Annotated in this window: 55 protein-coding genes (2 of these 55 running past the window's edge); 35 read left to right on the forward strand and 20 right to left on the reverse strand. The window is 70.7% G+C overall.

Going from position 1 to position 57,116, the window contains the following annotated elements:
- The 5 genes from AMO33_RS04150 to mftR form a co-directional block, all read right to left on the reverse strand.
- A protein-coding gene (locus tag AMO33_RS04150; RefSeq protein ID WP_011209746.1) for a SpoIIE family protein phosphatase crosses the window boundary here: on the reverse strand, positions 1–189 show its start. 450 nt of this gene lie to the left of the window's left edge; the window shows 189 of its 639 coding nt (coding positions 1–189); it begins with the start codon at positions 187–189; the stop codon falls past the left edge of the window.
- Entirely contained in the window at positions 182–607 is a 426-nt protein-coding gene (locus AMO33_RS04155) for an ATP-binding protein (RefSeq protein WP_041560198.1), read from the reverse strand. The genes AMO33_RS04150 and AMO33_RS04155 overlap by 8 nt, the downstream gene beginning before the upstream one ends.
- Positions 585–974 carry an STAS domain-containing protein gene (locus AMO33_RS04160; protein ID WP_011209744.1) on the reverse strand — a complete coding sequence of 130 codons (390 nt, stop codon included), beginning with the start codon at positions 972–974 and terminating at the stop codon, positions 585–587. Before AMO33_RS04160 ends, AMO33_RS04155 begins: the two co-directional genes overlap by 23 nt.
- A gap of 10 nt (positions 975–984) precedes the next feature.
- Positions 985–1,890 (reverse strand): STAS domain-containing protein, encoded by a 906-nt coding sequence (locus AMO33_RS04165; RefSeq protein ID WP_041560197.1) that lies wholly within the window; start codon positions 1,888–1,890, stop codon positions 985–987.
- A gap of 124 nt (positions 1,891–2,014) precedes the next feature.
- Positions 2,015–2,605: a mycofactocin system transcriptional regulator gene (mftR, locus tag AMO33_RS04170; protein WP_011209742.1), complete on the reverse strand. Its 591-nt coding sequence runs from the start codon at positions 2,603–2,605 to the stop codon at positions 2,015–2,017.
- Between the two features lie 64 nt (positions 2,606–2,669).
- On the opposite strand from mftR, the gene mftE reads away from it, so the two are divergent.
- A complete protein-coding gene (gene mftE / locus AMO33_RS04175) occupies positions 2,670–3,371 on the forward strand; it encodes a mycofactocin biosynthesis peptidyl-dipeptidase MftE (RefSeq protein ID WP_060590653.1) in 702 nt (233 codons plus the stop codon).
- On the forward strand, positions 3,368–4,570 hold the full coding sequence (gene mftD, locus AMO33_RS04180) for a pre-mycofactocin synthase MftD (protein ID WP_060590656.1): 1,203 nt from the start codon (positions 3,368–3,370) through the stop codon (positions 4,568–4,570). The genes mftE and mftD overlap by 4 nt, the downstream gene beginning before the upstream one ends.
- A gap of 24 nt (positions 4,571–4,594) precedes the next feature.
- On the opposite strand, the gene AMO33_RS04185 is transcribed toward mftD, so the two are convergent.
- Positions 4,595–5,065 carry a MarR family winged helix-turn-helix transcriptional regulator gene (locus AMO33_RS04185; protein WP_011209739.1) on the reverse strand — a complete coding sequence of 157 codons (471 nt, stop codon included), beginning with the start codon at positions 5,063–5,065 and terminating at the stop codon, positions 4,595–4,597.
- A 250-nt stretch (positions 5,066–5,315) separates the two neighbouring features.
- Between AMO33_RS04185 and AMO33_RS04190 the strand changes: the two genes are divergently transcribed.
- Positions 5,316–6,992, forward strand: a complete 1,677-nt coding sequence (locus AMO33_RS04190; RefSeq protein WP_011209738.1) for a fumarate hydratase — start codon at positions 5,316–5,318, stop codon at positions 6,990–6,992.
- A 434-nt stretch (positions 6,993–7,426) separates the two neighbouring features.
- Here AMO33_RS04190 and AMO33_RS04195 read toward each other — a convergent pair whose 3' ends face one another.
- Complete coding sequence (locus AMO33_RS04195) at positions 7,427–7,702, reverse strand: hypothetical protein (protein WP_127516106.1); 276 nt, start codon at positions 7,700–7,702, stop codon at positions 7,427–7,429.
- Entirely contained in the window at positions 7,695–8,033 is a 339-nt protein-coding gene (locus AMO33_RS04200) for a DNA-directed RNA polymerase subunit beta (protein WP_228789186.1), read from the reverse strand. The genes AMO33_RS04195 and AMO33_RS04200 overlap by 8 nt, the downstream gene beginning before the upstream one ends.
- A gap of 348 nt (positions 8,034–8,381) precedes the next feature.
- On the opposite strand from AMO33_RS04200, the gene AMO33_RS04205 reads away from it, so the two are divergent.
- A complete protein-coding gene (locus AMO33_RS04205) occupies positions 8,382–9,353 on the forward strand; it encodes a hypothetical protein (protein ID WP_041560194.1) in 972 nt (323 codons plus the stop codon).
- Between the two features lie 16 nt (positions 9,354–9,369).
- Entirely contained in the window at positions 9,370–10,254 is an 885-nt protein-coding gene (locus AMO33_RS04210) for a PfkB family carbohydrate kinase (RefSeq protein ID WP_060590661.1), read from the forward strand.
- On the opposite strand, the gene AMO33_RS04215 is transcribed toward AMO33_RS04210, so the two are convergent.
- On the reverse strand, positions 10,235–10,909 hold the full coding sequence (locus tag AMO33_RS04215) for a nucleoside/nucleotide kinase family protein (RefSeq protein ID WP_041560193.1): 675 nt from the start codon (positions 10,907–10,909) through the stop codon (positions 10,235–10,237). The two genes, AMO33_RS04210 and AMO33_RS04215, sit on opposite strands and share 20 nt — an antisense overlap.
- A gap of 620 nt (positions 10,910–11,529) precedes the next feature.
- Between AMO33_RS04215 and AMO33_RS04220 the strand changes: the two genes are divergently transcribed.
- Complete coding sequence (locus tag AMO33_RS04220) at positions 11,530–12,048, forward strand: M15 family metallopeptidase (protein ID WP_041561080.1); 519 nt, start codon at positions 11,530–11,532, stop codon at positions 12,046–12,048.
- Here AMO33_RS04220 and AMO33_RS04225 read toward each other — a convergent pair.
- From AMO33_RS04225 to AMO33_RS04245, 5 genes are all read right to left on the reverse strand, one after another.
- Positions 12,045–13,346: an MFS transporter gene (locus AMO33_RS04225; protein WP_060590662.1), complete on the reverse strand. Its 1,302-nt coding sequence runs from the start codon at positions 13,344–13,346 to the stop codon at positions 12,045–12,047. The genes AMO33_RS04220 and AMO33_RS04225 overlap by 4 nt on opposite strands.
- A 28-nt stretch (positions 13,347–13,374) precedes the next feature.
- Positions 13,375–17,583 (reverse strand): TIGR02680 family protein, encoded by a 4,209-nt coding sequence (locus AMO33_RS04230; protein ID WP_060590664.1) that lies wholly within the window; start codon positions 17,581–17,583, stop codon positions 13,375–13,377.
- Between the two features lies 1 nt (position 17,584).
- Positions 17,585–18,934 carry a TIGR02678 family protein gene (locus tag AMO33_RS04235; RefSeq protein ID WP_060593281.1) on the reverse strand — a complete coding sequence of 450 codons (1,350 nt, stop codon included), beginning with the start codon at positions 18,932–18,934 and terminating at the stop codon, positions 17,585–17,587.
- On the reverse strand, positions 18,934–20,406 hold the full coding sequence (locus AMO33_RS04240; RefSeq protein WP_060593280.1) for a TIGR02677 family protein: 1,473 nt from the start codon (positions 20,404–20,406) through the stop codon (positions 18,934–18,936). The genes AMO33_RS04235 and AMO33_RS04240 overlap by 1 nt, the downstream gene beginning before the upstream one ends.
- Positions 20,407–20,593: 187 nt before the next feature.
- Complete coding sequence (locus AMO33_RS04245; RefSeq protein ID WP_060590666.1) at positions 20,594–21,736, reverse strand: hypothetical protein; 1,143 nt, start codon at positions 21,734–21,736, stop codon at positions 20,594–20,596.
- 326 nt (positions 21,737–22,062) lie between these two features.
- Between AMO33_RS04245 and AMO33_RS04250 the strand changes: the two genes are divergently transcribed.
- A complete protein-coding gene (locus AMO33_RS04250) occupies positions 22,063–22,431 on the forward strand; it encodes a hypothetical protein (RefSeq protein WP_228788391.1) in 369 nt (122 codons plus the stop codon).
- 254 nt (positions 22,432–22,685) lie between these two features.
- Here the strand turns inward: AMO33_RS04250 and AMO33_RS04255 are convergent, their stop codons facing one another.
- Positions 22,686–23,570, reverse strand: coding sequence for a PAC2 family protein (locus AMO33_RS04255; protein WP_011209726.1), 885 nt, complete (start codon positions 23,568–23,570; stop codon positions 22,686–22,688).
- Positions 23,571–23,701: 131 nt separating this feature from the next.
- Here AMO33_RS04255 and metH point away from each other — a divergent pair, with 131 nt between their 5' ends.
- The 11 genes from metH (at position 23,702) to AMO33_RS04305 (ending at position 37,673) form a co-directional block, all read left to right on the forward strand.
- Positions 23,702–27,298, forward strand: a complete 3,597-nt coding sequence (metH, locus tag AMO33_RS04260) for a methionine synthase (RefSeq protein WP_011209725.1) — start codon at positions 23,702–23,704, stop codon at positions 27,296–27,298.
- A gap of 252 nt (positions 27,299–27,550) precedes the next feature.
- Positions 27,551–29,068, forward strand: a complete 1,518-nt coding sequence (locus AMO33_RS04265) for a serine/threonine-protein kinase (protein ID WP_261307337.1) — start codon at positions 27,551–27,553, stop codon at positions 29,066–29,068.
- A 240-nt stretch (positions 29,069–29,308) separates the two neighbouring features.
- Positions 29,309–30,421, forward strand: coding sequence for a baeRF11 domain-containing protein (locus AMO33_RS04270; RefSeq protein WP_060590667.1), 1,113 nt, complete (start codon positions 29,309–29,311; stop codon positions 30,419–30,421).
- Between the two features lie 234 nt (positions 30,422–30,655).
- On the forward strand, positions 30,656–31,327 hold the full coding sequence (locus tag AMO33_RS04275; RefSeq protein ID WP_011209722.1) for an HAD family hydrolase: 672 nt from the start codon (positions 30,656–30,658) through the stop codon (positions 31,325–31,327).
- Positions 31,328–31,456: 129 nt separating this feature from the next.
- A complete protein-coding gene (locus AMO33_RS04280; protein WP_060590669.1) occupies positions 31,457–32,317 on the forward strand; it encodes a HalD/BesD family halogenase in 861 nt (286 codons plus the stop codon).
- 33 nt (positions 32,318–32,350) lie between these two features.
- Positions 32,351–33,172, forward strand: a complete 822-nt coding sequence (locus AMO33_RS04285; protein ID WP_060590671.1) for a class I SAM-dependent methyltransferase — start codon at positions 32,351–32,353, stop codon at positions 33,170–33,172.
- A 34-nt stretch (positions 33,173–33,206) separates the two neighbouring features.
- Entirely contained in the window at positions 33,207–35,027 is a 1,821-nt protein-coding gene (locus AMO33_RS04290; RefSeq protein ID WP_060590672.1) for a choline/carnitine O-acyltransferase, read from the forward strand.
- An 80-nt stretch (positions 35,028–35,107) separates the two neighbouring features.
- Positions 35,108–35,371 carry a phosphoribosyl-ATP diphosphatase gene (locus AMO33_RS04295; protein ID WP_011209718.1) on the forward strand — a complete coding sequence of 88 codons (264 nt, stop codon included), beginning with the start codon at positions 35,108–35,110 and terminating at the stop codon, positions 35,369–35,371.
- 44 nt (positions 35,372–35,415) lie between these two features.
- Positions 35,416–36,267, forward strand: a complete 852-nt coding sequence (hisG, locus tag AMO33_RS04300) for an ATP phosphoribosyltransferase (RefSeq protein WP_011209717.1) — start codon at positions 35,416–35,418, stop codon at positions 36,265–36,267.
- Positions 36,268–36,393: 126 nt separating this feature from the next.
- A complete protein-coding gene (locus AMO33_RS32485; RefSeq protein WP_255266247.1) occupies positions 36,394–36,528 on the forward strand; it encodes a hypothetical protein in 135 nt (44 codons plus the stop codon).
- A complete protein-coding gene (locus AMO33_RS04305) occupies positions 36,528–37,673 on the forward strand; it encodes a YeiH family protein (protein WP_107103082.1) in 1,146 nt (381 codons plus the stop codon). Before AMO33_RS32485 ends, AMO33_RS04305 begins: the two co-directional genes overlap by 1 nt.
- 39 nt (positions 37,674–37,712) lie before the next feature.
- Here the strand turns inward: AMO33_RS04305 and AMO33_RS04310 are convergent, their stop codons facing one another.
- Positions 37,713–38,621 carry a RecB family exonuclease gene (locus AMO33_RS04310; RefSeq protein WP_076573417.1) on the reverse strand — a complete coding sequence of 303 codons (909 nt, stop codon included), beginning with the start codon at positions 38,619–38,621 and terminating at the stop codon, positions 37,713–37,715.
- 123 nt (positions 38,622–38,744) lie between these two features.
- On the opposite strand from AMO33_RS04310, the gene AMO33_RS04315 reads away from it, so the two are divergent.
- Complete coding sequence (locus AMO33_RS04315; RefSeq protein ID WP_060590674.1) at positions 38,745–39,578, forward strand: tRNA (adenine-N1)-methyltransferase; 834 nt, start codon at positions 38,745–38,747, stop codon at positions 39,576–39,578.
- Positions 39,579–39,683: 105 nt separating this feature from the next.
- Here AMO33_RS04315 and AMO33_RS04320 read toward each other — a convergent pair whose 3' ends face one another.
- Complete coding sequence (locus tag AMO33_RS04320) at positions 39,684–40,205, reverse strand: hypothetical protein (protein WP_060590676.1); 522 nt, start codon at positions 40,203–40,205, stop codon at positions 39,684–39,686.
- 178 nt (positions 40,206–40,383) lie between these two features.
- Here AMO33_RS04320 and arc point away from each other — a divergent pair, with 178 nt between their 5' ends.
- The 4 genes from arc to AMO33_RS04340 all read left to right on the forward strand — a co-directional run bounded on the left by arc (position 40,384) and on the right by AMO33_RS04340 (position 43,804).
- On the forward strand, positions 40,384–42,144 hold the full coding sequence (gene arc, locus AMO33_RS04325; RefSeq protein WP_011209712.1) for a proteasome ATPase: 1,761 nt from the start codon (positions 40,384–40,386) through the stop codon (positions 42,142–42,144).
- Positions 42,145–42,245: 101 nt separating this feature from the next.
- Positions 42,246–42,614: an arsenate reductase family protein gene (locus AMO33_RS04330; protein ID WP_011209711.1), complete on the forward strand. Its 369-nt coding sequence runs from the start codon at positions 42,246–42,248 to the stop codon at positions 42,612–42,614.
- A 52-nt stretch (positions 42,615–42,666) separates the two neighbouring features.
- A complete protein-coding gene (locus tag AMO33_RS04335) occupies positions 42,667–43,347 on the forward strand; it encodes a TIGR00266 family protein (protein WP_041560189.1) in 681 nt (226 codons plus the stop codon).
- 61 nt (positions 43,348–43,408) lie between these two features.
- The gene (locus AMO33_RS04340; RefSeq protein WP_060590677.1) at positions 43,409–43,804 is read left to right on the forward strand and encodes a nitroreductase family deazaflavin-dependent oxidoreductase; all 396 of its coding nucleotides are present in this window, start codon (positions 43,409–43,411) and stop codon (positions 43,802–43,804) included.
- Positions 43,805–43,834: 30 nt separating this feature from the next.
- Here AMO33_RS04340 and AMO33_RS04345 read toward each other — a convergent pair whose 3' ends face one another.
- Together AMO33_RS04345 and AMO33_RS04350 are read right to left on the reverse strand one after the other, a co-directional pair.
- Positions 43,835–44,599 carry an AraC family transcriptional regulator gene (locus AMO33_RS04345; protein WP_060590679.1) on the reverse strand — a complete coding sequence of 255 codons (765 nt, stop codon included), beginning with the start codon at positions 44,597–44,599 and terminating at the stop codon, positions 43,835–43,837.
- A 135-nt stretch (positions 44,600–44,734) separates the two neighbouring features.
- Positions 44,735–45,916 (reverse strand): DUF418 domain-containing protein, encoded by a 1,182-nt coding sequence (locus AMO33_RS04350; protein WP_011209707.1) that lies wholly within the window; start codon positions 45,914–45,916, stop codon positions 44,735–44,737.
- 150 nt (positions 45,917–46,066) lie between these two features.
- On the opposite strand from AMO33_RS04350, the gene dop reads away from it, so the two are divergent.
- The 7 genes from dop to AMO33_RS04385 all read left to right on the forward strand — a co-directional run bounded on the left by dop (position 46,067) and on the right by AMO33_RS04385 (position 52,275).
- On the forward strand, positions 46,067–47,566 hold the full coding sequence (gene dop / locus AMO33_RS04355; RefSeq protein WP_011209706.1) for a depupylase/deamidase Dop: 1,500 nt from the start codon (positions 46,067–46,069) through the stop codon (positions 47,564–47,566).
- A 140-nt stretch (positions 47,567–47,706) separates the two neighbouring features.
- Positions 47,707–47,901, forward strand: coding sequence for a ubiquitin-like protein Pup (locus AMO33_RS04360; RefSeq protein ID WP_011209705.1), 195 nt, complete (start codon positions 47,707–47,709; stop codon positions 47,899–47,901).
- 14 nt (positions 47,902–47,915) lie between these two features.
- A complete protein-coding gene (gene prcB, locus AMO33_RS04365; RefSeq protein WP_050768060.1) occupies positions 47,916–48,764 on the forward strand; it encodes a proteasome subunit beta in 849 nt (282 codons plus the stop codon).
- Positions 48,761–49,537, forward strand: coding sequence for a proteasome subunit alpha (prcA, locus tag AMO33_RS04370; RefSeq protein ID WP_060590681.1), 777 nt, complete (start codon positions 48,761–48,763; stop codon positions 49,535–49,537). Before prcB ends, prcA begins: the two co-directional genes overlap by 4 nt.
- A 179-nt stretch (positions 49,538–49,716) precedes the next feature.
- Positions 49,717–51,075 (forward strand): Pup--protein ligase, encoded by a 1,359-nt coding sequence (pafA, locus tag AMO33_RS04375; protein WP_086842913.1) that lies wholly within the window; start codon positions 49,717–49,719, stop codon positions 51,073–51,075.
- 35 nt (positions 51,076–51,110) lie between these two features.
- Positions 51,111–51,494 (forward strand): nuclear transport factor 2 family protein, encoded by a 384-nt coding sequence (locus AMO33_RS04380; RefSeq protein ID WP_060590683.1) that lies wholly within the window; start codon positions 51,111–51,113, stop codon positions 51,492–51,494.
- Positions 51,495–51,753: 259 nt separating this feature from the next.
- Positions 51,754–52,275 (forward strand): Abi family protein, encoded by a 522-nt coding sequence (locus AMO33_RS04385; RefSeq protein ID WP_060590685.1) that lies wholly within the window; start codon positions 51,754–51,756, stop codon positions 52,273–52,275.
- Between the two features lie 54 nt (positions 52,276–52,329).
- Here the strand turns inward: AMO33_RS04385 and AMO33_RS04390 are convergent, their stop codons facing one another.
- Positions 52,330–52,626 (reverse strand): MTH1187 family thiamine-binding protein, encoded by a 297-nt coding sequence (locus AMO33_RS04390; protein ID WP_011209700.1) that lies wholly within the window; start codon positions 52,624–52,626, stop codon positions 52,330–52,332.
- A 114-nt stretch (positions 52,627–52,740) separates the two neighbouring features.
- Between AMO33_RS04390 and AMO33_RS04395 the strand changes: the two genes are divergently transcribed.
- From AMO33_RS04395 to tatC, 5 genes are all read left to right on the forward strand, one after another.
- A complete protein-coding gene (locus AMO33_RS04395; protein WP_011209699.1) occupies positions 52,741–53,736 on the forward strand; it encodes a helix-turn-helix transcriptional regulator in 996 nt (331 codons plus the stop codon).
- A gap of 15 nt (positions 53,737–53,751) precedes the next feature.
- A complete protein-coding gene (locus tag AMO33_RS04400; protein WP_060590687.1) occupies positions 53,752–54,738 on the forward strand; it encodes a helix-turn-helix transcriptional regulator in 987 nt (328 codons plus the stop codon).
- Entirely contained in the window at positions 54,735–55,781 is a 1,047-nt protein-coding gene (locus AMO33_RS04405) for a 2-dehydropantoate 2-reductase (protein WP_060590689.1), read from the forward strand. Before AMO33_RS04400 ends, AMO33_RS04405 begins: the two co-directional genes overlap by 4 nt.
- A 105-nt stretch (positions 55,782–55,886) precedes the next feature.
- Complete coding sequence (tatA, locus tag AMO33_RS04410; RefSeq protein WP_011209696.1) at positions 55,887–56,150, forward strand: Sec-independent protein translocase subunit TatA; 264 nt, start codon at positions 55,887–55,889, stop codon at positions 56,148–56,150.
- Positions 56,151–56,261: 111 nt separating this feature from the next.
- A protein-coding gene (tatC, locus tag AMO33_RS04415) for a twin-arginine translocase subunit TatC (protein WP_060590691.1) crosses the window boundary here: on the forward strand, positions 56,262–57,116 show its 5' portion. 93 nt of this gene lie beyond the right edge of the window; the window shows 855 of its 948 coding nt (coding positions 1–855); the start codon lies at positions 56,262–56,264; the stop codon falls past the right edge of the window.

Below are 57,116 nucleotides of genomic sequence, written 5' to 3' on the forward strand. Positions count from 1 at the left end.
CACCCGCACCGCGCGGTCGGTGGCGTCGGCCGCCGCGGCGCCGTGCCCGAGTCCGTCGATGACCGCCATCAACGCGGTGCCACCGCCCGCGTCGAGCACCACACCGCGGTCGCCCGAGAGTTGCTGTCCCGGCAGTGCCCGACCGGCCACCGCCCATTCGACCCGGCCGATGAGCCCGTCCTCATGCACCGTTGGGTACCCACTTCCACATCTCCACCAACGTGCCGCGACCGGGCGCGGAATCGATGGTGAGCCGGTCCATCAGGCGGCGCGCACCGGGCAGGCCCAGGCCGAGGCCGCGTCCGGTGGAGTAACCGTCCTCGAGCGCGCGGGCGATGTCGCGGATGCCAGGGCCCTGGTCCTCGGCCTGCACGATCAGCGCCCGCCTGCCCTCGCGGTCGTCCACGAGCAGGCGGATCTCGCCGGTTCCTGCGTAACTGGTGATGTTGCGGGCGATTTCGGAGATGGCCGTCGAGATCATGGTGCGGTCGGTGAGGGAGAAGCCGAGTTCGGCCGCCAGCTCCCGTCCGGCCTGCCGAGCGGTCACGATGTCCTCCGACATCTTGACCACGATCACGACGTTCTCAGCGGCCACTGTCACGACCATCTCGCTGGCGACGTCTGGCGGACTTGCGCTCCAGCCACGCCAGCCCCTCCTCGAGGTCGAGGGCGGTGTGCATGTCCTCGAAGGTGAGTCCGAGTTGCACCATGGCGAAGGCGACTTCGGGTTGCAGCCCGACGATGACGGTCTCCGCGCCGCGCAACTGCGTCATGTGCGCGATGGTGCGCAGCGACCGCGCGGCGAAGGAGTCCATCACATCGATCGCGGTGACGTCGACGATGATGCCGTGCGCCCGGTATTTGCTGACCTGTTTCATCAGGTCGTCCTGTAGGCGCTCGGTGTCCGCGTCGGTCAATGCGGATTGGACCGACGCGATCAGATAGGTGCCTTGCTTGAGGATGGGTACGGGCATCGGTGACCGCTCAGCGCCCGTCGCGTTCGATGGACCGGTCGGTCACCCGGGTGACTTCGTAGCCGAGCAGCCGCTCGGCCTCCTCGATGCCGCCCTGCAGGTCGCCGACGGCGTTCATCTTCGACAGGTCCAGCCCGATCGTCACCAGCGTCAGCGCGATCTCCGAGGACAGGCCGGTGATGATCACGCTCGCGCCCATCAGGCCGGACGCGTCGACGGTCTGGACCAGGTGGTTGGCCACTGTCGAGTCGATCGTCGGCACGCCGGTGATGTCGATGACGACGACCTTGGCGCGGTTGGCGCGGATGGCGCGCAGCAGCTGTTCGGTGAGCTGGCGGGCGCGCTGGCTGTCGAGCACGCCGATGATCGGCAGGATCAGCAGCTGCTCGCGCACCTGCAGCACCGGCGTGGACAGCTCGCGGATGGCCTCCTGCTGCTGGCGGATGACGCGCTCGCGCTCCTGCACGAAGGAGATCGCCACGGTGCTCGCGATGCGGTTCGCGGCGGGTTCGTAGGCGTCGAGGACGTGGTTGAGCAGTTCGAAGTTGGACTGGTACTTCTCGAACAGCGAGCGCGCGAGCACGTCGCGCAGCAGCAGCACGATGCCGATGACCTCGTCGGTCTCCACGCCCCGGGGGATGATGCGTTCGGACAGGTCGCGGGCGTAGGCCTGGAGTGCCTCGACGCTGCCGGTCTCGAGCACCTCGACGTAGTTGTCGTAGATGGAGGTGGCCTCGGAGAAGATCTCCTCCGGGGTCATGGCGGTGAGCAGCTGGGCGTCGGTGATGCGACGCGCCCACTCCTCGCGCAGGGCGGTGCGGTTCTGCCGCAGGTGCTCCACGAGCTGGGGCAGCAGGTTGTCGACCGGGCCCGCGGGAAGAGACTCCGCCGAAAGGCTCATGGACACCTCGGACATGGAAATTCCAGCCCCTTTCGACGGGTGAGACGGTCACACTGGTGCACTCGGACGTGGCCGAGCCCGAGCCTAGTCATACCCCATGGTGCTCGCGGCCCAAACCTGGGGTTTGCTCGCCCGGAGTTCACCTGTCCGTCGCGAAGCCGCGCTCGAGCGCCGACAGGGCCTGATCCAGGTAAACGGTGAGGTCGGCATCGGCGTTGCGCAGCCAGGCGTCGAAGGCGGCGCGGGCCGCGGCGAGGGTGGTGCGGCCCACCGCCAGCGGCACCAGGGCGTCCTCCGGCTCGCCGAGCCGTCGCGCGGCGAAGGCGCTCACCGCGCGCTCCCAGGCGTCGTAGTGCGGGCCCGCGGTGGCCGCGAGCGCGGGCACGGTGGCGACCAGGTGCATCCGGGTGCGCAGTTCGGCGACGTCCTCGGCGCGATAGGTGTTGGCGTTCACCACGACTCGGCGCACCGCCGTCATCATCGGCAGCTCGTCGGGCACCGTGGCGAAGGCCGTGCGCAGCGCGTCGACCTCGGCGTCGAACTGGTGCCAGAGCACCTCGGCCTTGCTGGGGAAGTAGCGGAAGAAGGTGCGGCCGCTGATGCCCGCGGCGGCGGCGATGTGTTCCACCGTCGTGTTGTCGAAGCCCTGTTCGGTGAACAAGCGCATGGCGATGAGCTCGAGGTCGCGCTTGGTGGTGCCGCGTGGGCGGCCCGCCCGGGTGGTCGTCACCCACCGATTATGGCAGCCACCGTCGCTATTGATTTTGTCACTGACTGACGTTACTGTCGGCGCCATGATGGCGGACATCACATCTCCGGAGGCGGGCGCATACGCGGCCGCCGGAGTGATCCTGGCCATCCCCTTCGGCGCCACCGAGCAACACGGCCCGCACCTGCCGCTGTCCACCGACACCGACATCGCTGTGGCGCTGTGCGCGGAATTGGCCGCCCGTCGCGGCGACGTGCTCGTCGCACCGCCGGTCCCGTACGGCTCGAGCGGCGAGCACGCCGGTTTTCCCGGCACCCTCTCGATCGGGCAGCGCGCGCTCGAACTGCTGGTGGTGGAGCTGTGCCGCTCGGCGACCGACACCTTCGCCCGGATCCTGCTGGTGAGCGGGCACGGCGGCAACCTCGAGCCGCTGCACCGGGCCCAGGCCCTGCTGCGCTCGGAGTCACGTGACGTGCGGGTGTATCTGCCGCGGTGGCGCGGCGACGCGCACGCCGGACGCGCCGAGACCGCCCTGCAATTGGCGCTGGCCCCGCACCGGGTGCGGATGGACCGCGCCGAACCGGGCGACATCCGCCCGCTGCCGGAGATCCTGCCCCTGCTGCGCGCGGGCGGGGTGCGCGCGGTGAGCGGCAACGGCGTGCTCGGCGACCCCACCGGCGCCGACGCCGAGCACGGCCGCGCATTGCTGGCCGCGCTCGGCGACGACTTGTTCGACAAGACCCGGCACTGGTGGCCGGAGACGACCCAGGAGAGGACTTCCCCATGAACGCGTGGTTCGAGACCGTCGCCGAGGCGCAACGGCGTGCGAAGAAGCGGCTGCCGAAGTCGGTGTACGGCGCGCTGATCGCCGGTTCCGAGCGCGGTCAGACCATCGCCGACAACGAGCGCGCCTTCACCGAACTCGGCTTCGCCCCGCACGTCGCCGGTCCGATCGGGGAGCGCGACCAGACGACCACCGTACTGGGGCAGCAGATCTCGATGCCGGTGCTGATCTCACCGACCGGGGTGCAGGCCGTGCACCCCGACGGTGAGGTGGCTGTCGCCCGCGCGGCCGCGGCGCGCGGGATCGCGATGGGGCTGAGCTCGTTCGCCAGCAAGCCGATCGAGGAGGTGGTGGCGGCCAATCCGGCCACCTTCTTCCAGCTCTACTGGTGCGGCAGCAAGGACGAGATCAGCGAGCGGATGGCGCGCGCGGCCGCCGCGGGCGCGGTCGGGCTGATCCTCACCCTGGACTGGTCGTTCTCGCACGGCCGCGACTGGGGCAGCCCGGAGATCCCGGAGAAGCTCGACCTCAAGACCATGCTGAAGTTCGCGCCGCAGACCCTGGTGCGGCCGCGCTGGCTGGCCACCTACGCCAAGTCGGGGCGCATCCCCGACCTCACCGCCCCGAACATGTCCGTCGGCGGCGGGCCCGCGCCGGGCTTCTTCGGCGCCTACGGCCAGTGGATGGGCACGCCCGCCCCCGACTGGGACGACGTGGCCTGGATCTGCGAGCAGTGGAACGGCCCGGTGATGCTCAAGGGCGTGATCCGGGTGGACGACGCGCGCCGCGCGGTGGACGCGGGCGTCGCCGCGATCTCGGTGTCCAACCACGGCGGCAACAACCTCGACGGCACCCCGGCCGCGGTGCGGGCGCTGCCCGTCATCGCCGACACCGTCGGGCACGAGATCGAGGTGCTGCTCGACGGCGGCATCCGCCGCGGCAGCGACGTGGTCAAGGCGGTCGCGCTGGGTGCGCGCGCGGTGATGATCGGCCGCGCCTACCTGTGGGGCCTGGCCGCCAACGGGCAGGCCGGCGTGGAGAACGTGCTCGACATCCTGCGCGGCGGCATCGACTCGGCGCTGCTGGGCCTGCGCAAGACCAAGGTCACCGACCTCGACCGCGGCGACATCGTCGTGCCCGAGGGCTTCGAGCGGGCGCTGGGCGTGCCCGCCTCGACCGTCGCCACGGCGGCCACCGCCTGATCCCCGGCCGACCGGCGCCTGCCGTCAGTTCCGCGGCGGCAGCTTCCGGTGGTGGGCGAGCAGCGTGTCGTAGATGTCGGCCAGCGCGGTGAGCTGATCGCGGTCGAGGACGTCGATCATGTGCCGCCGCACGCTGCGCACGTGCGCGGGCGCCGCGGCGGCCAGCACCTGTTCGCCCAGCGGGGTGAGCCGGGCCGCGGTGCGCCGGGCGTCGTCGGGGATCGGCTCGCGCTCGACCAGCCCGCGCTTGTTCATCCGGGTGATCTGGTGGGAGAGCCTGCTCTGCGACCACTCCAGCTTCGCGGCCAGCTCCGCGAAGGTCAGCCGGTTGTCCTCGGGCTCGGCCAGATACGCCAGTACCGAGTACTCGACGTAGGTGAGGTTCGACTCGCGGAAGGAATCGCGCCCGACCGCGGCCGCGATGGTGTCGCGGGTGCGCACGAAGCCCAGCCAGGCGCGCATCTCGACCTCGTCGAGCCACCGGGGTTCGCTCACGGCACAGCCTCCACACTCCGACGCGTCGTCAGGACTGCCCTGCGGGCGGCTCGCGTCAGTCGACAGGTAGCACCCGACGGTGGCCACCGCAACCGTCGATCCACAAAGGGTTGCCTAACTCCGAAGGCGGTCAACCGTCCTGGTTAGGCTTCGCTCTGCTTGTGACCAGCCGGGCTCGGGTCAAGGGCCGCCTCGACCCGCGCCGGACGGGTCCGCGCGAGCCGACGTCCCACCCGAAGGAGTGCGATCCGTGACCGCCCCGGAGTTCCGCTATTCAGATCTGCTGCCGATCGGCGCCGACGACACGCCGTACCGGCTGCTGACCACCGAGGGCGTCAGCACCTTCGAGCACAACGGTCGCACCTTCCTGCAGGTCGACCCCGAGGTGCTGCGGATGCTCACCGCCGAGGCGATGCACGACATCAGCCACTACCTGCGGCCCGCGCACCTGGCGCAGCTGCGCAAGATCATCGACGACCCGGAGTCCTCCGGCAACGACCGCTTCGTCGCGCTGGACCTGCTCAAGAACGTCAACATCTCCGCGGGCGGCATCCTGCCGATGTGCCAGGACACCGGCACCGCGATCGTGATGGGCAAGAAGTCCGAGGGCGTGCTCACCGGGGTCGACGACGCCGAGTGGATCAGCCGCGGCGTCTTCGACGCCTACACCAAGCTGAACCTGCGCTACTCCCAGCTGGCCCCGTTGACCATGTGGGAGGAGAAGAACACCGGCACCAACCTGCCCGCGCAGGTCGAGTTGTACTCCACCCAGGGCGATCCCGCGCACCCGTCCTACAAGTTCCTGTTCATGGCCAAGGGCGGCGGCTCGGCCAACAAGTCGTTCCTGTACCAGGAGACCAAGGCCATCCTGAACCCCGAGCGGATGCTGGAGTTCCTGGACGAGAAGATCCGCTCGCTGGGCACCGCGGCCTGCCCGCCCTACCACCTGGCCGTGGTGATCGGCGGCACCAGCGCCGAATTCGCGCTCAAGACCGCCAAATACGCCTCCGCGCACTACCTGGACAATCTGCCCACCGAGGGCTCGATGACCGCGCACGCCTTCCGCGACCTGGCGCTGGAGGAGGAGGTCTTCAAGCTGACCCAGTCCTTCGGCATCGGCGCGCAGTTCGGCGGCAAGTACTTCTGCCACGACGTGCGCGTGGTGCGCTTGCCCCGGCACGGCGCCAGCTGCCCGGTCGCCATCGCGGTGTCCTGCTCGGCCGACCGCCAGGCGCTGGCCAAGATCACCCCCGAGGGCGTGTTCCTCGAGCAGCTCGAGCGCGAGCCCGCCCAGTACCTGCCCGAGCAGACCGACGAGATCCTCGGCGGCGACGTGGTGAAGATCGACCTGAACCGGCCGATGTCGGAGATCCGCGCCGAACTGTCGAAATACCCGGTGAAGACCCGCCTCTCGCTCACCGGCCCGCTGGTGGTGGCCCGCGACATCGCGCACGCCAAGATCAAGGAACGCCTCGACGCCGGCGAGCCGATGCCGCAGTACATGCGCGACATGGCCGTCTACTACGCGGGCCCGGCCAAGACGCCCGAGGGCTACGCCTCCGGCTCGTTCGGCCCCACCACCGCCGGACGCATGGACTCCTACGTCGACCAGTTCCAGGCGGCGGGCGGCTCCTACGTCATGCTCGCCAAGGGCAACCGCTCGGCGCAGGTCACCAAGGCGTGCAAGGAGCACGGTGGTTTCTACCTCGGCTCGATCGGCGGCCCGGCCGCGCGGCTGGCGCTGGACTGCATCAAGAACGTCGAGGTGCTCGAATACCCCGAGCTCGGCATGGAGGCGGTCTGGAAGATCGAGGTCGAGGACTTCCCGGCCTTCATCGTCGTCGACGACAAGGGCAACGATTTCTTCGCCGAGACCCAGAAGCCGATCGCGCTGCGCGTGCGCACCCGGTCCAAGGAACGGGTCTAGGGGAAGTCCCGGCCGACGGCGGGTGTCGATCCGCGCGGATACCGAACCGGTTGCGACACACCGGGCGTCGTGCGGACAGGTGGATGTCCGCCGATTCGCCGCAGCGGCAACGGGGTTCGGCGGTGCACCCTGGAATGCGGAACGTCACGGGAAGATCTCGAACCCCCGCCGTTCCGATCGAAGGGAACCAGTTCGGCCGCGCGGCCGAACCGTTCGAGCCGGACGGGGTCGACGGCTGGAACACCCGAGCGGCGTGGCGTCGGGCTTGTTCGCTCCCTGCACACGCGGGGAGAGCCCACCCGGGGATATGTGTCGTCCCCGACCAACGCCCCGCGCTCATCGCCGAGCCCGACGGCCGGGACCGCTCACCCCGGCTGTCGGGCTCGACGGGGGAGTGCTTCGATCTCCGGTCGCGAACCGCGGTGGTGAGCGGATCAACGCTGCTTCCGGACCGCCCGCAGTCGCTGCCGGGTGCGGTGTATGGCGTCGGCCAGGTTCGTATCGCGTTCGCATTCGTAGTCGAGTCGTACGCGCTCCCACAGGGCACGGTCCATGAGATCGAAGCACTCGCCCAGCGGTAGGTCGGGCAGAGCGGTGACGCGGCCGTGCTCATCGACCAGGGCGCGCACCCGGACAGTGCCCTTGCTGACCGACCACCGTGCACCGGACGCGCCCGACCATGTCGAGTGCTCGACGCTCGGCTCAGCCACTTCGCACCGATCCGGGATCGACACACGCGCGGACAGCGGCGACGACGGCGAGCCCCGAGGGGCGGAACGGGTGAGTCGGTTCGTCCACCCACAGCCGGAAGCCAGCACTTCTCACCGTGGGTGAGGGCAGCGCGACCTCCGCACCCGCAGCGGCGACCAGGACATTGAGGCGGAAGAGCTCACAGAACAACGGAACATCGTCGGGAAGATCGGGCTGGACGAGGAAGGTCCAGCGCTTGGATCGAGGATGCGAGATGACCGGACCGCCGCCGAGTGTGCGGCGTCGCAGATGCAAGCGCACCTGTCCGCCGAGCGCGGCGGGCATGGTCACCGCACCGACCGGACCGGCGCGAAACACGATCCGCTCGGTGTCGGGACGAACAGTCGCCGGTAGTGCGCATACGCGTCGGTAGAACTGGCACCGGCTGATCGGGGTATCGGACACTGGGGTGAGCACGGTTCCTCCGTGGCCATGGGCGGCGGACGAGATGCAGGGTCAACCGCCGAACTTGTGGGGCGGATTTGCCACAGGAAAAGTGTTCCTGGCCAACGCGTCCACTCTCGTCGCCATGTCGGTCCGATCTCGTCCGGTCCAGTCCGATCCCGTCCACGCGCAGAAGGCCGGCATCAGGATCGGGCCCGCCGGATCAACGGTTGGGAAGGGGACGGGGTGGGAACTGTGCTGAAGATGCTGCTGGATGAGCGGCATCTGGCCAGCCACAAAGACTTCTGCGATGCCTACCGTAGGCACGCGGCCGAGCTCGGGCCGGCCGGGTGGGGTGAGCCGCCGTCGCGGGCGCAGTTCTACAACTGGTTGGCGGGCGAGGTGAAGGGCCTCCCGCAGAACCATCACCGCCGAGTACTCGCCCTGATGTTTCCCGGCTGGTCGATCCCGGCACTGTTCTCTGCCGCCGACGCCCTGAGCCCCGAGCCGAAGCCGGGTGCCGGGGCCCAGGCTGGGCCCGAGGAGTTTCTGGGTGCCGAGATGGCCGCTCGCGGCGTGACCTTGGTGGTGCCCACCTTCGAATTGTCGACGCGATCGGTGGATGTGCTCGGCAGGGCAGGAATTCCTCGCCAGCACATTTTCAGCAAGCACGCGAGCGTGTTCAGCACCGCACATCGCATAGATGTCCCGACAGCGATGGCGGAGAACGATGTGCGCGGCATGCTGTATGTGATGTCGATGATTCAGCAACACGACGGGATCTCCGTGTCGATCCACAGCGACCGCGAGGTGGTCGTGGCATGCGACCGGCCCTACATCAGCTTCGGTCTCAGCTCCAACGATTGCACCCACCTGTATCTCGAAAGCAGCGACGAACCCTTGTTCGCCATCTGTGACTCCCCACCGGCCGCCGGCGCGTATCTCGAACATCTCGAGCTCGTAGACGGCAACCACTACTCGTCCGACGACCATCGGAACATCGGGATCATCGCCAGGGTGCGTCCTGCGCCGGACCTCCATCCGGGTAGGTACTGGTTCTTCTGCGCTGGACTTGGCGCCCGTGGCACGACGGGTGCGAGCTGGTATCTGGCCAAGCATTGGCAAACTTTGCAGGAACGAGCCACCGACCGAGAGTTCGTCGCGGTGATCGGGGTGCGGACGTTCTCGGATCAGACCGCCACGCTCGAGCACTTGCTGACCCGCTGACCAGAAGGAGCGCCGGGTGACCGCAGCCTTGTTCGTGGGCCTGTCCACTGTCGACATCGCCTATGCCGTCGATCGCTATCCTGAGGAGGACACCAAAACACAGGCGCGGGAACAATTTCTCGGGGCAGGGGGACCCGCGGCCAACGCGGCCGTCGCCTGCGCGGTCGTCTCGGGTGAGCCGACGGTGTTGGTCACTGCCCTCGGTCGCCACCCGCTCACCGAGGTCGCTCGTCACGACCTGGCCGCCCACCGGGTCACCGTGGTCGACGTGACGCCGGAGCGCGCCGAGCAACCGCCCGTCTCCTCCATCGTGGTCGCTCTCGAAGGACAATCGCGCACCATCGTCGGTCTCGACGCGGCCCGGACCCGCGCGCCGTTCACCACCGAGCTCGTCGAGCATGTCGATCGGGCTTCGATCGTGCTCGTTGATGGCCACCATCCCGAGCTGGCCATCGGAATGGCCCGGCGCGCCAAAGAGTTGGGTGTGCCCGTCGTTCTCGACGGGGGTCGCTGGAAGCCGATTCACGAGGACCTGCTGCCTCTGGTGGACGTGGCCATCTGTTCCGAAGCCTTTCGTCCGCCTGGGTTCGAGGGCGATGCCACGGCCCTGGTGGATTACCTTCGGGCCCGCGGGCCGACATGTGCCGCGCTCACCCGCGGACCGAAGGCGATCGTGTACACCGCAGGCGGTCGGCGAGGCTCCGTGCAGGTCACGCCGGTGGGCGGAGACGCCGACACGCTCGGAGCCGGCGACATCCTGCACGGCGCGTTCTGCGCGTATTTCCGCCGAACGGGTGACTTCGTGGCTGCGCTGACCCGCGCGGCCGCGGTGTCGACCCTGTCCTGCCGGACGTTCGGTACCAGGAACTGGGCGCGCGAACTCAGCGAGCTGAATGGATGAGGTAGCGACCGTCGATCTCCTGGAGAACGACGTCCGCTCGGTCCCGTGTGCGCGCAATCGTCCTGGCGTTGGGCAGATCGCTGTCGGTGATCTTCGCCCGTGCCTGGTCGGGCGCTTTGCCGCCGCGCAGGTGACGCTCGGTCAGCCGCTCGAGGACGACCGACTCGTCGGCATCGAGGTACCACACCTCGTCCAACTCTCCTCGGGCCAGCGACCATCCGGGCTGCTCGAGGAGCAGGTAGTTGCCCTCCACGACGGCGAGACGCTGCTCGACGAAGACGATGGCATCGGGCACCGGATCGTGCAGTTGTCTATCGTAGATCGGCCAGGCCACGCGGCGGCCGAGCGGTGTCGCGCGTAACAGCTGCAGCCGTTCGACGAACCCGGCCACGTCGAACGTGTCGGGTTCACCCTTGCGGTGCCTCGCCCCGACGGCGTCGAGTACGGCGGACGACTTGTGAAATCCGTCCATCGGCGCGATCTCGGCCGGGATGGCCTGCTCAGTACTCACGGCGGCGGCCAAGATCACCGACAGGGTCGACTTCCCGGCTGCCGGGGGACCCGTGATCCCCAACAGATAGCGGCGCCCATCGGGGATGCGCGCGGCGACCTCCGCCGCGAGTTCGGCGACGGAGACCTCGGCACCAGCTCGCATCACGGAAGTCCTTTGCCCCAGAATCGAATCCGTGCACTCACGTTACCAGCGCGGGGAAGTACGGTTCGTGCCGGACCGAAAGCCTCGAAGCGCTGACCGGCGGGATACCACGCGAGCCGTGCAGCGTCTCGAGGGCAGCGGCCGGCCGTGATGGTCTCTCACTGTGTCGCGGGCCTCGCTGGTCACGTCGATGTGTGCGGCTCGAGGGTTGGTAGCCGGATCGATGCTGTTGTGATCCACAACACTGGATAACTATGTGGACAAGGGGTTTTCCAGTGGAAATTCCCAAAGCTGTGGATTACCGGGGGATCTCCTAGTGGGCGCGATAGGGTGCCTTACGGTTGTTGAAAAGCGTTGTGGCACAGGGGAATATAACGAGGTTGCGGTGGGGTGAACGGTGTGTGTCGCGACACGGACGAGCGGAACTGTCCGACACGCCAATTCGGGTCGGCGTGTCACTGTCGGAGTGTCGCGCGAGTGGCGGAGTTATCCACCGCGACCTGTGGATATGTGGATTGTCTCTGACTGTTCACTGCCCGCCCCCGGCGCGCCGCCCGACCCGGATGATCGACCGGCCCGGCTGCCGGGCGACCCGCTCCGCCCCGGCTACCATGATCGCCATGTCCCGGAGACCCCAGGTGATCACCAGGCGAACCCTCGCGGCCGTGCTGGCCGGTCCCGTCGTCCTCACCGGCGTGCTGGCCACGGCCACCGCGACCGCGGCGCCGGGGGAGCAGCGGGAGGCGCTCGGCTCGGCGGCGGGCACCGACGGGCTCGACCCCGCCCTGGCGGTGGCCTACACCCTCGCGGAGCAGGCCGCCCACGCCGAGGGGGTGCCGCTGTCGATCACCTCCGGCTATCGCACGCCCGCCGAACAGCAGGCGCTGTGGGAGGACGGGCTGGCCACCTACGGCAGCCCGGAGGAGGCCCGCCGGTGGGTGCTGCCGCCCGAGGAATCCACGCACGTCTCCGGCCAGGCCGTCGACGTGGGCCCGCAGGCGGGCGCGCAGTGGCTCGAGCGCAACGGCAACCGCTGGGGACTGTGCCGCACCTACGCCAACGAATGGTGGCATTTCGAGCTGGCGACGATCCCCGGCGGCAGCTGCCCGCCCCTGCGCCCGGACGCGAGCGAACGCTAGCCGCTCAGGCGGTCGGCCGGGCGCGGTAGCCGCCAGTACAGCACGTAGGTGCAGATCAGGCTCATCGCGCAGATCGCGATGGCGTAGACGGTCACCGGCAGGGAGCTCGATCCCGCCGACCACAGGGCGGTGGCGATGAGGGGGGCGAAACCGCCGCCGAGCATCACCGAGAACTGCACGATCAGCGATGTGCCGGAGTAGCGGACGGCCGGCGGGAACAGGGCGGCGATGATGATGCCGCCGACGCTGTGGCTCACCGGCAGCACCAAGCCCATGCCCAGCAGGGCGAGCAGCGCGGCCGCCCGGGAACCGGTGTTCAGGATCGGGAAGTAGAGGGCGCTCCAGACCAGGAGCACCGCGGTACCGGCCAGGAAGACGCGGTGGGTGCCGTACCGGTCACCGAGCGCACCCCACACCGGCATGGTGGCGCACCACAGCACCGATCCGGCGATCACCCCGGCCAGCAGGAAGTCGCGGTCGAAGCCGAGCTGGGCCGTGCCGTAGGTGAGGCTGAACGCCATGAACAGGTAGACCACCGCGCCGGTGGCGGTGGCCGCGCCCAGGATGAGCAACAGCCGGGCCGGACCCACGCGCAGCGCGTCGCGCAGCGGGAAGGCCGAGATCTCGCCGCGGTGCACCAGGTCGGTGTAGGCGTCGGATTCGGTGATCGCCAACCGCACCGCCAGCCCGACCGCGACGAGCAGCACGCTGAGCAGGAACGGGATCCGCCAGCCCCACGAGGTGAAGGCGTCCTCGGGCAGGAGCGCGCTGGTACCGAGGAACACCGCGTTGGCCAGGATCAGCCCGGCCGGCGTGCCCATCTGCGGGAAGCTGGCGTAGCGGTTGAGTCGACCGCGTGGGGCGTGCTCGACGGCCAGCACCGTCGCGCCCGCACCTTCGCCGCCGAGCCCGATGCCCTGCACCAGCCGCAGCACCACCAGCAGCACCGGCGCCCAGAAGCCGATGCTGTCGTAGTTGGGCAGCACACCGATCAGCGTGGACCCGATGCCCATCAGCAGCAGCGACACGACCAGGGTGTTGCGCCGGCCGAGCCGGTCACCGAAGTGCCCGAACACCAGGCCGCCGAGCGGCCGGGCGCCGAAGCCGACGGCGAAGGTGCTGAAGGAGGCGAGGGTGCCCGCGGTGGGGCTCAGCTCGGGGAAGAACTGGCCGCGGAAGATCAGCGCGGCGGCGGTGCCGTAGAGCATGAAGTCGTACCACTCGAGGGTGGTGCCGACGAGGGTCGCCGCCGCGACCTTGCGGTGCACGGCGGCGGGGCGAGGTGGAGCGATGGTCACTGCGGTCCGTTCGGTCGAGCTCGGTCGGTCAGGCCAGGGGCGCCGGGGCGCCCGGCATGTCGTCGAGGGTCAGGCCGCCTTCGATGCCGACCGGCACCCGACGGCGGTTGGGGGAGCCGAGCGCGGCGGTCAGATCCGATCCGCTGTGCTCGGCGAGCAGATCGCCACTGTCCCACACCAGCAGAGTGGCGCTGACGGTGTGCTCGGCCGCGGAGTGAGCCAGGTCATAGTGGGCGCAGCCGGGCACGTGCGGGTAGGTGATCCACAGGTCGTAGCCGGTCATGAACAGGTCGAGGTCGAATTGCACACTCAGGCCGAGCAATTCGCTGCGCCCGTTGTCGTCGACGCCGGCGAACGCCTCGTCCAGCGCCAGCAGCCGCGGGGCCTGCGGGTCGGCGGAGTCGAGCATGACGTGAGCGGCGGCGAACAGCGGCAGGTGCAGTGACACGGATTGCTCACCACCGGACAGCGCGCTGTGCCGGGCGACGGTGAGCTTGTCCTCGCTGCCGTCGGCACCGACCAGGGTGAACGAGAACACTCGCCACCGGCGGTAGTCGAGGGTGGCGGCCAGGATCTCCGGGTAGGACCGTTCGGGATGCTCGGCACGGGCGGCGCGGATCTCGGCGGCGAAATGCGCGCGGATGGCGGCGAGATCCTCCGGGCTCAGCGCGGCGGCGTCGCGGTCGAGCAGCTTGCACATCGCCCGCGCGCTGTCGGAGAGGTCGTCGGCCAGCACCCAGTGCACGCCGATGGTGTTGCCCGAGGACATCCGCCGCTGTTTCATCTCCGCGCCCATCTTGGCGATGAGTTCGCGCGCGTCGCCGGTGCGTTCGTGGATCTGCTGGGCCAGGCCGGTGAGCAGGGCGTCTTCGAGGATGCGGCGTTCGGCGTCGGTGAGCAGCAGCTCCTGATCGCGGCGGGCGGACGCGACGCGGGTGGCGAAATCGGCCAGCGGGCACAGTCCGTGCTCGTCCTGCACCTGCACGACGGTGAGCCCGTCGGCGGCGTCCCAGCGCAACCGGTAGTCGCGGCCCGAGGCGGCCAGCGCGGCGTCGAACTCCTGCAGCGCGGCGGTGACGGCGCTGCGGGTGGATTTGCGCGCGGCCTCCCCGGCCCGCACCGTCGCGGTGGCCGTCGACAGTGCCTCGAACAGTGCGGCCACCTCGTCGGGCAGGACCCGCGGCTCGGTCTCGGGATCCGATTGCGCGATGCGGTAGAGCAGCTGATCCGGTGTCGACCAGGCGGCGTCGCTGCTGGGCCAGCGCAGCTCGGGGGAGACGCCGAGCAGTGCCAGCAGATCCGGTTGCGCGTAGGGGGCGAGCGCGCGGACCTGCGCCAGCACCTCGGTGAGGGCGGTGCCGAGCGCCTCGTGCGCGGTGCGGTAGGCGGCCTCGGCGTCACCGACCGCCTCGATGGCCGCGTTGGCGGCCTTGCGGGCGGCCTTCTGCTCGGCGCGGCAGGCGTCGATGCGCTCGCGGGCCCGCGCGAGTTCGGCATCGATCTCGGCGGCGCCCGCGCCCAGCGCCTCGCGCAACGTCGCCAGTTTGCGCTGCTGCTCGTCGTAACCGGCGCGCGCGGCTTCGGCTTCCTCGGCGAAGGCCTCGGCCAGGCCGCGGGCCTCGTCGAGGCGGTCGGCGCCCTCGCGTTCGCGTTCGAGCGCGCGTTCGTGATCGGCGCGCAGCCGCGCCAGGGCGGTGCCGGTGCTCTCGAAATGGCGGACGGCGGCGGCCAGGGCGTCGAGATCGGCGGCGGTGCGGGGCGTGCGGTGCTCGGCGGCCGCGGCGCGCAGCTTCTTCTCCAGCGCGGTGACCTCGGTGACCGCCTGATCGAGTTCGCGTTCGGCCTGGGCGGCGGCCTCGGTGCGGGAGCGGACCACACCCGCCGCCTCGGCGACGGCGCGCAGCGCGCCGGTGACGGCGGTGGCGCGGGGCAGTGCCTTGGCCGCCGTGGTCAGCGCCGCCAGGGTGGCATCGGCCTGTTTCGCGGCCGCCTCGGCGGATTCGCGGTCCTCGGTGGCGGCAGCCAGCGCGGCGTCGAGTTCGGCCAGGCGCTCCTCGCGGCGGCGCGCGCGGGCGGTGGCGCCGATGTACTCGGCGTGCGGTTTGTGGTGCCTGCCGACCTGCACGCCGTGCCGGTAGCCGCCGGTGACGTCGAGCGCGGGATGCGCCGGGACCTCGTCGGAACCGGCGGCGTCGCGCACCGCGATGGAGGCCAGGATGTCGGCGACGACCGTGCCCGGAACGGCCAGTTCGGGCGAATCGTCCTCGACCACGAGCACATCGGCGAGCGTGCGGCCGGTGGGGCGCCGATCCGGGGGCAGCGGGATCAGGAACTGATCGGAACGATAACCGGCGGGCGGCTCGCCCGGGCCGACCCGGGCGTCGAGCAGGCCGGCGGCGTCCAGGGCGGCCTCGATCCCGGCGGCGGTCTCGGCCGGCACGTCGTCGGCGAACCGGACCAGCCGCCACAGGGGTGCGCCCCGCCCGTCGTCCGGTGCGTCGGTACGGGTGTGCCGGGCGGGCGGAGCGTCGTCGCGCTGGGCGGCGATGGCGTCGCGTTCGGCCTCGAGGTCGGCGATCCGGGCCGTCGCGGCGGCCGCGCGGGTGCGGGCGGCCAGCCGGGCCTCCCGCAACTCCTCCAGCAACGGTTCGGTGCGCTCGGCCACCACCTCGGCGGGCGTGGCGGCCTCGTCGGAACCGGCCTGGCCCAGCGCGGCGTCGACGGCCTCGAACAGTTCGGCGCCGAGGGCGCCGTAGGTCTCGCCGTGTGCGTCCCACCATTCGCGCAGCGCCGCCGCCGCGCGGCCGCGAGCCAGCTCCACGGCGGCCTCGGCGTGCGCGACATCGGCCGCCGCCCGCTCCCGGTCGGCGCCGGCGCGCTCGGCCAGCCGCTCGGCCCGGGTCCGCTCGGCCTGCGCCGCCTCCACCCGCGCGAGCACCGCGCGGACCGCGCGCACGTCGGCGTCGCGCTCCTCGGCCCTGGCCAGCACGGCGGTGGTGAGCGCGTCGTCGCGGGACGGCGTCGTCCAGGCGATCCCCGCGGCCTCGGCGGCGCTGCGCAATTCGTCCTCCCCGCGGCTGAGCGCCGCGGCGGCCTCCCGCACGTCCGCGCGCACCCGGTCGAGCTCCTGCGCGCGCTGCGCCACCGTCTGCTGGGCCTCCACCGCCTTCGCACGGTGCACAGCCGCCGAACTCTCCAGCCTGCGCACCGCGTCGGCGAGGTCGTCGAGTTGCTGTTTGCCCTCGTAGGCGCTCGACCGTTGCAGCGTTTCGCGATCGGTGAGGGCTTGCTCGTAGGCGCGGTCGGCGTCGTCGGCGCGGTCCTGCGCGGCGGCGCGCTCGGCCTCGCGCCGCTGCCGCAGCGCGCTCGCGGCGAACAGCGCCGTGCTCGCGTGCGTGACCGCGTCGAGCCGGGCACGAACCTGGTCGACCTCCGTTTTCGCCTGGACCGCAAGGTATTTGCGATACACGTCGACGAAAGCACGGGTGGCGGTGTCGGCGTGCACGAGCCCTTCGAGGGTGCGCCCGACCTCCTCCATGTCGCTGAAGGAGCGGGCCGCGTCCAGGATCAGCTGATCGTCGAGCGGGCGCAGGCCGTCGGTGAGGGCCTGCGAGAGCCCGCGCGGATCGAGATTCTTGGCCAGCTGCGGACGGCGCAGCGTGAGAATCAGATTGATGAGCTGGTCGTAGCGCTGCGCGCCGAGGCCGAACATGCGCGCATCGATCGCCGCCCGATACTCCATCGGCCGGTCCACGATCGCGTCGGTGCCGATCTGTTCGGCGAGTTGTTTGCGGGTCAGCGGGCGGTCGTCGGGGCCGATGAGCGAGAAGTCCACTCCCACCCGGCCGTCGGCCACGAAATACCAGCGCGTCACCTTGTCCGAGGAGCGGGTGGCGCGCATGCCGATGCCGACCGTGACGACCTCGGGATCGGCCCACCGCCCGCGCGCGAACTCCATCCACACATACGAATACGCTGAATCCAGCTTGCGATACAGCAGATTCGACTTCATCGTGCGTTCCTCACCCGCGAACGGGTTCAGCCGGCGCGGCTCGATACGGCCGTCGAGCACGAACGGGAACAGCACCTCGAGAGCCTTCGTCTTGCCCGACCCGTTGGGCCCGCGCAGCACCAGCCTGCCGTCGGCGAAGCAGAACTCCTGATCGCGGTAGTCCCACAGGTTGATGATCCCGGCCCTGGTCGGGATGAAACGCACTCCGCCGTGGATGACCGACATGTCAGATCCCTTCCCTCCCGGTGCCGACGAACAATTCCTCGGTGCGCCGCGTACGCACGGTGACGACCGCACCCCGGTACCGGGCCAGCGCGGGCAGCACCAGCACCCCGTCGGCGACCGGACGCACCAGCCGCAACCGGCGCAGCAGCTCGACCACTTCGGCGGTGAGCGCGGGCACGTCGGCGAGCCAGTGCGCGGCGAAGGTGGCGCCGTAGCGGTCGGCCAGCATGCCAACGGTTTCGCGCACCCGGTCGGCGGCGACGAACGGATACCGCACCGGCTCGGGCCCCGCCTCGGGTTCCGTCGCAGGCTCGTCGCCGTCCTCGACCATCGGGGCGAACAGCGTCGAGGCCGGGATCGCTGCGTCCAGCGCCGCGACCAGCTCGGCGCCCGCGTCCGGGCCCGGCGCGCGCTGGGGCAGCGGATTGTCGATGTCGAGAACCAGGTCGGCGATCTCGGCGATCAGCAGCAGCGCCACCTGGGCCACGGTGCCGGTGCCGGGGAACCGCACATCCGACAGCCGCCCGGAGGTGTCGATCAACGCCACGCCCTCGGCGCGCCGCTCGGCCCGCAGGCCGGTGAACGCCTCCACCTCGGCGATCACCCGTTCCTGGGCCAGCACCGCCCGCTGGTCGGGACCGAGGTCGGCGGCGTAGACCACCGGACGTTCCACCACCGCCCGCCGCACGGCCCGGGCGAGCGCGGCGGGCGTACCCGCCTCGGTCGTCGGCTCCTCGCCGAACAGGCCCGTGACGCTGTGCAGATGCTGCAGCGCCCGCGGCGGCCGGAACAGGGCGAAGACGACCGGACGGTCGATGTCGTAGAGGGCCTCGCCCGCCTCCGGGTCGGCCGCCCAGCCGCCCGCGTCGCCGTCGGCGAGGGTCAGCGCGCCGCGCGTGGCCAGCCAGCCCACGGCGTCGACGAAGGCGTCCCGGTCGGCGGCGCGGTCGGGGGCGAGCTCGAGCCCGTCGATCTCGGCGGCGTAGGCGCTGACCTGCTCGGCCAGCTCCGACAGCGTGATCTGGTCGCCCGCGCGACCCAGCGCCGCCAACGCCAAGGCGAGATAGGCGTAGCGGCGGCGGTCGAAGACCCGCTCGGTGACGGTGCGCGCGGGACGGCCCGGGTCGAGTTCGTCCAGCACCGGGAACAGGCGCGCGGTCGTCTCGGTGACCTCGAGCCGGTAGCCGAACAACTCGGCCAGATCCTCGCGCAGCTCCGTGGCCCAGCGGCGGATCAGCGACAACGCCACCCGGTCGGGGTAGCTGCGGGTGACCACGTGATTGGCCAGGATCACCCGGGCGGCGCGCTGATAGTTGTCCAGCTCCAGCGAACCGATGCGGTGCGCGTGGATCACGCCGCACCTCCCGACGTGCGCGGTCCGCGAACGCGCACCTCCAGCTTGCGGTTGTTCAGATGCAGCAACCCGCGCGCGGTGCGCACCACCGTCGGGCCCGGATGCTCGGACACCGTGAGGGTGACGCCGTTGTCGCTGCCCGAGGTGCCCGCGACCCGTCCGCTCACCGGCACCCACGCCGTCGACGCCGCGTCCAGCAGGCGCAGCAGCATGTCGGTTTCGCGGTCGTCGAGCACCCGCTCGTAGACGTCCGCGGCGGCCAGCGACCGCGCCGCCTCCGCCCGGGAGCGCTGCGCGGCCAGCTGCGATTCGCGCAGGCGCCGCATACTCGCGTCGTTGCGCTGGATGCGGCCCGGCGCCGCCGCCGAGGGTGGCCGTCCCGTCTCGGCCAGGGTGCGGGAGATCTCCAACGGTGGTGCGTCCCACCAGGATCGGCTCGCGGGCACGATGTCGGCATCGGGATGTTCCATCGCCAGATGCCGCGGCCGCCCGAGCCCGAACACCGCGTCGAAGAGCGCGTGCGCGCTCTCGGTGCTCGGCGCCGCGGTGAACCACGCGGCCAGATGCCGCAGCGCCGACTCCCGGCTGACCCCACCGCGGCGGGTCTCGGTGACCCGGCGCAGCAGCGCCAGTACCGCGGCGATCGCGCTCATGGTGGCTTCGCGGAGCCGATCGGCCTCGGTCGCGCCGCTCTCACCGGCGACGAACCAGCCGCGCAAGCCCTGCCAGCGCGCCCGCCAATCGGCTTCCCGGTCGGCCGGGCTCAGCAGCACCCGTTCGTCGCACCGCGCCGCCCGCTCGAGCATCGCCGCGACGCCGGTCTGTTCGATTTCCGCGATGGCCGCCGCCAGCCGCGGCGCGAACCGCGCCAGATCCATGCTGAACTCGCGCATGTGCGCCAGCAGCGTGTCCTTGTGCGCCAGGAACGCCTCCGGGGTGATCTCGGTGGTGCGCACCAGGTCGCCCAGCGAGAGATAGAAGTGCGCGGCCCGGCTCGCCATGTCGGTGAGCGCGGCGTCCAGCCGGCGCAGCGTCCGGTAGACGAGTTCGGCGTCGCCGCGGCGGTTCGCCTCGGCCAGCGCGCCCAGGTCGGCGAGCAGTTCCGGCAGCACCAGCCGGGACAGCGACGCTTCCTCGCCGCGCGCGTCCAGCACCCCGGCCACCGCGCGGAACGCCTGGAAGCCGGGCTGGGTGAACTGGTAGACGTAGTGCCGGTTGCGGTACTCGGCCAGCGTCGCCGCGCGGGTGCCGTCGTAGCTGCGCTCCAGCACACCCCACCGGTGCAGCTGGTCCAGCAGCGGCCCGATCTCGGCGGCGGGCAACTCGGCGCCGCCCGCCCGCCGGATCCACTCCGCCACGTCGTCGGCATGCAGCAGCACCACGTAGGCCGCCCGCGCGCTGTCGAAGGCCCGTAACACGCGCAGGTAGTCCGCGCGCTTCTCCGCCGTGGCGAAGGCGAACAGCCGCAGCCGCTCGTCCAGCTCGTCGCCGCGCGGCCCGTCCTCGGAGTCGGTCACCGGCAACAGGGTAGTAGCGGGCCGGTCGCCGCCCGCGCCTACGGCACGCATTCGGCGTGGCCGCATCCGGTTCGTGCCGGTTCGCTCACCCGGTAGCGGCCGGGGACACGACCGGTGTCCCTGGCCGCGGCGGAGGTGGTCAGTTCTCGACGGAGATCGCCCGCAACTGCTCGAGGTAGGACTGCGTGCGCGGATCGCCGGGATAGTGCTGGGTCATCTCCCGGGCCGCCTCGCCGGCGATGAGCATCAGCGACGGCAGCGAACGGCGCTTGCACGCGAAGGCGCGCATGCCCTCGTCGATCGAGCGTTCCAGATCCCGGTCGCGCACCGCCACCACGGCCAGCGTCAGGTGTGCCTCCGACACCCGCATCGGGTTGAAGATCGAGCCGTCGGCCCGGGTGGAGTGCCGGATCACCTCGCGCGCATAGGCTTCGGCCATCCGGTCCTGGCCGGCCACCCGGCAGCAGTCCATCGCGTAGAAGTCGAACTTCTGCGGATCGACGACGAAGTGGTTGTCCAGGTTGGCCGGATGGTCGAGGCTGTCCAAGATCGCTCGCCCGATGCCGAGCGACTTCTCCACCTCGGCCGGGTTGCCGAGCCGGGCCCACGCCTTGGCTCGTTGCGCGGCGAGCTGCACCCCGACGCCGATATGTCGAGTGTCCTCGAGGACGGCGTCGACGGCCTCGACAGCACCCCGATAGTTACCCTGCGTCAGCGCGAACCACGCGGCCATTTCCGCTGCCCAGCCGCTGATCTCGGGATTGTCGGACTCCCTGCCCAGCGACCAGGCCGCCCGCCGGGTGGCTTCCGCGGAGGTGCGCCGGCCCAGGTCGTAGTCCACGCAGCCGACCAGCAGCGCGACCCAGCCTGCCAGGACCAGGATTTCGCGGTGCTGGGCGAGGGTGAGCCTGCCGTCGAGCAGCGAGGTGATCCGGCGCAGCCACGCGGTGCCCTCGGCGTGCAGCTCGTGCGGGTCGGCGTAGGAGTATTCACAGCACAGGCGCTCGGCGGTGATCCGGATCGCGTCCAGCGTGGCGGCCGAGACGTCCGACATCCGCAGCCTGCCGATGAATTCGAGGGTGTCCATGCCGGTGGCCGAGAGCAGTTCGTCGTCGCGGTTGGGTCTGGCCTTGGGGAAGAACGCCGCGGTCACCGTGTCGAAGGTGGCGGCGATGATCGGCGCGTAGAAGTCGTCGGGGCGCGATTCGCCCGATTCCCAACGGCGCCAATTGCGTAGGAGCGTGGAGTCGGTCGGTAGGTTGTGCGACGTCTTCGCGCGCATCGCGCGTACCGCGTCTGCCTGTGACCACCCCCTCGCGTCACGTTCAGAGCGCATCCGGACAGCCCACACGGGTCGTTCGTCACCAGCGGTCACGTCTGTAGTATCGCACCAGTTAACCTCTGGTGCACCGAATAGGGCACGCGGTTGTCCCCGGGTTGACACCTGCATTCGCAGTTTGGCGTCAGACATTCTGAAAGAGGAGCGGACAGGTTGCCGGTCGTACAGATGCAAGGACATCTGCAACGCCGCAACCTCGCACCGATCGCGGTACCCCGCACGGGGATATCCACACATGGCAACAGCGACCCAATCCATTGGAGGTTCGGGTGGAAGCGTTGATCTATGGATACTTGCGTGACGATCTCGCCGACGGTCACAGCGCGGAACTCGAGGCGAAGATGACCACGCTGGCGCGCGAGGAAGGCTTCTGTTTCGCGGCCACGTTCCACGAATCCACCGGGGGCGACGGCACGGCCTTCGCCGAGCTGACCCAGGAGCTCAGGCGGGCCGACGCCCATCACGTCGTCGTACCGTCACTGGATCACCTTGCGGGACAGACCATCCCCCGTGAGATATTGCTCGCGAAACTGGCGCAGGACGCAGCGGCCCGGGTGTGGACCATCGAGGACACACCGCGGGCCGCTGCCGTTTCCGGGGATGCGGGCACCCGCGATGTGCCGCATCCCGGTGATTGAACCGACCATCCGGTACTGGGCAGCGGCACCCCGCGCCGCCGCCGCGTCCGGCACTGCGACCCGGCCACCCGCCGAAGTCCGGTGTCACGGCCAACTTTCAGCAACACGCGCGGTCCGGCTCGTCCGCCGCCCGGTGTGTCGGGCGCGGTGCGCCCCGCCGAACGGCGTGTCGGAGGGCGGGATCCCTCCGCGGGCAACCACATTCGGCACCCGCGGGCACCCGCCCGCGAACTCCGGGTGAACCGCGCGCGGCGCTAGAGCCCGAAACTGCCCGGGCCGCGCCTGCGCAGGTACTTCTCGAACTCGGCCGCGATCGCGTCGCCGTCGATCTTGGCGATGGCCTCCTTCATGTCGACCGCGGCGTCGCCACGCTCCTCGAGCGAGCGCACGTACTCGGTGATCTCCTCGTCACCCTCGGTCATCTCGCTCACCGCGGACTCCCAGTCCTCGGCCTGCTTGGGCAGCTCGCCCAGCGGCACCTCGATGTCGAGCACGTCCTCGACCCGGTGCAGCAGCGCGATGGTCGCCTTCGGGTTCGGCGGCTGCGAGACGTAGTGCGGTACCGCCGCCCAGAACGACACCGCGGGCACCCCGGCCTTGACGCATTGGTCCTGCAGCACGCCGGTGATGCCGGTCGGGCCTTCGTAGCGGGTCTGCTCCAGGTTGAAGCGCTCGGCGGCCTCCTTGCTGTAGGCCGAGCCGGTGACCGGGACCGGGCGAGTGTGCGGGGTGTCGGCCAGCAGCGCGCCGAGGATCACGACCGTCTGCACGCCGAGCTGCTCGACGAACTCCAGCAGGTCGGCGCAGAAGCTGCGCCAGCGCATGTTGGGTTCGATACCGCGCAGCAGCACCACGTCGCGGTCGGTGCCCGGCGGCGAGCAGACCGACAGCATCGTCGAGGGCCACTGGATCTCCCGGGTGACGCCGTCGACCTGGCGGACGGTGGGCCGGTTCACCTGGTAGTCGTAGTAGTCCTCGGAGTCCAGTTCGGCCAGCGGCTCGGCGTCCCAGATCAGTTCCAGATGCTCCACCGCGCCGCTGGCCGCGTCGCCGGCGTCGTTCCAGCCCTCGAAGGCGGCGATCAGCACGGGATCGCGCAACGTCGGCAATTCCGAATCGGAGGTCTCACTGGGGTTCACTCGGTCAGCCTACGGCGTGCGGGGTGTGGTTGTGGTATTGATTTCGCGCCGCGGTGCAGGTGGCGTGCCGGTGCCGACCGCCGGTGGACGCAGCTGCCGGGTTGTCGGAGGCGGCCACTACGCTGGTAGCCATGTCTGTGTCCAAATCCGCCGGGTTCGATACCACCCTTCTCGACACGCTGCGTCGGCGTGTCGTCATCGGCGACGGTGCGATGGGCACGATGCTGCAGGCCGTCGATCTCACCCTGGACGATTTCCGCGGGCTGGAGGGCTGCAACGAGATCCTCAACGAGACCCGCCCCGACGTGCTGCGCGCCATCCACCGCGCCTACTTCGAAGCGGGCGCCGACGCCGTGGAGACCAACACCTTCGGCTGCAACCTGTCGAACCTGGGCGACTACGACATCGCCGACCGCATCCGCGATCTGTCCGAACGCGGCACCCGGCTGGCCAGGGAGGTCGCCGACGAGATGGGGCCGGGCCCCGACGGCACCCCCCGCTACGTCCTCGGCTCGATGGGGCCGGGCACCAAGCTGCCGACCCTCGGCCACGCGCCCTACACCGCGCTGCGCGACGCCTACGTCGAGTCCGCGCTCGGCATGCTCGACGGCGGCGCCGACGCCATCCTCATCGAGACCTGCCAGGATCTGCTCCAGGTCAAAGCCGCCGTCACCGGCAGCAGGCGCGCGATGGAGCTGGCGGGCCGCCGGATCCCGATCATCACCCACGTCACCGTGGAGACCACCGGCACCATGCTGGTGGGCAGCGAGATCGGCGCGGCGCTCACCGCGCTCGAGCCGCTCGGCATCGACGTCATCGGCCTGAACTGCGCGACCGGTCCCGACGAGATGAGCGAGCACCTGCGGCACCTGTCCAAGCACGCCACGGTGCCGGTCTCGGTGATGCCGAACGCCGGCCTGCCCGTGCTGGGGCCGAACGGCGCGGAGTACCCGCTCACGCCCGAGGAGCTGGCGGTCGCGCTGCGCGGGTTCGTCAGCGAGTTCGGGCTGGCGCTGGTGGGCGGCTGCTGCGGCACCACGCCCGAGCACATCCGGCAGGTCGCCGAGGCGGTGCGCGAGGTGGAGGCCACGCTGCCGCCGCCCGAGCAGCGCCGGTCGCCCGAACCCGAGCCCGCCGTGTCGAGCATGTACACCTCGGTGCCGTTCGCGCAGGACGCCTCCGTCCTGATGATCGGCGAGCGCACCAACGCCAACGGCTCCAAGGCTTTCCGCGAGGCCATGCTGGCCGAGGACTGGCAGAAATGCCTCGACATCGCCAAGGACCAGACCCGTGACGGCGCGCACATGCTCGACCTTTGCGTCGACTACGTCGGCCGCGACGGCACCAGGGACATGACCGAGCTGGCCAGCCGCCTGGCCACCTCCTCCACGCTGCCGATCATGCTCGACTCCACCGAGCCCGCCGTGCTGCAGGCCGGACTCGAGCACCTGGGCGGACGCTGCGCGGTGAACTCGGTGAACTACGAGGACGGCGCCGGGCCGCAGTCCCGGTTCCAGCAGATCATGCGCCTGGTCGCCGAACACGGCGCCGCGGTGGTCGCGCTGACCATCGACGAGGAAGGCCAGGCCCGCACCGCCGAGAAGAAGGTGGAGATCGCCGAGCGGCTGATCGCCGACATCACCGGCAACTGGGGCCTGGACGAGAGCGACATCATCATCGACACGCTCACTTTCACCCTCGGCACCGGGCAGGAGGAATCGCGGCGCGACGGTCTGGAGACCATCGAGGCCATCCGCGAGCTCAAGCGCAGGCACCCGCGGGTGCAGACCACCCTCGGCCTGTCCAACATCTCCTTCGGCCTCAACCCCGCCGCCCGCCAGGTGCTGAACTCGGTGTTCATGCACGAGTGCGTGCAGGCCGGGCTGGATTCGGCGATCGTGCACGCCTCGAAGATCCTGCCGATGAGCCGCATCCCCGAGGAGCAGCGCACCACCGCGCTGGACCTGATCTACGACCGCCGCACCCCCGACTACGACCCGCTGCAGCAGCTGATGGCGATGTTCGAGGGCGTGTCCTCCTCGTCGTCGAAGGCCTCGCGCGCGGAGGAGCTCGCCGCGCTGCCGCTGTTCGAGCGGTTGGAGCGGCGCATCGTGGACGGCGAGAAGGCGGGCATGGAGGCCGACCTCGACGAGGCCATGCGCGAGGTGCCACCGCTGCGGATCATCAACGAGACGCTGCTGTCGGGCATGAAGACCGTCGGTGAGCTGTTCGGCTCCGGGCAGATGCAGCTGCCGTTCGTGCTGCAGTCGGCCGAGGTGATGAAGGCCGCGGTGGCCTACCTGGAACCGCACATGGAATCGACCGACGATTCCGGCAAAGGCCGCATCGTGCTCGCCACCGTCAAGGGCGACGTGCACGACATCGGCAAGAACCTGGTCGACATCATCCTGTCGAACAACGGCTACGAGGTCGTCAACCTCGGCATCAAGCAGCCGATCACCTCGATCCTCGACGCCGCCGTCGACAAGAAGGCCGACGTCATCGGCATGTCCGGCCTGCTGGTGAAGTCGACCGTGGTGATGAAGGAGAACCTCGAGGAGCTCAACTCCCGCGGCGTGGCCGACCAGTTCCCGGTGCTGCTCGGCGGCGCCGCGCTGACCCGCGCCTACGTGGAGAACGACCTCACCGACGTCTACGAGGGCGACGTGCACTACGCGCGCGACGCCTTCGAGGGCCTGCGCCTGATGGACGAGATCATGGCGCGCAAGCGCGGCGAGGCGCCGGACCCGAACAGCCCGGAGGCCGTCGCCGAACGGGAGAAGGCGGCCGAGCGCAAGGCCCGCCACGAACGGTCCAAGCGCATCGCCGAGAAGCGCAAGGCCGCCGAGACCCCGGTGGAGGTGCCCGCCCGCTCGGACGTGGCCGCCGACCTGCCGGTGCCGGTGCCCCCGTTCTGGGGTACACGGGTGGTGAAGGGTCTTGCGGTGCACGAGTATTCGGGGCTGCTGGACGAGCGGGCGCTGTTCCTGGGGCAGTGGGGTCTGCGCGGGCAGCGCGGCGGCGACGGACCCAGCTACGAGGAACTGGTCGAGTCGGAGGGACGGCCGCGGCTGCGCGCCTGGCTGGACCGGCTCGCCACCGAGGGCGTGCTCCAGCACGCCGCCGTGGTGTACGGCTATTTCCCGGCGGTGTCGGAGGGCGATGACGTGATCGTGCTCACCGAGCCGGAACCCGATGCGCCGCAACGGTATCGGTTCACCTTCCCGCGCCAGCAGCGGGACCGGTTCCTGTGCATCGCCGACTTCATCCGGTCGCGGGAGCTCGCCCGCGAAACCGGTCAGGTGGATGTGCTGCCGTTCCAGCTGGTGACGATGGGGCAGCCGATCGCCGACTTCGCCAACGAGCTGTTCGCCGCCGACAACTACCGCGACTACCTCGAGGTGCACGGCATCGGTGTGCAGCTCACCGAGGCCCTGGCCGAGTACTGGCACCGGCGCATCCGGGAGGAACTGGTGCTGGAGGGCCACGCGGTCGCCGAGTCCGATCCCGAGGACGTGCAGGAGTACTTCAAGCTCGGCTACCGCGGCGCGCGGTACTCCTTCGGCTACGGCGCGTGCCCCGACCTGGAGGACCGGGCCAAGCTGGTGGACCTGCTCGAGGCGGACCGGATCGGCGTGGTGCTCTCGGAGGAACTGCAGCTGCACCCGGAACAGTCGACCGACGCGTTCGTGCTCCTGCACCCGGAGGCCAAGTACTTCAACGCGTGAACGGCCGGCGGCGGTAGCGCGGCCACGGCGTTGTGAGCGGGGCCACGGCGGCCGGTCCGCGTGGCGCGGCGCGGGTGGATGTCCGTCGGTGGGGTATGCCATTGTCGAAGGGTTGCAACTGCGTCCGGGGCAGTGGGCGGATGCCGTTCGTCCCACGGTCCCGGGGGCAAAGCACTTCGGCGCGTCCGCTTTTCGGTCATCGACGGGTCTGCGCGGCGGTGCGGTGAGGCTCGGCAGAAGGGGCACGACCACATGACGGCGGACCGGTTGATCGCTGGACGGTATCGGCTGGCCGAGCGGATCGGCACCGGCGCGATGGGCGTGGTGTGGCGCGCCACCGACGAGCGATTGCAGCGGGTGGTCGCGGTCAAGCAGTTGTTGCTGGCGCCGGGTCTCACCCGGGAGCAGGCGCAGGATGCGAAGCAACGTGCCATGCGCGAGGGCCGCATCGCCGCCCGGCTGCACCATCCGCACGCCATCACCGTCTTCGATGTGGCCGAGGAGGACGGCCAGCCGTGGCTGGTGATGGAGTACATGCCCGCGCCGAGTCTGGCCGCCGAGATCGCGGGCGGGCGCACGTTGCCGCCGCATCAGGTGGCCGACATCGGCGCGCAGGCCGCCGCCGCGTTGGCCGCCGCGCATGCCGCCGGGATCATGCACCGGGACGTGAAGCCGGCGAACCTGCTGGTCGGCAACGGCACCGTGAAGATCACCGATTTCGGTATCTCGCGGGCGGTCGGCGACGTCACGGTGACGGCGACCGGCTTTCTCGCCGGTACCCCCGCCTACCTCGCGCCCGAGGTGGCACGGGGGGAGGATCCCTCGCCCGCGTCGGACGTCTTCGCGCTCGGCGCGACGCTGTACGCGGCCGTGGAGGGCGCGCCCCCGTTCGGTGAGGGAGACAACCCGCTGGCCGTCCTGCACGCGGTGGCCCGCGGCGAGATACCGCCGCCCCGCCGGGCCGGACCGCTTGCGCCGGTGCTGATGCGGCTGCTCGCGGCCGATCCGGCGGCCCGGCCCAGCATGCCGGAGGCCGCCCGCGCGCTGGCCGATGTGGCCGCCGGGCGTACCCCGGCACTGGCGGCGGCGCCCGCCGCGACCAGGGTGATGCCGACCCCGGGGGCGGACTCGACCGCGGTGTTCGGTTCCGGCTCCGCCGCGACCGGGTCGTCCGGGGTGGGTTGGTCCGGTGCGGGCGCGCGTCCCGCACCGGCACCCGGGTCCGGTCCGCGTCGCGGGCCGGCCGCACATCCCGGCCCGGTGTCCGCCGCGCCCGGGACCGCCCCGGCTCCGGCGCGTCCCGCCGAGGCGGGCGGCGCGCGCCGTCCCACCCTGCTGCTGGTCGCCATCGCCGCGGTGGCCGTGCTCGCCCTCGCCGGGCTGCTGCTGGCCACCCGCGACCGGGACGGCGCCGACGACACCGCCGCCCCACCGGTCGCGACCCCGTCTGCCGCCCCGAACCCGGCCCCGGCGGCGGCGCACCCCAGCCCGAGCCCCCGGCACCGTCCACGACGACGACGACCACGACCGCTACGACCACGGCGCCGACCACGACGACGACGCCGCCACCGGCGGACGCGGCGAGCTTCGCCCGCACCTACTACGGGATGCTCCCCGGCGACATCGCCGGCGCCTGGTCCCAGCTCACCCCCGCCTATCAGGCCCAGACCGGCGGATTCGGGGCCTACTCCAGGTTCTGGTCCTCGATCCGGTCGGTCCGCGTCGACGCGGTCACGCCCACCGGGCCCGACACCGCCACCGTCGCCCTGACCTACACCACGGCCGACGGCACCGTCACCAGCGAAAACCGCTGGATCCGGGTGAGCACCGACGACGGCCGCACCCGCATCGCCGGCTCGGGCCTGTAAGCGGCGAACCCGGATCGTCCGGCGGGGTGCGCGGGTATCGTCGGGATGGCAGCACGACCATCCGCCGGTCGACGGCGGGGCGGGGGCGCGGCGAACCCGCGGCAGTGGACGAGAGCTCGACGGCACCAGGCTTGGAGGGCAGATGTTGCACACCGATATTCCGACGCGCGGCGAAATCCAGCGGCTGGTCGCGGAGACCACCCCGTGGAGCGTGACGCTCTACACCCCGACGGAGATCGACACCGCGGCACCCGATGCCAACCGGATCGCCTTCTCGAACCAGGCGCGGGCGGCGCTGGACCGGGTCGAGGACCGCGCGGCCCGCGCGGCTCTGGCGGAGGAGTTCGACGACCTGATCGACGACGACGAGTTCTGGCGGTGGCAATCCACGTCGCTGGTGGTCCTCGGCACCCCGGACCGGGTGCGCACCTACCGGGTGCCCAACCGGCTGTCCGCCGGCGTGTTCGTCGGGGACCGCTTTCACATCAAGCCACTGCTGCGTGCCACCACCTTCCCGCAGACGGCCTTCGTGCTGGCTCTCGCCGAAGGTTCGGTGCGGCTGGTGGAGGTGAGCGGTGACGGCGGCGCCGCGGAGGTGCGGGTGCCCGAGTTGCCCGAGAGCGCGGCGGACCACGCGGGCAAGAGCTCGCTCAGCGGCCGCGCGCCGAAGCGCCGCATCCAGGGCACCGAGGGCCGCAAGCTGCGCGTGCGGCAGTACGCCAGGGCCATCGATCGCGCGCTGCGGGATGTGCTGGCCGGTCGCGGCGTGCCGTTGATCCTGGCCGCCACCGAGCCGATCGATTCGCTGTACCGCTCGGTCAACAGCTATCCGGAGTTGCTGGACGAGTCGATGCCGGGCAACCCCGAACAGCTCACCGATGCCGAACTCGGCGCCCGGGCGCGCGAGCTGCTCGACAAGTACTACGCCGACCAGCTCACCGCCGTGCGGGAACTGTTCGATCAGCGGGTCGGCGAGGGCCGTGCCGCCACCGATCTGGCCGACATCGCGCGCGCCGCCACCTTCGGCATGGTGGACACGCTGCTGGTCGACATCGACGCGACCGTGCCCGGCTCGATCTCCGCCGGCGGCGAGCTCACCGTCGGTGACGCGTCCGCCGACGGCGCGCCCGGCGTCGTGGACGAGATCTGCCGCCGCGTCATCCAGGCCGACGGCCGGGTGCTGGCCGTCCGATCCGACGACATGCCCGGCGGCGGCGCCGCCGCAGCCATCCTGCGCTACGCCCCGACGACCTGACATCCCGCATCCCGGCCCGGTCGAACCGCGACACCGGAAGCGCGGCAGCCCCACAGCCGCCCTGGAGCAAGGGCGCTGCCAACCCTGTGTGGCGCGCCTGCGCCGGTACGCCGACACCGGCGGACGCGCCGTGTGACGGCCGACACCGCCGCGCCGGCGCGGCGGCTTCGGCGCGGCGGCGGTCGATAGGGTGGGGGCGCCGGGGTGGTCCCGGAAACGAGGGAGAGGCGACGGATGACGGGGCGACTCGCCGCGGTCCTGTGGGATATGGACGGGACGCTGCTGGATTCGGAGAAGCTGTGGGACATCGCGGTGCGCGAGCTCGCGGTGGAGCTGGGTACCGAGATGACCGACGAGGTGCGGCACGCGCTGGTCGGGGCGTCGGGACCGAACGCGCTGCGCATCCTGTTCGACGGGCTGGGGGTGGATCCGACGACCGAGGCGTTGCGCGAGGCCGCCGACTTTCTCGAGCGCCGTGTCGGTGACCTGATGACCGGCCCCATCCCGTGGCGGCCCGGCGCGGCGGACGCGCTCGCGCTGGTACGCGCGGCCGGTCTGCCCAGCGCGCTGGTGACCAACACGATCCGCTCGCTCACCGAGTTCGGCCTCGACACCCTCGGCCGCCACCACTTCGACGTCTCGGTCTGCGGTGACGAAGTCGCGGAGGGCAAGCCCGCCCCCGATCCCTACCTGCGGGCCGCCGAACTACTCGGCGTCGACCCGCGACACTGTGTGGCCGTGGAGGATTCGCCCACCGGCGCCCGTGCCGCCACCGCCGCGGGGTGCGCCGTCATCGTGGTGCCCTGTGAGGTGCCCGTGCCCGACGGTCCCGGCCGCGTGCTGCGCGAGTCGTTGATCGGGCTCACCGTCGACCACCTGCACCAGGCACTGCGCCGCGTGGCGTGACCACGTCCAATTCCAGGCGGAAATTACTGTGCGGCAACACAACTGAGCCGTTGTCGCTGTGATCGTCTTCACCGGTGATCTTCGGTGAATCCCGGGCGTGTCCGACACGCCGTGCCCCAGAATGACGCCATGACAGCCACCGGCGTGTTGGACGAAATCGTCGACACCGCACGGTATCCGCTGGGGATGCCGGGCGGCAGGCAATGGGAGGAGGCGGTGGCGACCGCGCGCGCCGAACTGGCCGCGGACGGGTGCACGGTGCTGCGGGAGTTCATCCGCCCGGAACTGGTCGAGACCCTGCGCGCCCAGGGTGCGGCGATGGCCCCGCACGCCTACTACCGCACCGAGCGGGTCAACGCCTACAACATCCCGCTCGACACCGAGCTGCCGCCGGAACATCCCGGCCGGATCGTGCTCGATCGCGGCAACGCCTTCGTCCCCCGCGACCGGATCCCCGCCGACGCGCTCATCCACCGCCTCTACACCGATCCCTGCTTCCAGCGGTTCGTCGCGGACTGCTTCGGCCTGGAGCGGCTGCACGAATACGCCGACCCGCTGGCCGGGCTGTGCCTGAACGTGGTGGCGCCGGGCATGTCGCACCCCTGGCACTTCGACACCAACGAGTTCACCGTCAGCATGCTCACCCAGCTGCCCGACGAGGGCGGCGTCTTCGAATACTGCCCCGGCATCCGTACCCCGCACGACGAACGCTTCGACGACGTGCGCGCGGTGCTGACCGGGACCGGGGAGCGCCTGGTGCGCAGGCTGGAGCTGCGCCCCGGCGACCTGCAACTGTTCCAGGGCCGCTTCTCGCTGCACCGCGTGACACCGGTTTCCGGTGTCACCCAACGGCATTCGGCGATCTTCGCCTACACCGACCGTCCCGGTGTGATCGGCACCGTGGAACGCACCCGTCAGCTGTTCGGGCGGGTCCTGCCGGACCATCTCGCCGCGGCCGAGGCCGTGCGCGGCGACCGATTACTCGACTGAGCAAGTTCCCGACCCGAGAGGAAACGAAGACACGTGCCAGTGCCGTTACACACCACCGGGAAAGCCTCCTTCGACGACATCTACGACCGTCCCGATCCCCGCGCGTACTACACCCGGATGTCCGCCCTGGACTATCGGATACCGGAACTGGCGAAACCGTTCTTCGAGCAGCAGATCCGGGAGTATCGCGCCTCGGCCCGCACCGACACTCCCACCGTGCTCGACATCGGCTGCTCCTACGGGGTGAACGCCGCGCTGCTGCGGTTCGACACCACCATCGCCGACCTCGCCGCCCACTACGCCGGCGCGGGTGATCTCGACCCCGCCGCGCTCGCCGCCCGCGACCGTGCCCGGCTCACCGAGTACGACGCCTGGCCCGGGGTGCGCTTCCTCGGCGTCGACGCCTCCCGGCCCGCGCTGGACTACGCCGCCGCGGCCGGCCTGCTGCACGAGGTCGTGCACGCCGACCTGGAGGCGGCCGATCCCACCGACGACCAGCGCGCCCTGCTCGCGCGGGCCGATCTGGTCGTGTCCACCGGCTGCATCGGCTACGTCACCGAGAAGACCCTGGTCCGGGTCGCCACCGCACATCCGCGGCGGCGACCCTGGATGGCGCACTTCGTGCTGCGCATGTTCGATTTCGGGCCGATCGCCGCGGAACTCGACGCGCTGGGCTACCGCACCGAACAGGTGCCAGGCCTGTTCCGGCAGCGCCGCTTCGCCGCACCGGCCGAGCGCGATCACGTGCTGGCCACGCTGGCCGATCACGGGATCGACACCCGGGGCCACGAGAGCGAAGGATGGCTGTACGCGAGCCTGTTCGTCTCGCGGCCCGATCCCGCCGCCCGCGCCTGAGCCCGTTCCCACCCCCGACCTCGAGGAAACCGACTTGACCGAACGCACCTTCGCCGCCGAGGACCACCTGCCCCGGGTACCGCTGCCCACGCTGGAGGCCAGCTGCGAACGCTTCCTGCAGTGGTGTTCGCCGCTGCTCACCGCCGAGGAACTCGCCACGACCCGGGCCGCGGTGGACGAGCTGCTGCGTCCCGGTGGGCCCGGCCGCACCCTGCACGCGGCGCTGGCGGAGTACGACGCCACCCCCGGCGTCGGCAGCTGGCTCGACCAGTTCTGGCCGTCGCGCTACCTGGGCCGCCGCGACCGGATCGCGCTGAACGCGAACTTCTTCTTCCTCTTCCGCGACGACACCGCGCTGGCGACCTCCACCCCCGCCGATCAGGTCGCGCGCGCGGCGGCCATCGTCCTGGCCGCGGTCGACTACAAGCTCGCCCTCGACCGCGAGGAGATCCCACCCGCCACCCAGCGCGGGCAGCGGCTGTCGATGTGGCAGAACAAGTACCTGTTCTCCGAGACCCGCATCCCGGGCGTCGAGCAGGACACCGTGCGGGTGCCCTACAGCGACGACTGGCCCGGCCACTCCCAGGAACGCCACATCGTGGTGTTCCACCGCGGCAACGCCTTCCGTCTCGATGTGCTCGGCCCGGGCGGCGTGCCGTACTCGCTCGACGACCTGGCCGACGGCCTGCGTGCCGTGCTCAAGGCGGGCGCCAAGGCCGCCCCCACCGATACCGCCGTCGGCCACCTCACCACCGAGGCGCGCGCGGACTGGGCGGCCGACCGCGCGGCCCTGCGTGCCGAACCCGCCAACGTCGCCGCGCTGGACACCATCGAGACCGCGCTGTTCTGCCTCTGCCTGGAAGACGTCGCCCCGCGCGACCAGCTGCACGCCTGTGACCAGCTGCTGCACGGCGACAGCGGCAACCGGTGGTTCGACAAGTCGGTGTCGTTCATCGTCTTCGCCGACGGCAGCGCGGGCATCAACGTCGAGCACTGCGGGCTCGACGGCACCACCATCCTGTCGTTCGTCGACACCCTGCTCGAGACCCGCGCCGCCGCGCACGCCGAATCGGCGGGCGCGCAACCGCAGGGCCTGCCCGCGGTGGAGCCGATCGAGTTCGTGCTGAACACCGATCTGCGGGCCCGGATCGCCGCCGCGGCACAGGATTTCGCCGAGTACGCCGCCGCGAACGCCACCACCACGGTGTCTTTCCCCGATTTCGGCACCACCCGCGCCAAGCGGCTCGGCATCTCCCCGGACGCCTTCGCCCAGCTGAGCTACCAGCTGGCGCACCGGCGCAGCAAAGGGCTCACCGGGGCGACCTACGAGTCCATCGCCACCCGGCAGTACCGCAACGGCCGCACCGAGGCCATGCGGGTGGTCACCCCGGAGATGATCGCCTTCGTCGACGCCATGCAGGACGGCACCGCCGACCGCGCCACCCGGCTGGCTGCCGCCCGCACCGCCGCCGACGCCCACGTGGCGCGGGCCAAACAGTGCCAGGCCGGCGACGCCCCCGAACAGCACCTGTGGGAGCTGCAGTGGATCCAGCGGCGCCGCGGCGCCGAGCTGGGGGTCACCGAGCCGATCGCGCTCTACGACAGCCCCGGCTGGACGATCATGCGCGACGACTACCTGAGCACGAGCTCCGCGCCCTCGGTCAACATCGAGTACTTCGGGTTCGGTTCCACCAGCTCGCGCTGCATCGGCATCGCCTACGTGCTGCTGCCGGACCGCTGGAATCTCTACCTGGCCACCCCGGCGGCGGTCGCCGACCAGATGCACGCGTTCGCCGGACACCTGCGCACCGCGGTGGCCGAACTGGCCGAGCTGCTCGAGCCCGACGCCCACTGACCGCCGACGGCCGCCGCCGGTCCCCGACCGGTGGCGGCCGATCGTCGCCGCGCTGCCGGGGTCTGAGAGAATGACCCCCCGTGAAGACTTTCGAAACCCTGTTCGCCGAGCTGCAGGACCGTGCCGCCACCCGCCCCGAGGGATCCGGCACCGTGGCCGCCCTGGACGCCGGCGTGCATGCCCAGGGTAAGAAGGTGCTCGAGGAGGCCGGCGAGGTGTGGCTGGCCGCCGAACACGAGAGCGACGAGTCGCTGGCCGAGGAGATCTCCCAGCTGCTGTACTGGGTGCAGGTGCTGATGGTCGGGCGGGGGTTGAAGCTCGAGGACGTGTACCGACATCTGTGACGGTCCCGCCCTCCGCTTCCCACACTCTCCCGAAAGGACCCGTCATGCTGCGCGTCGCAGTCCCCAACAAAGGCGCACTGTCCGAATCCGCGACCTCGATCCTGAGCGAGGCCGGGTACCGCAAGCGCACCGACTCCCGCGACCTGAGCGTGCTCGACCCGGAGAACCAGGTCGAGTTCTACTTCCTGCGTCCGAAGGACATCGCCGTCTACGTCGGCTCCGGCGAGCTCGACCTCGGTATCACCGGCCGTGACCTGGCGCTGGATTCCGGCGCACCGGTGCAGGAGCGGCTCGCGCTCGGCTTCGGCCGCTCCACCTTCCGCTACGCCGCGCCGGCCGGTCGGGAGTGGAAGGTCGAGGACCTCTACGACAAGCGGATCGCCACCTCCTATCCGAACCTGGTGCTGAGCGACCTGCGCCGCCGCGGCATCGAGGCCGAGGTCATCCGGCTCGACGGCGCGGTGGAGATCTCCATCCAGCTCGGCGTCGCCGACGCCATCGCCGACGTGGTGGGTTCGGGCCGCACGCTGCGCCAGCACAACCTGGTCGCCTTCGGCGAGACGCTGTGCGACTCGGAGGGGGTGCTCGTCGAGCGGGTCGGAGCCGACCGCGACGACCGCGCCCGCAACCAGCTCGTCGCCCGTATCCAGGGTGTCGTGTTCGCCCAGCAGTACCTGATGCTGGACTACGACTGCCCCAAGGAACTGCTCGACCAGGCGGTGCAGATCACCCCCGGCCTGGAGTCGCCGACGGTCTCTCCGCTGGCCGACGAGGGCTGGGTCGCGGTGCGCGCGCTGGTACCGCGCGGCAAGGGCAATTCGGTGATGGATCGGCTGGCCGACCTCGGCGCCAAGGCGATCCTGGCCACCGACATCCGCTCCTGCCGCGCGTTCTGACCGCCCACGACAAACCGCGCCGCCACCCTGGGTCAACGGATCGATTCAGGCTGTTCGCAACCGGTGTGGCTGTCGGCTCGGCGTTGATACGGTGCGCCCCTCGATGAGGACCCCGAGGAGCACACCGTGTCACAGCATTCCCCCGGCGAGCCGCCGGAGAGCACCTTCACCTGGAACGAGGACTGGCTCGCCGCCGTCGTCGGGCTGACCCTGCTCGCGCTCGTCCTGCTCGGGGCGATCCCGGATTGGCTGGTGCCGTGATGGCCGAGCTCGACGCGCGCGCCGGCACGCCGGTGACTTCGGAAACCGATGCGGTACGCCAGGATTCGACCACGACGTGGCGCGGGATCGTCGCCGGGGTGGCGGTGGTGCTCGTGCTGGGGGCGCTGACCCGGTTCTTCGAGACGCAGGTGCCGCGGTGGGCCGACGGCACCCCCGCGCAGCGGGTGGCCAAGTCGATCGAGTACCCGGTGTACGCGATCGCGCTCGGGCTCGCCGGTGCGGCGATCCTGACGAAACTGGGCCTGCGCGAGCGGCTTTCGGCCGGGTTCCGCACCGAGTTCTTCATCAAGACCGGCGTGGTGCTGCTCGGCGCCTCCATCAATCTGAAGATCCTGGTCACCGCGGCCGGCCCCGCCATCGTGCAGGCGCTGCTGCTGATCACCGTCGTGTTCGGGTTCACGTGGTGGTTCGGCGGCAGGCTCGGGCTCGACGACAGGTTGCGCGCGCTGCTGTCCTCGGCGGTGTCGATCTGTGGGGTGAGCGCGGCGATCGCGGCGGCGGGTGCGGTGCAGGCGCGCCGGGAGCAGATCGCCTACGCGGCATCGCTGGTGATCATCTTCGCGCTGCCCTCGATCTTCCTGCTGCCGTGGCTGGCCGGCCTGTTCGGTCTGTCCGACGCGGTGGCGGGTGCGTGGATCGGCGGCAACATCGACACCACCGCGGCGGTCGCGGCCTCGGGTGCGATCGCGGGGGAGGGGACGCTCCAGATCGCCACGATCGTCAAGACCACCCAGAACGCGCTCATCGGCGTGGTGGCGATCGCGCTGACCGCCTATTTCACCCTCCGGATCGAGCGGGTGGCGGGGGCGGCCAGGCCGTCGGCGCGGCAGTTCTGGCAGCGGTTCCCGAAGTTCGTGCTCGGCTTCGTGGCCGCCTCGGTGATCGGCACGCTCTACCTCGCCGCGGTGGACAAGGCGACCGGCTCGGCGCACATCGCCATCGTCAACGACCTGCGCACGTGGTTCCTGATCCTGGCGTTCGTCTCGATCGGCCTGGAGTTCTCGCCGCGCGGCCTGCGCGCGGCGGGCTGGCGCCCGATCGCGGTGTTCGGTTCCGCGGTGGTGGTGAATCTCGTTGCCGGCCTCGGCCTGTCGATCCTGTTGTTCCGGAACTTCACCGTCTGAGCGGGGTGGCGTCGGCGGCGCACCGCCGGTTGCCGCCGCTCAGTCGGCGACCGACTCGGCCAGTGTCTCGTCCGGGGACTCGCCGACCGTCTCGGGCCAGCCGGGATACTCCGGCGGCGTGCCGCCGTAGGCCGGGCACAGCGGCTTGTAGTCGCAGTACCCGCACAACCAGCTGGTGCTCGGCGGGAACTCGCCGGTGCGGCCCGCCTCCCGGATCGCCGTCCAGAGCGCGGCCAGGGTGCGCTCGAAGCGGTCGAGTTCCTCGGCATCGGGCGCGTAGGTGAGGATCTGGCCGTCGGCCAGGTAGATCAGCCGCAGCTGGGCGGGCAGGATGCCGCGGGTGCGCAGCACGACCAGGGCGTAGAACTTGAGCTGGAACAGCGCCTTGGTCTCCTGCGCGGGGCCCGGCGCGCGGCCGGTCTTGTAGTCGACCACCCGCAGCTCACCGGTGGGGGCGACATCGATGCGGTCGACGAACCCGCGCAGCAGCACGCCGTCACCGAGCTCCACCTCCACCCGCGCCTCCCGTGACTCCGGCGAGAAACGGGTCGGGTCCTCGAGCCGGTAGTAGGTGTCGACCAGCGCGGCGACCTCGGCCAGGAAGGCCGCGGGCCCGTCTTCGGCGACCAGCTCGGCGATCTCCGGCCGTTCGGCCAGCACCCGCGCCCACGCCGGTTCGATCAACGCCGCCGCCCGGTCGCGGCCGCGCTCGGCAGCGGGCAGACCGTAGAGATCCTCGAGCACCGCGTGCACCACCGTGCCGCGCACGGCGTGCCGCGAGGGCGGCTCGGGGATGCGGTCGATGGCGCGCAGCCGGTACTTCAACGGGCACTGCTTGAAATCCATTGCCCGGGAGGGCGAGAGCGCGGGCCTGCGCGCGGGCTCCGGCGCGGCGGGCGCGGGCTGCGCGGCCCCCGTGGCAGGGGGTGTGGACACGGGCGCTGACATACCTGGCAGGCTATCCGGCGGCACCGACACCGACGGTGCACACGGGGCACACCCCTGACAGACCTGCGCGGACCCTGCGTAGACCAGCAGAAACCAGCAGAAACCAGCACGGAACGGAGTTACATGACGGCCAGACGGACCGGGCCATTCGCCATCGGGGACCGGGTGCAGCTGACCGACGCGAAGGGTCGCCTGCACACGGTGATCCTCGAGCCCGGCAAGGAGTTCCACACCCATCGCGGCGCGATCAAGCACGACGACCTGATCGGCGCCGACGAGGGCAGCGTGGTCAACTCCACCAACGGCACGCCGTACCTGGCGCTGCGTCCGCTGCTGGTCGACTACGTGCTGTCCATGCCGCGCGGCGCGGCGGTGATCTATCCCAAGGACGCCGCGCAGATCGTGCACGAGGGCGATGTCTTCCCCGGCGCCCGGGTGCTCGAGGCGGGGGCGGGTTCGGGCGCGCTGACCTGTTCGCTGCTGCGCGCGGTCGGGCCCGAGGGTGAGGTGCTCTCCTGGGAGATCCGCGAGGACCACGCCGAGCACGCCGTGCGCAACGTGGAGCGGTTCTTCGGCGAACGGCCCGCCAACTGGTCGTTGACCGTCGGCGATGTCGCCGAGTACAGCGGCGAGCCGGTGGACCGGGTGGTGCTGGACATGCTCGCCCCGTGGGACGCCCTGCCGACCGTGGCCGGGGCACTGGTGCCGGGCGGTGTGCTGATCGTCTATGTGGCGACGGTCACCCAGTTGTCGAAGGTGGTCGAGGCGCTGCGGGAGCAGGAGTGCTGGACCGAGCCGCGCTCGTGGGAGTCGATGGTGCGGCCCTGGCACGTGGTGGGGCTGGCGGTGCGGCCCGAGCACCGGATGCAGGCGCATACGGCGTTCCTGGTCAGCGCCCGGCGCCTGGCCGAGGGCGTGGTCACTCCCAAACCGCAGCGGCGCCCGTCCAAGGGGTGAGACGGTCGCGGCGCGTCCACGCCGTCCAGCCCGTGGGACGGCTGCGCCCGCGTGCGTTTCACCCGCCGGTGGACGGGGAACGATCACACGCGGGCGCGCCGGTGATCACGGCGTGCAGGGAGCCTGCGCGAAGGCCAGCAGCGTGCAGGCGCTCGCGTCCGAGATCTTCCACTTGTCGTCCTCGTGCTGCCAGGTCAGCGGCATGGCGGGGGCGACACCGTGCGGGGAGGTGATGACGACCTGAGCGGTCGCGGATTCGCCCTCGGTCTTGATGTCGCTGATCGCGAAGGTCAGCGGCCCGTAGCCGCCGAGGACCTGGTTCATCGTGTCGATGTTGGCGGCGCGCTTGTCGCCGTCCACCACGACCGCGGTCTTGTCGGCGGTGGTCTTGGCCGGATCCGCGAACAGGGTCAGCGTGCCCTGCAGCTCCTCGGCGGTCGGGGCGGCGTGGTCGTGATCACCGCTCGCGGAGGAGGTGGCCGCCGCGCTGGTGGCGGCCGCGCTGGTGCTGGTCGCGGCGGTGTCGGAGGACTCGTCGTCCGAACAGCCGGCCAGGCCGGCGGTGAGGGCGAGGGCCGCCGCGGCGGTGGCGACGCACAAGCGCAGGGACTTGGCGGGAAGGAGCATGTTCAGCAACCTTTCGGCTCGATGCCGAGGATTCCCTCCTCGGCCGGGTTAGGGGAGGCTAACATGGTTGCTCGGCCGCCGATCGCAGCACAGATGTGATCACGACGAAACAATGTCGGAAAGCGAGAACGGTTCGCGCCCGGTAGCGTTGATAGACCGGGACTGGGAGGAGCAGCACATGAGCCCCATCGAGAATTCGGATTCGGCGGCCTGGAGAGAGCTCGAGGCGGTACGCGCCGAGGCGGCTGCACTCCGAAGGCAACTCGCCGATTCGCCGGATCGCACACGTGAATTGGAAGCCCGCATCGATTCGCTGACCATTCGCAACACCAAGCTGATGGACACCCTCAAGGAAGCGCGCCAGCAACTGGTGGCGCTGCGCGAGGAGGTCGATCGGCTGGGTCAGCCGCCCAGCGGATACGGCATCCTGATCGGCGTGTACGACGATCAGACGGTCGACGTGTTCACTTCGGGTCGCAAGATGCGGTTGACCTGCTCGCCGAACATCGACACGTCCACGCTCTCCTACGGTCAGACCGTCCGGTTGAACGAGGCGCTGACCGTCGTGGAAGCGAACGAGTACGACGCGGTCGGTGAGATCGGCACGCTGCGCGAGATCCTCGACGACGGCCGCCGCGCCCTCGTGGTCGGGCACGCCGACGAGGAGCGGGTCGTCTGGCTGGCGGGTCCGCTGGCCAAGGTCGCCGAGGAGGACGACCTCGACGATCCCGATTCGCCCGTGCGCAAGCTGCGTCCCGGCGACTCCCTGCTGGTCGACACCAAGGCCGGATTCGCCTTCGAGCGCATCCCCAAGGCCGAGGTCGAGGATCTGGTGCTCGAGGAGGTGCCCGACGTCGACTACAGCGACATCGGCGGCCTGGGCAGGCAGATCGAACAGATCAGGGACGCGGTCGAGCTGCCGTTCCTGCACAAGGACCTGTTCCGCGAGTACGAGCTGCGCCCGCCCAAGGGCGTGCTGCTCTACGGCCCGCCCGGCTGCGGTAAGACGCTGATCGCCAAGGCGGTGGCCAACTCGCTGGCCAAGAAGATCGCCGAGGCGCGCGGTGAGGATGCCAAGGAAGCCAAGTCGTTCTTCCTGAACATCAAGGGCCCCGAGCTGCTGAACAAGTTCGTGGGCGAGACCGAGCGCCACATCCGGATCATCTTCCAGCGGGCCCGCGAGAAGGCCTCCGAGGGCACCCCGGTGATCGTGTTCTTCGACGAGATGGACTCGATCTTCCGCACCCGCGGCTCGGGCGTCTCGTCGGACGTGGAGACCACCGTGGTGCCGCAGCTGCTGTCGGAGATCGACGGCGTGGAGGGCCTCGAGAACGTCATCGTGATCGGTGCGTCCAACCGCGAGGACATGATCGACCCGGCCATCCTGCGGCCCGGCCGCCTCGATGTGAAGATCAAGATCGAGCGTCCGGACGCGGAGTCGGCGCAGGACATCTTCTCCAAGTACCTCACCGAGGATCTGCCGCTGCACGCCGACGACCTGGCCGAGTTCGGCGGCGACAAGGCCGCCTGCGTGCGCGCCATGATCGAGCGGGTCGTGGACCGGATGTACGCCGAGAGCGAGGACAACCGCTTCCTGGAGGTCACCTACGCCAACGGTGACAAGGAAGTCCTGTACTTCAAGGACTTCAACTCCGGCGCCATGATCCAGAACATCGTCGATCGCGCCAAGAAGTACGCGATCAAGTCGGTGCTCGAGACGGGCAGCCCGGGCCTGCGCATCCAGCATCTCTACGATTCGATCGTGGACGAGTTCTCCGAGAACGAGGACCTGCCCAACACCACGAATCCCGATGACTGGGCGCGGATCTCGGGCAAGAAGGGCGAGCGCATCGTCTACATCCGCACGCTGGTCACCGGCAAGAACGCCAGTGCGAGCCGGGCCATCGACACCGAGTCGAACACCGGCCAGTACCTGTAGGCCGACCGATCGAGGCCGCGTCTCCCGTTCGGGGGCGCGGCCTCGTCGCGTCCGGCGGGGTCCCGTTCCCCGGCCGCGCGGCGGCGTGGTTACCTGGTGACATGACGAGTGGTCACACCGAGATCTGGCACAATCCGCGCTGCTCCAAGAGCCGCAACGCCACCGCCTACCTCGACGAGGCGGGCGTGGACTACACCGTGCGCCGCTACCTCGACGACCCGCCGACCGCCGAGGAACTGCGCGCCGTGCTCGCCCGCCTCGGCGCCGAGCCCTGGGACATCACCCGCACCGGCGAACAGGCCGCCAAGGACCTGGGCATGGCCGACTGGGGCCGCACTCCGGCCGACCGGGAGCGCTGGATCGAGGCGCTGGTGGCCGAACCACGGCTGATCCAGCGCCCGATCGTGCTCACCGCCGACGGCGGCGCGGTGCTGGCGCGCAGCGACGAGGCGTTGCGCACACTGGGCTGAGGGCCGCGCGGGCAGCCCTGCCCGGGTCGCCCGCGCGGTAATGTCGCGGTCCATGAAGGTACACCTGCGCCACAATCCCGCCTCGACCGTCGCCCGCTGCTTCCTCGCGGGCGGGGAGCCGATGCGGGTCGAGAGCGGCGCCATGCTCGCGCATTCGGCCGGCGTCACCCTGCAGGCCAAGGCCGAAGGCGGCATCCTGGCCGGGTTGAAGCGCTCGGTGCTGGCCGGTGAGTCGTTCTTCGTCTCCACCTTCACCGCACCGCCGCAGGGCGGCTGGGTGGACGTGGCACCCGCCCTGCCCGGCGACATGCTGAATCTCGCGATCACCCCGGACCGCCCGTACTTCATCAGCCGCGGCGGCTGGATCGCCAACTCCTACGGCGTGACCGTGGAGAGCAAATGGGGCGGGTTCGCGAACCTGTTCGGCGGCGAGGGCGGTTTCGGTCTGCGCGCCCACGGCGAGGGCGAGGTGGTCGTCGGTGTGTTCGGCGCCATCGACGTCATCGATCTGCAGCCGGGCGAGCCGATCACCATCGACACCGGCCACGTCGTCGCCTACGACCTGGCGATGAACTTCACCATCCGCCGGGCCGTGTCGGGACGCTCCATCCAGTCCCTGAAATCCGGCGAGGGTTTCGTCTTCGACTTCGTCGGTCCGGGCCGGGTGCTGCTGCAGACCCGCAATCCGGGCGCCTTCGGGGCCTGGGCGGCGTCGATGGCGTCCTCGAGCTGAGCGACGCGTCGATCCGGAGTAGATTGGGCGGCGCCGGCTTCCACTCGGCGGAGAGGACGACATGGTTCTGCCACGCTCCCTGGCCACCCTCAACCGGCACCTCACCAATCCGGCGGCCAGACCGGTCGCCGGTCGCGTCCCCCCGGCCGCGGTGGTGGTGCATCGCGGCCGCCGCTCCGGCCGCACCTACGAGACACCCGTGCTGGCCTTCGCCGACGGCCCGGTCTACCGGATCGCGCTGACCTACGGCCCCGGCGTCGACTGGTTGAAGAACGTGCGCGCGGCCGGACGATTCGAGCTGCGCCGCACCGGCCGCACACTCACCCTCGTCGACCCCGAGGTGATCGAGGACCCGGCCGCCGCATGGGCGCCGCCCGTCGTGCGGCAGGTGTTGCGCGCCATCGGCGCCCGCTACCACCTGCGCGCGACCGTGCGGGAGCAGGCGGGCCTGCGGTAGGCCGGTCCTGCCGCCGGTGTGCCGCTCGGTTCAGCGCAGGTCGTCGCCCAGATCCCAGTGGGCGGCATGGTGGAGGGCGGTGGGGGAGAGGCCGAAGGTGCGGCGGCAGGTGCGGGTGAGGTCGGTGCCGTTGTCGAAGCCCGCGGCCTGGGCGGCGGTGGCGAGGTCGTCGCCGGAGCGGAAGCGGGCGACGGCGATTCGCAGGCGCAGCCAGAGAATGTAGGGGCGCAGCGGGATTCCGACCTGCTCGGTGAACAGGTGGGACAGGCGGCCGGGGGAGAGGCCGACCCGCTTGGCGACGTCGGCGCCGCGGACGGTGCGGTCGAGCACCAGCGAGGGCAGCAGGTGCAGCGCCTCGGTGACCGCGGCGTGGCGATGCGGCGGGGCCGGTGGCGTCGCGCGCAGGGCGTGCACGATGGCCGCCACCTGTTCGGCGATGGGGGAATTCAGCAGGGTGGCGGGCAGCGGGTCGCGGTCGTGGGCCCAGCCGCCGCGATGGGCATCCGCCGCGGCGGCGGCACCGGCCGCGGTCTCCGGATCGAGATACAGCGTCGCTCCCTCGGCGGCGGATTCGATCCGGTAGGGCGCGTCCGCGGGCACGATCACCCGGGTGCCCTGGTGCCGCACGCCGCCGGCGTCCATCACCGTCACCGGGGTACGGGCGACGAGCATCTGGACGGTGTGGTGGGCGTGCAGTGCGGTGGGCTCGATCGGCCCACCGAAGGCGAGAATGCCCGGCCGCAGCAAAGCTGTTGCCCAGCGCGGCTTTTCGTCGACGACCAGGGTGTTCTCCATCCGACGCTCCCGCACGCTGCCGCACCGGTGGGCCGGGTGTCGGCCCCACCGCCCGAGAATATCCGCCCGGCCTCGTCCGCGGAGGTCGTTTCGGCGAGCCGGTGGCAGCGCCGAGCCAGAATCGGTTGCGCCGCTTCAGCGGTCGCCGGACAGCCGCCGGTAGCTCACCTGCCAGAACCACTCCACCGGCCCGCGCTCGAAGCGGCGTAGCCACAGGTGCGCCGCCACCACGATGATCAGGCTGACCAGCAGGTACATTCCGACCGTGAACGGCACGCGCGCCGCCGGGTCCACCCGTGCCGCCAGCCCGAGGCCCCAGCCGTAGCACAGTGCCGAGGCCACCAGGTTCTGCAGGATGTAGCACGAGAGCGCGGTGCGGCCGACCTCGCCGAGCCTGCGCCCGGCGAATCCGACGCGCGGCCTGCGCAGGTAGAACTCGGCCACCAGGGCGAGCAGGCCGAACGCGACGAGCGGTGCGGTGCCGTAGCGGGTCAGGAAGATCACGTCGCCGCCGACGAACACACCGGCGGCCAGGTCGACCGGTGCCGCCACCGCGCCGAGCAGCATGAGGCGCTTGCGGATTCGCGCGCCCTCCGGCCGGAACACCCCGGCCCGGAACAACGCCGCACCGGCGAGGAACAACGCCACCGACATCGGGAACACGATGATCGGTTCGAGCCGGAACATGCCCGCGTTCGCCAGCCGGAACACCACCAGATCCCAGAACGATCCGTCGGCGTAGGGGTTCGGGTCCAGTGGCTCGCGCGCCGCGGGCTCGGCCGCCGGTGCGGCGGCGATCGCCACCGCGACCAGGGTGAGCAGCGCCAGATGCACCGCCGCCGCGCCGATCAGCCAGCGGCGCCGAGCCCGGTCGCTCGTGGCGAGCAGGAACGCCACCACCAGGCCCGTGACGGCGTACCCCATGAGCACGTCGAACTCGGCGACCAGCACGAAGTTCAGCACGCCGTCGAGGAACAGCAGGCCCGCCCGCCAGGGGTACTTGCCCGGCCACGGTCTGCCCGCGCGGGCGGCCGAGGCCTGCTGGATGGCCAGGCCGATGCCGAACATGATGGTCAGGAGGCCGAGGAACTTGCCCTGGGCGATCTGCTGGAGCACCCGCTCGGTCCAGTCCGCGCCCGCGGCGCCGAAGCCGGCGAGGTAGCCGACGAGCCCCTCGGGATCGGTCATGATCCAGATGTTGGTGCCGAGGGTGCCGAGGATGGCGATGCCGCGCAGGACGTCGAGGGCGGGCAGGCGGCCGCCCGGCGCGGGGGTGCGGGCCCGGTCCCGCGCCTGATCGGTGATCTGGTCGGTCACCCACCCACTATCGGCCCTCGCGCGCGCGAGGGAATCCGCCGCGAGGAGGAACCGATGTAGCCGGGAGAACGAATTCGGCTACACCCCGAGGAGGACACCGGTGCACCGGGTGCGGCCGATGCCGCCGCGCGCGTCGCCTAGGCTCGAGGTATGCAGCGCATCATCGGAATCGAGGTCGAATACGGCATCTCGACGCCCACCGAGCCGTCGGCCAACCCGATCCTCACCTCCACGCAGGCGGTTCTGGCGTACGCGGCGGCCGAGGGCGTGCCGCGCGCACGGCGCACCCGGTGGGACTACGAGGTGGAGTCGCCGCTGCGCGACGCGCGTGGCTTCGACCTGAGCCGGATGAACGGGCCGGCGCCGGTGATCGACGCCGACGAGGTCGGCGCCGCGAACATGATCCTCACCAACGGCGCGCGGCTCTACGTCGACCACGCCCACCCCGAGTACTCCGCCCCCGAGGTCACCGATCCGCTGGACGCGGTGATCTGGGACAAGGCGGGCGAGCGGGTGATGGAGGCCGCGGCCCGGCACGCCTCCAGTGTGCCCGGCGCGCCGCGGCTGCAGCTGTACAAGAACAACGTCGACGGCAAGGGCGCCTCCTACGGCACCCACGAGAACTACCTGATGAACCGGGACACCCCGTTCAACCAGATCATCGTGGGTCTGACGCCGTTCTTCGTCTCCCGGCAGGTGATCTGCGGGTCCGGCCGGGTCGGCATCGGCCAGTCCGGCGACCAGTCCGGCTTCCAGCTGTCCCAGCGCGCCGACTACATCGAGGTCGAGGTCGGCCTGGAGACCACCCTCAAGCGCGGCATCATCAACACCCGCGACGAACCGCACGCCGACGCCGACAAGTACCGCAGGCTGCACGTCATCATCGGGGACGCCAACCTGGCCGAGATGTCGACCTACCTCAAGGTCGGCACCACCGCGCTGGTGCTGGATCTCGTGGAGGCCGGGGAGGACCTGTCGGACCTGCAGCTGGCCCGGCCGGTCACCGCGGTGCACCAGATCAGTCACGATCCGACGCTGCGGGTGGCGGTGGCGATGGCCGACGGCCGCGAACTCACCGGCCTGGCGTTGCAGCGGCTCTACCACGAGCGGGTCGCGAAGTTCATGGACCGCGAGGGCAACGACGACCCGCGCGCCCGCGACATCCTCGAGAACTGGGCGATGGTGCTCGACCTGCTGGAGCGCGACCCGATGGAATGCGCGAACCTGCTGGACTGGCCCGCCAAGCTGCGCCTGCTCGAGGGCATGCGCAGCCGCGAGGGACTGAACTGGGCCGCCCCCAAGCTGCACCTGATGGACCTGCAGTACTCCGATGTGCGGCTGGACAAGGGGCTCTACAACCGCCTGGTCGCCCGCGGGTCGATGAAGCGGCTGGTGTCCGAACAGCAGGTGCTCGATGCGATGACCAACCCGCCCACCGACACCAGGGCCTATTTCCGCGGGGAGTGCCTGCGCCGCTTCGGCGCCGACATCGCCGCCGCGAGCTGGGACTCGGTGATCTTCGACCTGGGCGGCGATTCGCTGGTGCGCATCCCCACCCTGGAGCCGCGCCGCGGCACCAAGTCCCATGTCGGCAAGCTGCTCGACGGTGTGGACAGCGCCGCCGAACTGGTGGAGCAGCTGACGCACTGACCGGCAAAAGGCCACAGATCCGACATGGTGTCGGGGTGGCTGGGTAGTGTTGAAGAACGGGCACGCACATTGCGCACGACCGGAACCGTGCTCACCGATCCTGGGTCCGGTCGTGATGAGAACACAGGAGGTCGGCTGCCATGGCACAAGAGCAGACCAAGCGCACCGGAGGCGGCGACGAGGACGAGGGTTCCGCCGGTCCCGAGGCCGCGGGTCAGGAACGTCGCGAGAAGCTGGCGGAGGACACCGACGACCTGCTCGACGAGATCGATGACGTGCTCGAGGAGAATGCGGAGGACTTCGTCCGCGCCTACGTGCAGAAGGGCGGCCAGTGACAGCAGGTGACCCGATGCGTCTCCACCCGGGGCACGCGCTTTCCTCTTTCACCGAACATCTACGAGCGCTCGCGCCGGAACTGTTGGGTCCCAACAGGTTCGCAGCTCTCGACGGTGCCACCGGATCCTCCGGTGGCACCGGCGCGAAGGACATCGCCCCGCACGGCACCACCATTGTCGCGGTCAGCTACCGCGGCGGCGTGCTGATCGCCGGCGACCGGCGGGCCACCCAGGGAAACCTGTTGGCCAGCAGGGACATGGACAAGGTCTACATCACCGACACCTTCTCGGCGGCGGGCATCGCGGGCACCGCGGGCATGGCCGTGGAGCTGGTGCGGCTGTTCGCGGTCGAGCTCGAGCACTACGAGAAGATCGAGGGCGTGCCGCTCACCTTCGACGGCAAGGCCAACAAGCTGTCGAAGATGGTGCGCGACAACCTGCCCGCGGCCCTGCAGGGCCTGGCCGTGGTGCCGGTGCTGGTCGGGTACGACGAGCGCGCCGGTGACCCGGATCGGGCCGGGCGCATCGTGTCCTACGACGTCGTCGGTGGGCGCAGCGAGGAGCGGTTCGGCTACACCGCGGTCGGTTCCGGCTCGATGTTCGCCAAGACCTCGCTGAAGAAGCTGTACGCCAAGGGGATCGACCAGGCACGGGCGCTGCGCATCGCCCTGGAGTCGCTCTACGACGCCTCCGACGACGACACCGCCACCGGCGGGCCGGACCTGCTGCGCGGGATCTACCCGACGGCCGTCGTCATCGACGCCGAGGGCGCCCTGGAGGTGCCCGAGAGCAGGCTCGAGGAGATCGCCCGCGGGATCGTCGCCGATCGCACCGCGGCTCAGGAAGGGAGTGCAGGCGCATGACACTGCCGTACTACGCCTCGGCCGAGCAGATCATGCGCGACAAGACCGAGCTCGCGCGCAAGGGCATCGCTCGGGGTCGCAGTGTCGTCGTGCTGACCTACGACAAGGGTGTGCTGTTCGTGGCCGAGAACCCCTCGGCCACGCTGCACAAGGTGAGCGAGCTCTACGACCGCATCGGGTTCGCCGCCGTCGGCAAATACAACGAGTTCGAGAGCCTGCGGCGCGGCGGCATCCTGCAGGCCGACCTGCGCGGCTACCAGTACGACCGGCGCGACGTGACCGGCCGGGCATTGGCCAACGCCTACGCGCAGGCGCTGGGCACGGTGTTCAACGACCAGCTCAAGCCGTTCGAGGTGGAGATCTGTGTCGCCGAGGTCGGCTACCCGGAGCAGTCGCCGGAGGCGGTGCTGTACCGGATCAACTTCGACGGCGCGATCGTCGACGAGCGCGAGTTCGTGGTGATGGGCGGTACCACCGAGCCCATCGTCGCCGCGCTGAAGGACTCCTACCAGCCGGGCCTGGACCTGAGCTCGGCGGTGGGCGTCGCGGTGCAGGCGCTGCAGGCCTCCGGCCCGGAGGGCGCCGACAAGGAGAAGCGCACGATCGGCGTCTCCCAGCTGGAGGTGGCCACCCTGGAGCAGGCCCGCCCGCGCCGGGCGTTCCGGCGGGTCACCAAGACCGCGCTCGAGCAGTTGCTGGCCGGCAACGGCGTCGACACCTCGGTGGGCAAGGCGACCACCACGGTGGAGTTGCCGGAGGAGCCCGCGGAGTAGTCCGGGGGCGTCGCACCACCCGCTCCGGGCCCGTGCGCGAACACTGGTTCGCGCGCGGGCCCGAGCCGTGTGCGCGGCCGGTGAACCGGGCAAACCACCCCGAATCGTTGCCAAGCCGTATGCGGTGCTGTTGTCCGCACCGCCCCGCCGGGGCCCGACATGGCTGTAATGTCGAAGATGTGCAGCGACGAATCATGGGGATCGAGACCGAGTTCGGTGTGACATGCACCTTCCACGGTCACCGTCGGCTGTCCCCCGACGAAGTTGCCCGGTACCTGTTCCGCCGGGTGGTGTCCTGGGGCCGTAGCTCGAACGTGTTCCTCCGCAACGGTGCTCGCCTCTACCTCGACGTCGGCTCGCATCCCGAGTACGCCACCGCCGAGTGCGACAGCCTGCACCAGCTGGTCACCCACGATCGCGCCGGTGAGCGGGTGCTCGAGGAGCTGCTCATCGACGCCGAGCAGCGGCTGGCCGAGGAGGGTATCGGCGGCGACATCTACCTGTTCAAGAACAACACCGACTCGGCGGGCAACTCCTACGGCTGCCACGAGAACTTCCTGGTGGTGCGGGCCGGCGAGTTCTCCCGGATCTCCGACGTGCTGCTGCCGTTCCTGGTCACCCGCCAGCTGATCTGCGGCGCGGGAAAGGTGTTGCAGACCCCGAAGGCGGCCACGTTCTGCCTGTCGCAGCGCGCCGAGCACATCTGGGAGGGCGTCTCCTCGGCGACCACCCGCTCGCGCCCGATCATCAACACCCGCGACGAGCCGCACGCCGACGCCGAGAAGTACCGGCGCCTGCACGTCATCGTCGGCGACTCCAACATGTCCGAGACCACCACCATGCTCAAGGTGGGCACGGCGGCGCTGGTGCTGGAGATGATCGAGGCGGGCGTGGCCTTCCGCGACTTCGCCCTCGACAACCCGATCCGCGCCATCCGCGAGGTCAGCCACGACCTCACCGGCCGCCGCCCGGTGCGGTTGGCGGGCGGCCGCCAGGCCAGCGCCCTCGACATCCAGCGCGAGTACTACGCGCGCGCCGTCGAGCACCTGCGCAACCGCGACCGCGATCCGCAGATCGACCAGGTCGTCGACCTGTGGGGGCGCGCCTTGGACGCGGTGGAGGCGCAGGACTTCGCCAAGGTCGACACCGAGATCGACTGGGTGATCAAGCGCAAGCTGTTCCAGCGCTACCAGGACCGCTACGACATGGAGCTGTCCGATCCCAAGATCGCCCAGCTGGACCTGGCCTACCACGACATCAAGCGCGGTCGCGGCGTGTTCGACCTGCTGCAGCGCAAGGGCCTGGCCAAGCGGATCACCGAGGACGAGGCGGTCGACGCGGCCGTGGACACCCCGCCCCAGACGACCAGGGCCAAGCTGCGCGGTGACTTCATCACCGCCGCGCAGGAGGCGGGCCGCGACTTCACCGTCGACTGGGTGCACCTCAAGCTGAACGATCAGGCCCAGCGCACCGTGCTGTGCAAGGATCCGTTCCGCTCGGTCGACGAGCGGGTGGACCGGCTGATCGCCTCGATGTGACGCGTGAGCGGGACGCGCGTGGATACTCTGCGGGCATGACCGACACGGACGTTCTCGACGAGCTGCTCGCGGTCGAACGCGCCGGGTGGGATGCGCTGTGCGCGAGTACGGGCGCCCGCTTCTACGGCGCGGTGATGACCGACGACGCGGTGATGGTGCTGGCCAACGGGATGATCCTCGATCGCGACGGCGTGGTCGCCGCGCTCGAGCACGCCCCGCCCTGGCGCACCTACGAGATCCAGGAGCCGCGCGTGATCGACGCCGGTTCCGAGAGCGCGGTGCTGGTCTATCTGGGCATCGGCTACCGCGACGCCGCCGAGCCCGCCTTCCGTGGCTGGATGACCAGCGTCTACCGCCGCACGGCCGACGGCTGGCGACTGGCCGCCTACCAGCAGACCGAACTCGCCGAGGACCGCTAGCGGCAGGTGGACCGGGGTGTCGCTCATCGGTGCGGACGGCGGTTGCGCCGGACGTGTTGAATCGGGACCCGGTGCGCGCCGAAATCACCGCGAGCGCGGGTGCGGCCGGCCGGAACGCGAATCGCTCGCGGTGAGAGATCGTCGAGCGCGTCATCGCAGAAGCCGTGCGTCGTGCCAGTCTGGTCGCACTACATCCCCCACGCCTCTCGACGATGCGCACTTGGGGGATTTTCTCTGTCCTGGAGCAGGAGAAGCGCCGATGGCTCGTCCGCTGCGGCCGCGCGGATCACTACGTTTCGAGAAGCCGCCGCTGGGTCTCGACGACCTCGTGGACCGCCTCGTCGACCGCGGGCTCGCCGTACCCGATCGGGATCGGGCGCGGCGGTACTTGCGGCACATCGGCTACTACCGGCTTTCCCCGTACACGATTCCGTTCCAGCGGGGCGGGCCCGACCACCTCTTCCGTTCCGGAACGGGCTTCGACGATGTCGTGGACCTCTACGTCTTCGACCGGGCGCTGCGTCTGCTGGTCATGGATGCGCTCGAGCGGGTCGAGGTCGCGGTTCGCGCGGCGTTGACCGACCACATGTCGACGACCTACGGCGACTCGCACTGGTACATCGACGCGTCGCACTCGGTCCGCGAGTCGGTTTCCCCGCGCAGTGGGTGGGCACGCAGGCTCCACCGGCTGCTCGGCGCGAGGCCGCCGATGAATCTGCGCGGCATGGGTGTTCCGGTCGACTGGGCCGACGACCCGTTCTGGAGCCGGCGGATCTCCTGACCGAGCCGGCCGCGGGGGCACCCGCCGCCGCGGCGCTCGGGCGGTGCGCGGCGGCTAGTCCTCGGCGAGGTGGCGTTCGATGGTGGCGACCTTGGCCGTCATCGCGTCGGTGACGCCGGGGCGGATGTCGGCCTTGAGCACGAGGCTGCAGCGGGGGGCGACGGCGAGGATGGCGTCGGTGGCCTCTTTGACGACGCGCATCACCTCGTCCCATTCGCCCTCGAGGGTGGTGAACATGGCGTCGGTGCGGTTGGGCAGGCCGCTGGCGCGCACCACGCGCACGGCCTCGGCCACGGCCTTGCCGACCTCGACGCCGGTGCCGAGCGGGGTGACGGAGAAGGCAACGATCATCCGCCCATTCTCGCGCACCCGATGTCGCCGCCGGGCGGGCAAAAGCTGGGCAAGTGACCGGGCAATCGCGCGCCGCCGCGCACACCGCCGGGCAGGCGGATTACCCTCTATCGCGTGGCGATATCCAAGGTCGAGCGGCTGATGAATCTGGTCATCGCGCTGCTGTCGACCCGTCAGTTCCTGACCGCCGAGCGGATCCGGGAGAGTGTCGCGGGCTACGAGGACTCCGCCAGCGACGAAGCGTTCAGCCGCATGTTCGAGCGCGACAAGAACGAGCTGCGCGACCTGGGCATTCCGCTCGAGGTCGGCCCGGTCAGCCGGTTCTCCACGGTCGAGGGCTACCGCATCAACCCCGACGCCTACGCGCTGCCCGACATCGACCTCACCGACGAGGAGGCCGCCGCGGTGGCGGTGGCGGTGCAGTTGTGGGAGTCGCCGGAGCTGGCGGCCGCCGCCGAGGGCGCGGTGCTGAAGTTGCGGGCGGCGGGCATCCATGTCGAAACCGAGGCGCCGGTGGCATCGGTGCCCGCGGTTCCGGCGCGCACCCGCGGTTCCGAACCGGTGCTCGGCAAACTCCTGGCGGCGATCGACGCCGGGCAGGCGGTGCGCTTCGAGCATCGCGGCGCGGCGAACGAGCCGTTCCGGATGCGCGATGTGGAGCCGTGGGGCGTGGTGACCCATCGCGGGCGGTGGTATCTGGTCGGGCACGATCGCGACCGCGACGCGGTGCGCAGCTTCCGGCTCTCCCGCATCGCCGACGACGTGACCCCGTACGGCCCGCGCAACGCCGTGCACAAGCCGGAGGGCGTGGACCTGCGCGCCATCGTCGCGCGGGTGACCAGCACCAGCCCGGTCACCGGCACGGCGACCGTCTGGGTCGCCGACGGGCGCGGCCGGGACATCCGCAGGCTCGGCACCGTGCGGGAATCCCGCGTGGTGGCCGGGCGTCCCGGCGTCGTGCTCGAGGTGCCGGTGCGCTCGCGGGACTGGATCGCCCGCCTGGTGACCGGCCTCGGCCAGGACGCTCTGGTGCTCGCCCCCGCGGATCTGCGCGCCGACGTGATGGCCCGGCTGCGGGCGGTCGCCGAGACCACCGAGGCGCCGGCATGACCTGGAAGGGACGCCATGAGCGGTAGCAGACTGTCGGTGCGGCTCTCGCGGCTGCTCAACATGATCCCGTACTTCATCGCCAACCCGGGTATCAGCGCCGCCGAGGCCGCCGCCGACCTGGGCGTGAGCACCAAGCAGCTGATGAGCGACCTGAACCAGCTGTGGATGTGCGGGCTGCCCGGGTACGGGCCCGGAGACCTGATCGACCTGTCCTTCTCCGAGGAGAGCATCGAGGTCACCTTCTCCGCGGGCATCGACCGCCCGCTGCGGCTGACCTCCACCGAGGCGACCGCGCTGCTGGTGGCGTTGCGCTCGATCGTGGAGATGCCCGGCATGGTCGACCCGACCGCCGCGCACGCCGCGATCGCCAAGATCGAGTCGGCCATCGCGGGTGGCGCCCCCGACGCGGCGCCGGTGGCGGCGGCGCCGAGCGCGCCGGTGGAGGCGCCCGCGGTGACGACGGTGCGTTCGGCGCTGGCCCGCGCGCACGCGCTGCGGCTGGTCTACTACTCGGCCAGCCGCGACGAGGTCTCCGAGCGGGTGGTGGACCCGATCCGCATCCTGCTCGTCGACGACAACAGCTACCTGCAGGCCTGGTGCCGCGACGCCGAGGCGGTGCGCCTGTTCCGCTTCGACCGGATCGAGGCGGCCACCGAGCTCGACGAACCGGCGCGGCCCCCGCGCGATGTCTCCACCGAGGCCGCCCTCGACCTGTTCCAGGACGACCCGGCCGTTCCGCTGGCGCGCCTGCTCATCCGGGCCGACCACGGCTGGTTGCTCGACCAGTACCCGATGCACAAGGTGGCCGCGCGCCCGGACGGCGGCATCGAGGCGACCATGCGGTTCGCCACGCTGGACTGGATGGCCCGGCTGCTGCTCGGTTTCGGGTCCGGTGTGCGGGTGCTCGGGCCGCCGGAGCTGGTGGCCGCGGTGCGCGAGCGGTCCGAGGCCGCGCTCGCCGCCTATCGGGACGCGGGTCTCGCGGAAACGGACGTGGTGTGAGCGAGACGGAGGAGCCGACCCGGCGGGTGCTGGTGTTCGGGGCGGGCAGCGTGGGCGTGTTCGTCGGCGGCAAGCTCGCCGCCGCCGGCGCCGAGGTGACCTTCGTGGGCAGGCCGTGGTTGATCGAGGAGATCACCGCCGCCGGACTGCACCTGACCGACCTCGACGGCGGCGCGCAGGACGTGACGCCGGACCGGTTCCGGGTGGCGACCGAACCGGACGACGTGGGCTGCGCCGATCTGGTGCTGGTGACGGTGAAGTCCGGGGCCACGGCCGACGCGGCCAGGGCGCTGGCGGACAAGATCCGGCCGGGCACCGTGGTGCTGAGCCTGCAGAACGGCATCGGCAACGACACCGTGATCCGGGAGATCCTGCCGTCGTGTGTGGTGCTGGCGGGCATGGTGATGTTCAACGTGGTGCGGCACGGGCCCGGCCGGTTCCATCGCGGCACCGAGGGCGGGCTGGCCGTGCAGGACGATCCGGCGCTGGCCGACCACCTCGCGCTGTTCGATCGCGCCGGACTGCCGTTGCGCAGGCACGCCGACCTGCGCCCGGTGCAGTGGGCCAAACTGCTGCTGAACCTGAACAACCCGGTCAACGCGCTGTCCGGGCGCACGTTGCGCGAGGAACTCGCCGACCGGGACTACCGCCGCTGCCTGGCGCTGGCCCAGCGCGAGGCGCTGACTGTGATGAAGCGCGCACGGATGAGTCCGGCGCGGCTCACCCCGCTGCCACCGGCGCTGATGGCGCGGTTGCTCACCGTGCCGACGTGGCTGTTCCGGGCGGTCGCGGGCCGGGTACTGGCCATCGATCCGCACGCGCGCTCCTCGATGGCCGACGACCTCGCGGCCGGACGGCGCACCGAAATCACCTGGTTGTGTGGCGAAATCGTGGATCTCGGTGCGATGGTCGGGGTGCGGGCGCCGGTCAACGAACGGCTGATCCAGCTGATCGTCGCGGCCGAGCAGGGCGGCCGACGGGACTGGCCGTCCGGGGAGTTGCTGGCCGAGCTGCGAGCGGCCGGATCGACCACGCGACAGTGAAGTCTCGGTGAACTCACCGTGAGTGTTCGCAGTGGCCCCGGAGCCGCCGTTCGGCCACGTCGGGGTCCGGTAGCATCGGAACCACCACAGTCTTGGGAGGTACAGATGTCAGGCACGTTCAGCTGGACGCACCTGCTGATCATCGCGCTGCTGTTCGTGGTGCTCTTCGGTGCCAAGCGGCTGCCGGACGCGGCCCGTGGGCTCGGGCGCTCGCTGCGGATCTTCAAGAGCGAGGTCAACCAGATGCAGCACGAGACCCCGCAGGCGAATGCCGCGCCGGTGCAGCAGCCCGCGCAGCAGTTGCCGCCGGCGCAGCCCGCGCAGGCCCCGGCCCAGCCGGTCAACCAGGCCGAGCAGAAGTCGGCCTGAGTCGAATGCTCCCACCGGGGTGAGCCGCCGCTCACCCCGGTCAGTGCTGTTCGGCGGTAGAAACAGGCGTTCGCCCACCCGCGGCGCTCGAGCACAGGGGCAACCACTTCGATGCGAATCCCGTTCGATCCTCGGCGCAGCAGGCGCAGGACGAATCCCGACGGCACCATGTCGTTGGTCGAACACCTGCAGGAGTTGCGCAGCAGGCTGCTGAAGTCGATCGCGGCCGTGCTGCTGACCACGATCTTCGGCTTCTTCTGGTACGCGCACACCCTCGGGCCGATTCCGAGCCTCGGCGACATGCTGATCGGTCCGTACTGTTCCCTGCCGCCGGAGGCACGCGCGACGCTGACCCCCGACGGTGCCTGCCGCCTGCTGGCGACCGCCCCGTTCGAGCAGTTCATGCTGCGCCTCAAGGTCGGCTTCACCGCCGGTGTCGTGCTGGCCACGCCGATCTGGCTGTACCAGCTGTGGGCGTTCATCACCCCCGGCCTCTACGCCAAGGAACGCAAGTACGCGATCAGCTTCGTCACCGCGGGCAGTGTGCTGTTCACCGCCGGTGCGGTGCTGGCGTACGTGGTCGTCGCGCACGCGTTGAGCTTTCTGCTCGAGATCGGCAACAACGCGCAGATCACCGCGCTGAGCGGTGCGCAGTACTTCGGCTTCATCATCCAGCTGCTGATCATCTTCGGCGTCAGCTTCGAGACGCCGCTGTTGATCATCGGGCTCAACGCCGTCGGCGTGCTCACCTACGACAAGCTCAAGGCCTGGCGGCGCGGCATCATCTTCGGCCTGTTCTGCTTCGCCGCGGTGGTGACCCCGCAGGACCCGTTCTCGATGCTGGCACTGGCGTTCGCGCTGACCATCCTGTTCGAGGTGGCGGTGCAGATCGCGCGGCTCACCGACCGGCGCCGCGCGCGCAAGGCGGCGATGGCGGCGCTGGCCGACGACGAGGCGTCACCGATC

This window comes from Nocardia farcinica (assembly GCF_001182745.1).
GTDB classification, from domain to species: Bacteria; Actinomycetota; Actinomycetes; order Mycobacteriales; family Mycobacteriaceae; genus Nocardia; species Nocardia farcinica.

Excerpts from the sequence above, each read along its gene's own strand:
- AMO33_RS04400 (WP_060590687.1), top strand. The coding sequence starts at position 53,752 with ATGAGCGGTAGCAGACTGTCGGTGCGGCTCTCGCGGCTGCTCAACATG.
- AMO33_RS04330 (WP_011209711.1), top strand. The coding sequence starts at position 42,246 with ATGACGAGTGGTCACACCGAGATCTGGCACAATCCGCGCTGCTCCAAG.
- AMO33_RS04270 (WP_060590667.1), top strand. The coding sequence starts at position 29,309 with ATGTTGCACACCGATATTCCGACGCGCGGCGAAATCCAGCGGCTGGTC.
- prcA (WP_060590681.1), top strand. The coding sequence starts at position 48,761 with ATGACACTGCCGTACTACGCCTCGGCCGAGCAGATCATGCGCGACAAG.
- prcB (WP_050768060.1), top strand. The coding sequence starts at position 47,916 with ATGCGTCTCCACCCGGGGCACGCGCTTTCCTCTTTCACCGAACATCTA.
- AMO33_RS04155 (WP_041560198.1), bottom strand. The coding sequence starts at position 607 with ATGGTCGTGACAGTGGCCGCTGAGAACGTCGTGATCGTGGTCAAGATG.
- AMO33_RS04160 (WP_011209744.1), bottom strand. The coding sequence starts at position 974 with ATGCCCGTACCCATCCTCAAGCAAGGCACCTATCTGATCGCGTCGGTC.
- AMO33_RS04275 (WP_011209722.1), top strand. The coding sequence starts at position 30,656 with ATGACGGGGCGACTCGCCGCGGTCCTGTGGGATATGGACGGGACGCTG.
- tatA (WP_011209696.1), top strand. The coding sequence starts at position 55,887 with ATGTCAGGCACGTTCAGCTGGACGCACCTGCTGATCATCGCGCTGCTG.
- AMO33_RS04245 (WP_060590666.1), bottom strand. The coding sequence starts at position 21,736 with ATGCGCGCGAAGACGTCGCACAACCTACCGACCGACTCCACGCTCCTA.
- AMO33_RS04320 (WP_060590676.1), bottom strand. The coding sequence starts at position 40,205 with ATGCTCCTTCCCGCCAAGTCCCTGCGCTTGTGCGTCGCCACCGCCGCG.
- metH (WP_011209725.1), top strand. The coding sequence starts at position 23,702 with ATGTCTGTGTCCAAATCCGCCGGGTTCGATACCACCCTTCTCGACACG.
- arc (WP_011209712.1), top strand. The coding sequence starts at position 40,384 with ATGAGCCCCATCGAGAATTCGGATTCGGCGGCCTGGAGAGAGCTCGAG.
- AMO33_RS04280 (WP_060590669.1), top strand. The coding sequence starts at position 31,457 with ATGACAGCCACCGGCGTGTTGGACGAAATCGTCGACACCGCACGGTAT.
- AMO33_RS04220 (WP_041561080.1), top strand. The coding sequence starts at position 11,530 with ATGTCCCGGAGACCCCAGGTGATCACCAGGCGAACCCTCGCGGCCGTG.
- AMO33_RS04315 (WP_060590674.1), top strand. The coding sequence starts at position 38,745 with ATGACGGCCAGACGGACCGGGCCATTCGCCATCGGGGACCGGGTGCAG.
- mftD (WP_060590656.1), top strand. The coding sequence starts at position 3,368 with ATGAACGCGTGGTTCGAGACCGTCGCCGAGGCGCAACGGCGTGCGAAG.
- mftE (WP_060590653.1), top strand. The coding sequence starts at position 2,670 with ATGATGGCGGACATCACATCTCCGGAGGCGGGCGCATACGCGGCCGCC.
- AMO33_RS04265 (WP_261307337.1), top strand. The coding sequence starts at position 27,551 with ATGACGGCGGACCGGTTGATCGCTGGACGGTATCGGCTGGCCGAGCGG.
- AMO33_RS04305 (WP_107103082.1), top strand. The coding sequence starts at position 36,528 with ATGGCCGAGCTCGACGCGCGCGCCGGCACGCCGGTGACTTCGGAAACC.
- AMO33_RS04380 (WP_060590683.1), top strand. The coding sequence starts at position 51,111 with ATGACCGACACGGACGTTCTCGACGAGCTGCTCGCGGTCGAACGCGCC.
- dop (WP_011209706.1), top strand. The coding sequence starts at position 46,067 with ATGCAGCGCATCATCGGAATCGAGGTCGAATACGGCATCTCGACGCCC.
- AMO33_RS04215 (WP_041560193.1), bottom strand. The coding sequence starts at position 10,909 with ATGCGAGCTGGTGCCGAGGTCTCCGTCGCCGAACTCGCGGCGGAGGTC.
- AMO33_RS04345 (WP_060590679.1), bottom strand. The coding sequence starts at position 44,599 with ATGGAGAACACCCTGGTCGTCGACGAAAAGCCGCGCTGGGCAACAGCT.
- hisG (WP_011209717.1), top strand. The coding sequence starts at position 35,416 with ATGCTGCGCGTCGCAGTCCCCAACAAAGGCGCACTGTCCGAATCCGCG.
- AMO33_RS04340 (WP_060590677.1), top strand. The coding sequence starts at position 43,409 with ATGGTTCTGCCACGCTCCCTGGCCACCCTCAACCGGCACCTCACCAAT.
- AMO33_RS04390 (WP_011209700.1), bottom strand. The coding sequence starts at position 52,626 with ATGATCGTTGCCTTCTCCGTCACCCCGCTCGGCACCGGCGTCGAGGTC.
- AMO33_RS04165 (WP_041560197.1), bottom strand. The coding sequence starts at position 1,890 with ATGTCCGAGGTGTCCATGAGCCTTTCGGCGGAGTCTCTTCCCGCGGGC.
- AMO33_RS04310 (WP_076573417.1), bottom strand. The coding sequence starts at position 38,621 with ATGTCAGCGCCCGTGTCCACACCCCCTGCCACGGGGGCCGCGCAGCCC.
- AMO33_RS04360 (WP_011209705.1), top strand. The coding sequence starts at position 47,707 with ATGGCACAAGAGCAGACCAAGCGCACCGGAGGCGGCGACGAGGACGAG.
- AMO33_RS04230 (WP_060590664.1), bottom strand. The coding sequence starts at position 17,583 with ATGTCGGTCATCCACGGCGGAGTGCGTTTCATCCCGACCAGGGCCGGG.
- AMO33_RS04385 (WP_060590685.1), top strand. The coding sequence starts at position 51,754 with ATGGCTCGTCCGCTGCGGCCGCGCGGATCACTACGTTTCGAGAAGCCG.
- AMO33_RS04335 (WP_041560189.1), top strand. The coding sequence starts at position 42,667 with ATGAAGGTACACCTGCGCCACAATCCCGCCTCGACCGTCGCCCGCTGC.